The organism is Ignicoccus islandicus DSM 13165 (genome assembly GCF_001481685.1).
GTDB lineage: Archaea > Thermoproteota > Thermoprotei_A > Sulfolobales > Ignicoccaceae > Ignicoccus > Ignicoccus islandicus.
Map to the genome: position 1 here is coordinate 1 of NZ_CP006867.1, position 55,463 is coordinate 55,463.

Annotated in this window: 70 protein-coding genes (1 of these 70 running past the window's edge); 45 read left to right on the forward strand and 25 right to left on the reverse strand. The window is 42.5% G+C overall.

Annotated elements, in window-relative coordinates:
* Window positions 1-1,248 (forward strand): ORC1-type DNA replication protein, encoded by a 1,248-nt coding sequence (locus tag EYM_RS00005; RefSeq protein WP_083494943.1) that lies wholly within the window; start codon window positions 1-3, stop codon window positions 1,246-1,248.
* Window positions 1,238-1,483 carry a helix-turn-helix domain-containing protein gene (locus EYM_RS00010; RefSeq protein ID WP_075049096.1) on the forward strand — a complete coding sequence of 82 codons (246 nt, stop codon included), beginning with the start codon at window positions 1,238-1,240 and terminating at the stop codon, window positions 1,481-1,483. The genes EYM_RS00005 and EYM_RS00010 overlap by 11 nt, the downstream gene beginning before the upstream one ends.
* Here EYM_RS00010 and mcm read toward each other — a convergent pair whose 3' ends face one another.
* Both mcm and EYM_RS00020 read right to left on the reverse strand, forming a co-directional pair.
* Window positions 1,484-3,559 carry a minichromosome maintenance protein MCM gene (gene mcm, locus EYM_RS00015; RefSeq protein ID WP_075049097.1) on the reverse strand — a complete coding sequence of 692 codons (2,076 nt, stop codon included), beginning with the start codon at window positions 3,557-3,559 and terminating at the stop codon, window positions 1,484-1,486.
* Window positions 3,556-4,152: a DNA replication complex GINS family protein gene (locus EYM_RS00020; protein ID WP_075049098.1), complete on the reverse strand. Its 597-nt coding sequence runs from the start codon at window positions 4,150-4,152 to the stop codon at window positions 3,556-3,558. The genes mcm and EYM_RS00020 overlap by 4 nt, the downstream gene beginning before the upstream one ends.
* A 231-nt stretch (window positions 4,153-4,383) precedes the next feature.
* Here EYM_RS00020 and EYM_RS00025 point away from each other — a divergent pair, with 231 nt between their 5' ends.
* Entirely contained in the window at window positions 4,384-5,367 is a 984-nt protein-coding gene (locus tag EYM_RS00025) for a replication factor C small subunit (protein ID WP_075049099.1), read from the forward strand.
* A gap of 5 nt (window positions 5,368-5,372) precedes the next feature.
* Window positions 5,373-6,851 carry a replication factor C large subunit gene (locus EYM_RS00030; RefSeq protein ID WP_075049100.1) on the forward strand — a complete coding sequence of 493 codons (1,479 nt, stop codon included), beginning with the start codon at window positions 5,373-5,375 and terminating at the stop codon, window positions 6,849-6,851.
* Here EYM_RS00030 and trpS read toward each other — a convergent pair.
* Together trpS and EYM_RS00040 are read right to left on the reverse strand one after the other, a co-directional pair.
* Window positions 6,835-8,004 carry a tryptophan--tRNA ligase gene (gene trpS, locus EYM_RS00035; protein ID WP_075049101.1) on the reverse strand — a complete coding sequence of 390 codons (1,170 nt, stop codon included), beginning with the start codon at window positions 8,002-8,004 and terminating at the stop codon, window positions 6,835-6,837. The two genes, EYM_RS00030 and trpS, sit on opposite strands and share 17 nt — an antisense overlap.
* Before the next feature lie 132 nt (window positions 8,005-8,136).
* A complete protein-coding gene (locus EYM_RS00040; protein WP_075049102.1) occupies window positions 8,137-8,385 on the reverse strand; it encodes a 50S ribosomal protein L35ae in 249 nt (82 codons plus the stop codon).
* A 143-nt stretch (window positions 8,386-8,528) separates the two neighbouring features.
* On the opposite strand from EYM_RS00040, the gene EYM_RS00045 reads away from it, so the two are divergent.
* Entirely contained in the window at window positions 8,529-8,864 is a 336-nt protein-coding gene (locus tag EYM_RS00045; protein ID WP_075049103.1) for a C2H2-type zinc finger protein, read from the forward strand.
* A complete protein-coding gene (locus EYM_RS00050) occupies window positions 8,861-9,301 on the forward strand; it encodes a hypothetical protein (RefSeq protein WP_075049104.1) in 441 nt (146 codons plus the stop codon). The genes EYM_RS00045 and EYM_RS00050 overlap by 4 nt, the downstream gene beginning before the upstream one ends.
* Here EYM_RS00050 and rimI read toward each other — a convergent pair.
* Both rimI and yciH read right to left on the reverse strand, forming a co-directional pair.
* Window positions 9,285-9,722 carry a ribosomal protein S18-alanine N-acetyltransferase gene (rimI, locus tag EYM_RS00055; RefSeq protein ID WP_075049105.1) on the reverse strand — a complete coding sequence of 146 codons (438 nt, stop codon included), beginning with the start codon at window positions 9,720-9,722 and terminating at the stop codon, window positions 9,285-9,287. The genes EYM_RS00050 and rimI overlap by 17 nt on opposite strands.
* A gap of 39 nt (window positions 9,723-9,761) precedes the next feature.
* On the reverse strand, window positions 9,762-10,076 hold the full coding sequence (gene yciH / locus EYM_RS00060; protein WP_217221084.1) for a stress response translation initiation inhibitor YciH: 315 nt from the start codon (window positions 10,074-10,076) through the stop codon (window positions 9,762-9,764).
* Window positions 10,077-10,150: 74 nt separating this feature from the next.
* Between yciH and EYM_RS07735 the strand changes: the two genes are divergently transcribed.
* The 6 genes from EYM_RS07735 (at window position 10,151) to EYM_RS00085 (ending at window position 13,643) form a co-directional block, all read left to right on the forward strand.
* On the forward strand, window positions 10,151-10,303 hold the full coding sequence (locus tag EYM_RS07735) for a DNA-directed RNA polymerase subunit P (RefSeq protein ID WP_157058688.1): 153 nt from the start codon (window positions 10,151-10,153) through the stop codon (window positions 10,301-10,303).
* Between the two features lie 142 nt (window positions 10,304-10,445).
* Window positions 10,446-11,108: an MBL fold metallo-hydrolase gene (locus EYM_RS00065; protein ID WP_075049106.1), complete on the forward strand. Its 663-nt coding sequence runs from the start codon at window positions 10,446-10,448 to the stop codon at window positions 11,106-11,108.
* A gap of 57 nt (window positions 11,109-11,165) precedes the next feature.
* Window positions 11,166-11,609 (forward strand): 6-carboxytetrahydropterin synthase, encoded by a 444-nt coding sequence (locus tag EYM_RS00070; protein ID WP_075049107.1) that lies wholly within the window; start codon window positions 11,166-11,168, stop codon window positions 11,607-11,609.
* 14 nt (window positions 11,610-11,623) lie between these two features.
* Window positions 11,624-12,532 carry a ribonuclease Z gene (gene rnz, locus EYM_RS00075; RefSeq protein WP_075050542.1) on the forward strand — a complete coding sequence of 303 codons (909 nt, stop codon included), beginning with the start codon at window positions 11,624-11,626 and terminating at the stop codon, window positions 12,530-12,532.
* A gap of 54 nt (window positions 12,533-12,586) precedes the next feature.
* Entirely contained in the window at window positions 12,587-12,973 is a 387-nt protein-coding gene (rpl7ae, locus tag EYM_RS00080) for a 50S ribosomal protein L7Ae (RefSeq protein WP_075049108.1), read from the forward strand.
* A 10-nt stretch (window positions 12,974-12,983) separates the two neighbouring features.
* Window positions 12,984-13,643 carry a 7-carboxy-7-deazaguanine synthase QueE gene (locus EYM_RS00085; RefSeq protein WP_157058689.1) on the forward strand — a complete coding sequence of 220 codons (660 nt, stop codon included), beginning with the start codon at window positions 12,984-12,986 and terminating at the stop codon, window positions 13,641-13,643.
* Here the strand turns inward: EYM_RS00085 and EYM_RS00090 are convergent, their stop codons facing one another.
* A complete protein-coding gene (locus EYM_RS00090) occupies window positions 13,644-14,540 on the reverse strand; it encodes a hypothetical protein (RefSeq protein ID WP_075049110.1) in 897 nt (298 codons plus the stop codon).
* Window positions 14,541-14,624: 84 nt separating this feature from the next.
* On the opposite strand from EYM_RS00090, the gene pyrD reads away from it, so the two are divergent.
* Together pyrD and EYM_RS00100 are read left to right on the forward strand one after the other, a co-directional pair.
* Window positions 14,625-15,530 (forward strand): dihydroorotate dehydrogenase PyrD, encoded by a 906-nt coding sequence (gene pyrD / locus EYM_RS00095; RefSeq protein WP_157058690.1) that lies wholly within the window; start codon window positions 14,625-14,627, stop codon window positions 15,528-15,530.
* A 45-nt stretch (window positions 15,531-15,575) separates the two neighbouring features.
* Window positions 15,576-15,809 (forward strand): Lrp/AsnC ligand binding domain-containing protein, encoded by a 234-nt coding sequence (locus EYM_RS00100; protein WP_075049111.1) that lies wholly within the window; start codon window positions 15,576-15,578, stop codon window positions 15,807-15,809.
* Window positions 15,810-15,918: 109 nt separating this feature from the next.
* On the opposite strand, the gene EYM_RS00105 is transcribed toward EYM_RS00100, so the two are convergent.
* Window positions 15,919-16,278: a hypothetical protein gene (locus EYM_RS00105; protein ID WP_075049112.1), complete on the reverse strand. Its 360-nt coding sequence runs from the start codon at window positions 16,276-16,278 to the stop codon at window positions 15,919-15,921.
* Window positions 16,279-16,353: 75 nt separating this feature from the next.
* Window positions 16,354-17,562: an argininosuccinate synthase gene (locus EYM_RS00110; RefSeq protein WP_075049113.1), complete on the reverse strand. Its 1,209-nt coding sequence runs from the start codon at window positions 17,560-17,562 to the stop codon at window positions 16,354-16,356.
* 143 nt (window positions 17,563-17,705) lie between these two features.
* Here EYM_RS00110 and rgy point away from each other — a divergent pair, with 143 nt between their 5' ends.
* Window positions 17,706-21,002 carry a reverse gyrase gene (gene rgy, locus EYM_RS00115; RefSeq protein ID WP_236943463.1) on the forward strand — a complete coding sequence of 1,099 codons (3,297 nt, stop codon included), beginning with the start codon at window positions 17,706-17,708 and terminating at the stop codon, window positions 21,000-21,002.
* Here rgy and EYM_RS00120 read toward each other — a convergent pair.
* Window positions 20,968-21,234 (reverse strand): hypothetical protein, encoded by a 267-nt coding sequence (locus EYM_RS00120; protein WP_075049115.1) that lies wholly within the window; start codon window positions 21,232-21,234, stop codon window positions 20,968-20,970. The two genes, rgy and EYM_RS00120, sit on opposite strands and share 35 nt — an antisense overlap.
* A gap of 175 nt (window positions 21,235-21,409) precedes the next feature.
* On the opposite strand from EYM_RS00120, the gene EYM_RS00125 reads away from it, so the two are divergent.
* Together EYM_RS00125 and tes are read left to right on the forward strand one after the other, a co-directional pair.
* Window positions 21,410-21,799 carry a hypothetical protein gene (locus tag EYM_RS00125; protein ID WP_075049116.1) on the forward strand — a complete coding sequence of 130 codons (390 nt, stop codon included), beginning with the start codon at window positions 21,410-21,412 and terminating at the stop codon, window positions 21,797-21,799.
* Between the two features lie 197 nt (window positions 21,800-21,996).
* Entirely contained in the window at window positions 21,997-23,736 is a 1,740-nt protein-coding gene (gene tes / locus EYM_RS00130) for a tetraether lipid synthase Tes (protein ID WP_075050544.1), read from the forward strand.
* Here the strand turns inward: tes and EYM_RS00135 are convergent.
* Window positions 23,720-24,643 carry a TIGR00269 family protein gene (locus EYM_RS00135; RefSeq protein ID WP_083494946.1) on the reverse strand — a complete coding sequence of 308 codons (924 nt, stop codon included), beginning with the start codon at window positions 24,641-24,643 and terminating at the stop codon, window positions 23,720-23,722. The genes tes and EYM_RS00135 overlap by 17 nt on opposite strands.
* A gap of 47 nt (window positions 24,644-24,690) precedes the next feature.
* On the opposite strand from EYM_RS00135, the gene EYM_RS00140 reads away from it, so the two are divergent.
* The 3 genes from EYM_RS00140 (at window position 24,691) to EYM_RS00150 (ending at window position 26,738) form a co-directional block, all read left to right on the forward strand.
* Window positions 24,691-25,350, forward strand: coding sequence for a dihydrofolate reductase family protein (locus tag EYM_RS00140; RefSeq protein WP_168050128.1), 660 nt, complete (start codon window positions 24,691-24,693; stop codon window positions 25,348-25,350).
* 88 nt (window positions 25,351-25,438) lie between these two features.
* Window positions 25,439-25,930 (forward strand): hypothetical protein, encoded by a 492-nt coding sequence (locus EYM_RS00145; RefSeq protein ID WP_075049118.1) that lies wholly within the window; start codon window positions 25,439-25,441, stop codon window positions 25,928-25,930.
* Window positions 25,931-25,943: 13 nt separating this feature from the next.
* The gene (locus EYM_RS00150) at window positions 25,944-26,738 is read left to right on the forward strand and encodes a hypothetical protein (RefSeq protein WP_075049119.1); all 795 of its coding nucleotides are present in this window, start codon (window positions 25,944-25,946) and stop codon (window positions 26,736-26,738) included.
* Here EYM_RS00150 and EYM_RS00155 read toward each other — a convergent pair.
* Both EYM_RS00155 and EYM_RS00160 read right to left on the reverse strand, forming a co-directional pair.
* Window positions 26,716-27,369 carry a diphthine--ammonia ligase gene (locus EYM_RS00155; protein WP_075049120.1) on the reverse strand — a complete coding sequence of 218 codons (654 nt, stop codon included), beginning with the start codon at window positions 27,367-27,369 and terminating at the stop codon, window positions 26,716-26,718. The genes EYM_RS00150 and EYM_RS00155 overlap by 23 nt on opposite strands.
* The gene (locus tag EYM_RS00160; protein WP_075049121.1) at window positions 27,366-28,166 is read right to left on the reverse strand and encodes an aspartate dehydrogenase domain-containing protein; all 801 of its coding nucleotides are present in this window, start codon (window positions 28,164-28,166) and stop codon (window positions 27,366-27,368) included. Before EYM_RS00160 ends, EYM_RS00155 begins: the two co-directional genes overlap by 4 nt.
* Before the next feature lie 81 nt (window positions 28,167-28,247).
* Between EYM_RS00160 and EYM_RS00165 the strand changes: the two genes are divergently transcribed.
* Window positions 28,248-28,811 (forward strand): DUF120 domain-containing protein, encoded by a 564-nt coding sequence (locus EYM_RS00165; RefSeq protein WP_075049122.1) that lies wholly within the window; start codon window positions 28,248-28,250, stop codon window positions 28,809-28,811.
* A 3-nt stretch (window positions 28,812-28,814) separates the two neighbouring features.
* Here the strand turns inward: EYM_RS00165 and EYM_RS00170 are convergent, their stop codons facing one another.
* Window positions 28,815-29,081, reverse strand: coding sequence for a HypC/HybG/HupF family hydrogenase formation chaperone (locus EYM_RS00170; protein ID WP_075049123.1), 267 nt, complete (start codon window positions 29,079-29,081; stop codon window positions 28,815-28,817).
* A gap of 83 nt (window positions 29,082-29,164) precedes the next feature.
* Entirely contained in the window at window positions 29,165-29,662 is a 498-nt protein-coding gene (locus EYM_RS00175) for a hypothetical protein (RefSeq protein ID WP_075049124.1), read from the reverse strand.
* A gap of 83 nt (window positions 29,663-29,745) precedes the next feature.
* Between EYM_RS00175 and EYM_RS00180 the strand changes: the two genes are divergently transcribed.
* Window positions 29,746-30,441: a TrmH family RNA methyltransferase gene (locus EYM_RS00180; protein WP_168050132.1), complete on the forward strand. Its 696-nt coding sequence runs from the start codon at window positions 29,746-29,748 to the stop codon at window positions 30,439-30,441.
* An 87-nt stretch (window positions 30,442-30,528) separates the two neighbouring features.
* Window positions 30,529-30,933, forward strand: a complete 405-nt coding sequence (locus tag EYM_RS00185; protein ID WP_075049126.1) for a hypothetical protein — start codon at window positions 30,529-30,531, stop codon at window positions 30,931-30,933.
* Between the two features lie 124 nt (window positions 30,934-31,057).
* Here EYM_RS00185 and EYM_RS00190 read toward each other — a convergent pair whose 3' ends face one another.
* Window positions 31,058-31,756: a peroxiredoxin gene (locus EYM_RS00190; protein WP_075049127.1), complete on the reverse strand. Its 699-nt coding sequence runs from the start codon at window positions 31,754-31,756 to the stop codon at window positions 31,058-31,060.
* Between the two features lie 164 nt (window positions 31,757-31,920).
* Here EYM_RS00190 and EYM_RS00195 point away from each other — a divergent pair, with 164 nt between their 5' ends.
* Entirely contained in the window at window positions 31,921-32,514 is a 594-nt protein-coding gene (locus tag EYM_RS00195) for a hypothetical protein (protein ID WP_075049128.1), read from the forward strand.
* A 27-nt stretch (window positions 32,515-32,541) separates the two neighbouring features.
* Here the strand turns inward: EYM_RS00195 and gatC are convergent, their stop codons facing one another.
* The 3 genes from gatC to EYM_RS00210 are packed head-to-tail and all read right to left on the reverse strand — an operon-like array spanning window position 32,542 to window position 33,393.
* Window positions 32,542-32,820 carry an Asp-tRNA(Asn)/Glu-tRNA(Gln) amidotransferase subunit GatC gene (gene gatC / locus EYM_RS00200; RefSeq protein ID WP_075049129.1) on the reverse strand — a complete coding sequence of 93 codons (279 nt, stop codon included), beginning with the start codon at window positions 32,818-32,820 and terminating at the stop codon, window positions 32,542-32,544.
* Window positions 32,817-33,125, reverse strand: coding sequence for a divalent-cation tolerance protein CutA (gene cutA, locus EYM_RS00205; protein ID WP_236943416.1), 309 nt, complete (start codon window positions 33,123-33,125; stop codon window positions 32,817-32,819). Before cutA ends, gatC begins: the two co-directional genes overlap by 4 nt.
* The gene (locus EYM_RS00210; RefSeq protein ID WP_075049131.1) at window positions 33,097-33,393 is read right to left on the reverse strand and encodes a hypothetical protein; all 297 of its coding nucleotides are present in this window, start codon (window positions 33,391-33,393) and stop codon (window positions 33,097-33,099) included. Before EYM_RS00210 ends, cutA begins: the two co-directional genes overlap by 29 nt.
* A 64-nt stretch (window positions 33,394-33,457) precedes the next feature.
* On the opposite strand from EYM_RS00210, the gene EYM_RS00215 reads away from it, so the two are divergent.
* From EYM_RS00215 to EYM_RS00225, 3 genes are read left to right on the forward strand one after another with little or no spacing between them, the layout of a single operon-like run.
* Window positions 33,458-34,222 carry an ATP/GTP-binding protein gene (locus EYM_RS00215; RefSeq protein WP_075049132.1) on the forward strand — a complete coding sequence of 255 codons (765 nt, stop codon included), beginning with the start codon at window positions 33,458-33,460 and terminating at the stop codon, window positions 34,220-34,222.
* Complete coding sequence (locus EYM_RS00220; RefSeq protein ID WP_075049133.1) at window positions 34,219-35,046, forward strand: shikimate kinase; 828 nt, start codon at window positions 34,219-34,221, stop codon at window positions 35,044-35,046. Before EYM_RS00215 ends, EYM_RS00220 begins: the two co-directional genes overlap by 4 nt.
* 59 nt (window positions 35,047-35,105) lie before the next feature.
* The gene (locus EYM_RS00225; protein ID WP_075049134.1) at window positions 35,106-35,459 is read left to right on the forward strand and encodes a NifB/NifX family molybdenum-iron cluster-binding protein; all 354 of its coding nucleotides are present in this window, start codon (window positions 35,106-35,108) and stop codon (window positions 35,457-35,459) included.
* On the opposite strand, the gene EYM_RS00230 is transcribed toward EYM_RS00225, so the two are convergent.
* Complete coding sequence (locus EYM_RS00230) at window positions 35,456-37,162, reverse strand: glutamate--tRNA ligase (RefSeq protein WP_075049135.1); 1,707 nt, start codon at window positions 37,160-37,162, stop codon at window positions 35,456-35,458. The genes EYM_RS00225 and EYM_RS00230 overlap by 4 nt on opposite strands.
* A 113-nt stretch (window positions 37,163-37,275) precedes the next feature.
* Here EYM_RS00230 and EYM_RS00235 point away from each other — a divergent pair, with 113 nt between their 5' ends.
* From EYM_RS00235 to EYM_RS00270, 8 genes are all read left to right on the forward strand, one after another.
* Window positions 37,276-37,635, forward strand: coding sequence for a 30S ribosomal protein S17 (locus tag EYM_RS00235; RefSeq protein ID WP_075049136.1), 360 nt, complete (start codon window positions 37,276-37,278; stop codon window positions 37,633-37,635).
* Window positions 37,635-38,048, forward strand: coding sequence for a 50S ribosomal protein L14 (locus EYM_RS00240; RefSeq protein ID WP_075049137.1), 414 nt, complete (start codon window positions 37,635-37,637; stop codon window positions 38,046-38,048). The genes EYM_RS00235 and EYM_RS00240 overlap by 1 nt, the downstream gene beginning before the upstream one ends.
* Window positions 38,049-38,058: 10 nt before the next feature.
* A complete protein-coding gene (gene rplX, locus EYM_RS00245; RefSeq protein ID WP_075049138.1) occupies window positions 38,059-38,427 on the forward strand; it encodes a 50S ribosomal protein L24 in 369 nt (122 codons plus the stop codon).
* 7 nt (window positions 38,428-38,434) lie between these two features.
* Window positions 38,435-39,199, forward strand: coding sequence for a 30S ribosomal protein S4e (locus EYM_RS00250; protein WP_075049139.1), 765 nt, complete (start codon window positions 38,435-38,437; stop codon window positions 39,197-39,199).
* Window positions 39,196-39,777: a 50S ribosomal protein L5 gene (locus EYM_RS00255; RefSeq protein ID WP_075049140.1), complete on the forward strand. Its 582-nt coding sequence runs from the start codon at window positions 39,196-39,198 to the stop codon at window positions 39,775-39,777. The genes EYM_RS00250 and EYM_RS00255 overlap by 4 nt, the downstream gene beginning before the upstream one ends.
* A gap of 45 nt (window positions 39,778-39,822) precedes the next feature.
* Window positions 39,823-39,987, forward strand: coding sequence for a 30S ribosomal protein S14 (locus tag EYM_RS00260; RefSeq protein ID WP_075049141.1), 165 nt, complete (start codon window positions 39,823-39,825; stop codon window positions 39,985-39,987).
* Between the two features lie 16 nt (window positions 39,988-40,003).
* The gene (locus tag EYM_RS00265) at window positions 40,004-40,399 is read left to right on the forward strand and encodes a 30S ribosomal protein S8 (protein WP_420806578.1); all 396 of its coding nucleotides are present in this window, start codon (window positions 40,004-40,006) and stop codon (window positions 40,397-40,399) included.
* A 62-nt stretch (window positions 40,400-40,461) separates the two neighbouring features.
* Window positions 40,462-40,872 carry a CBS domain-containing protein gene (locus tag EYM_RS00270; RefSeq protein WP_083494951.1) on the forward strand — a complete coding sequence of 137 codons (411 nt, stop codon included), beginning with the start codon at window positions 40,462-40,464 and terminating at the stop codon, window positions 40,870-40,872.
* Here EYM_RS00270 and EYM_RS00275 read toward each other — a convergent pair.
* A complete protein-coding gene (locus EYM_RS00275) occupies window positions 40,848-41,615 on the reverse strand; it encodes a WecB/TagA/CpsF family glycosyltransferase (protein WP_075049143.1) in 768 nt (255 codons plus the stop codon). The genes EYM_RS00270 and EYM_RS00275 overlap by 25 nt on opposite strands.
* Before the next feature lie 60 nt (window positions 41,616-41,675).
* The gene (locus EYM_RS00280) at window positions 41,676-42,371 is read right to left on the reverse strand and encodes a PHP domain-containing protein (protein WP_075049144.1); all 696 of its coding nucleotides are present in this window, start codon (window positions 42,369-42,371) and stop codon (window positions 41,676-41,678) included.
* A gap of 210 nt (window positions 42,372-42,581) precedes the next feature.
* Between EYM_RS00280 and EYM_RS00285 the strand changes: the two genes are divergently transcribed.
* The 6 genes from EYM_RS00285 (at window position 42,582) to EYM_RS00310 (ending at window position 50,821) form a co-directional block, all read left to right on the forward strand.
* A complete protein-coding gene (locus tag EYM_RS00285; protein WP_075049145.1) occupies window positions 42,582-43,778 on the forward strand; it encodes a redox-regulated ATPase YchF in 1,197 nt (398 codons plus the stop codon).
* 78 nt (window positions 43,779-43,856) lie between these two features.
* Window positions 43,857-45,134: an NADH-quinone oxidoreductase subunit B family protein gene (locus EYM_RS00290; protein WP_075049146.1), complete on the forward strand. Its 1,278-nt coding sequence runs from the start codon at window positions 43,857-43,859 to the stop codon at window positions 45,132-45,134.
* Window positions 45,135-45,180: 46 nt separating this feature from the next.
* Window positions 45,181-47,124 (forward strand): nickel-dependent hydrogenase large subunit, encoded by a 1,944-nt coding sequence (locus EYM_RS00295; RefSeq protein ID WP_075049147.1) that lies wholly within the window; start codon window positions 45,181-45,183, stop codon window positions 47,122-47,124.
* Window positions 47,125-47,178: 54 nt separating this feature from the next.
* A complete protein-coding gene (locus EYM_RS00300) occupies window positions 47,179-48,003 on the forward strand; it encodes a hypothetical protein (RefSeq protein ID WP_083494953.1) in 825 nt (274 codons plus the stop codon).
* On the forward strand, window positions 48,000-49,457 hold the full coding sequence (locus tag EYM_RS00305) for a (Fe-S)-binding protein (protein ID WP_083494954.1): 1,458 nt from the start codon (window positions 48,000-48,002) through the stop codon (window positions 49,455-49,457). The genes EYM_RS00300 and EYM_RS00305 overlap by 4 nt, the downstream gene beginning before the upstream one ends.
* Before the next feature lie 197 nt (window positions 49,458-49,654).
* Window positions 49,655-50,821 carry an ATP-binding protein gene (locus EYM_RS00310; RefSeq protein WP_236943465.1) on the forward strand — a complete coding sequence of 389 codons (1,167 nt, stop codon included), beginning with the start codon at window positions 49,655-49,657 and terminating at the stop codon, window positions 50,819-50,821.
* On the opposite strand, the gene EYM_RS00315 is transcribed toward EYM_RS00310, so the two are convergent.
* Window positions 50,739-51,293 (reverse strand): adenylate kinase family protein, encoded by a 555-nt coding sequence (locus tag EYM_RS00315; RefSeq protein ID WP_075049149.1) that lies wholly within the window; start codon window positions 51,291-51,293, stop codon window positions 50,739-50,741. The two genes, EYM_RS00310 and EYM_RS00315, sit on opposite strands and share 83 nt — an antisense overlap.
* 77 nt (window positions 51,294-51,370) lie before the next feature.
* Here EYM_RS00315 and EYM_RS00320 point away from each other — a divergent pair, with 77 nt between their 5' ends.
* Complete coding sequence (locus EYM_RS00320) at window positions 51,371-52,210, forward strand: sugar phosphate isomerase/epimerase family protein (RefSeq protein ID WP_075049150.1); 840 nt, start codon at window positions 51,371-51,373, stop codon at window positions 52,208-52,210.
* A 206-nt stretch (window positions 52,211-52,416) separates the two neighbouring features.
* Here the strand turns inward: EYM_RS00320 and dcd are convergent, their stop codons facing one another.
* Both dcd and EYM_RS00330 read right to left on the reverse strand, forming a co-directional pair.
* Window positions 52,417-52,959, reverse strand: a complete 543-nt coding sequence (gene dcd, locus EYM_RS00325) for a dCTP deaminase (protein WP_083494956.1) — start codon at window positions 52,957-52,959, stop codon at window positions 52,417-52,419.
* Window positions 52,960-53,025: 66 nt separating this feature from the next.
* Entirely contained in the window at window positions 53,026-53,613 is a 588-nt protein-coding gene (locus tag EYM_RS00330) for a hypothetical protein (protein ID WP_075049152.1), read from the reverse strand.
* 103 nt (window positions 53,614-53,716) lie between these two features.
* Here EYM_RS00330 and EYM_RS00335 point away from each other — a divergent pair, with 103 nt between their 5' ends.
* The 3 genes from EYM_RS00335 to pyrC form a co-directional block, all read left to right on the forward strand.
* Window positions 53,717-54,136, forward strand: coding sequence for a CBS domain-containing protein (locus tag EYM_RS00335; protein WP_075049153.1), 420 nt, complete (start codon window positions 53,717-53,719; stop codon window positions 54,134-54,136).
* Between the two features lie 143 nt (window positions 54,137-54,279).
* Window positions 54,280-54,660 (forward strand): hypothetical protein, encoded by a 381-nt coding sequence (locus EYM_RS00340; RefSeq protein WP_075049154.1) that lies wholly within the window; start codon window positions 54,280-54,282, stop codon window positions 54,658-54,660.
* Window positions 54,632-55,463: the 5' portion of a dihydroorotase gene (gene pyrC, locus EYM_RS00345; protein WP_083494957.1), read on the forward strand. The gene runs 389 nt beyond the window's last position; only the first 832 of its 1,221 coding nucleotides appear in the window; it begins with the start codon at window positions 54,632-54,634; its stop codon lies beyond the right edge, outside the window. The genes EYM_RS00340 and pyrC overlap by 29 nt, the downstream gene beginning before the upstream one ends.

The window sequence follows — 55,463 nt, forward strand, 5'->3', positions numbered from 1 at the left end:
ATGAGTATTTTTGACAAAGTAAGAAATCAAAGGAACAAAATAATATTGAATAAAGAGGTTCTCTCGCCTTCCTACGTTCCACCTCAGTTGATTCATAGAACACATAAAGAAGAGGAACTAGCGAAATACTTTCTTGACCTATTAGAAGAACCTGGAAAGAATTACTCATATGCTATAATAAGTGGACCTCAAGGCGTAGGAAAAACCCATCTAGCCTTACATTTCTACAACGAGCTTAAGGAGGCGTTCAAGAAAGAGGTAGGAAAGGATTTATTGAGAGCTCATATAAATTGTTACTTAGGCTATAGGTCCCTCAGTCAGATACTTCGCGGAATAACGACCTCCATGAGGTTGGGGACACCCACACGGGGTATATCAAACACCGAAATGCTTGAGTACATCTTCAGAGCTCTTGATAAGAGCGATAAGTACCTCTTGGTAATCCTAGACGATTTCCAATATGCACTTTATAATGATAGAGATATAGCAAGATTCTTCGCAAGACTCGATGAGAGATTTAGTTCACGTGAACAACGTATACATGTCATAATCATTGTAAATAGTATTAACACATTTCTGGCTTACGCAAATGATGAGAAATTGAAGAACTGGAAGAGGAAACACGTATATATGCCGCCTTACAGCCAAGCTGAACTCTTCGACATACTAAGAGATAGAAGAGATAGAGCCTTCTATCCAAACACAGTTCCGGATGAAATAATACTCGAAATCTCGAAATGGATAGGTGTTGATACAGGTAAGTCTCTTGGAGCGCACTCGGGCAGTGCCAGACTTGCCATAGAAACCTTGAAATTGAGTGCAGAGAGGGCAGAGAGCCTAGGAAAACAACAAGTTGATACAGAAGACCTAAGATACGCTTGGGCAGAGCTTAATAAACAAGGTGATTTGATGATAGTCTCTGAGTTGGTTGAAAGGCTTAACGATCATGAATTGTTGTTCTTGTATTCCTTAGCCAGTGTTCTCGAGGTTACAGGTGAAAGCTATGTTAGAATAGGTAAGGTAGAAGAAGAATACAGAATGTTATGTGAAACTCTTGGAATAGAACCTAGAAAACACACTCAGATCTACGAGTATGCGAGACGACTCTCCAATCTAGGAATAATAAGGCGTGAGAATCCAACTAAAGGAATGAGAGGAAGGAGCACATTATTATCAATAGAGTTTCCACTTACTCCATTTAAAGAAAAATTGATCCAAGTTCTGAGGAGGAGAAACTATGAGCTCTAAGTTGTTTAGGAGACCTACCGTCGTGAGAGCAATTCTACTACTTCAAGAAGAAGGAGAACTGAATCTCAATGCCCTTGCTAAACGCCTTGGAACTAATAGACATCGGCTAAAGAAGTATCTAGATGAGCTAAGTGAATATGGAATCGTTGAAAAAACCTCTAATACACCAGCCGTATATAAGCTAAAAGTAAGTATGGAGGAAATTTTGAAAGTTAGTTCAAGAGAGATGTATTGATTAGAAGTAATCCGTATACCTTATACATCCAGGTTTCTCCTCATAAACTAATCCATCTCTCTTGAATACGCTCAATGCTTCCTCAACTACTTCGGGACCAAGTCCCTTCTTGCGAGCTACTTCAACTACTTCCTTTATTGGTACACATCCGCTCCTCTCCTTGCTCAAGTCCCTTATTATCCTCCCAACGGTCGATATCTTCGCCGTCTTCGACAGCGACCTTCCAGTAAATATCACGTCTATGTCGATCTTCCCCGTTTCCACGTCTATTCCAACTGTCTCTAAGAACGCCAGCATGAGCCTTATCGCCTCTACGGCATCTTCAACCAGCACCGCGTTCCTCAAGGCCATTCTAGCATGAGCCTCGCTCATCCTTACCAAGGCCTCCAACTGCCTAGCGGTAATCGGCACGCTCATGTCTTGAGAGTTGGATGCCTTAGACCTCAAATCAACGAAGAACTCCTCTATGACCCTCTTCGCTTCGTCCGTAAGCTTCGGAACGACGTTCCTCTTCGCGTAAACTATGTACTTCTTGAGCAGGTCGAGGGGTATTTCCGGCCTTACTTTCTCGGCCTCCTTGTGGACGTTCAGTATGTACCTAACCAGCCTCCTGTCCCTAGCTGGCTCCGGGGTGTCCCGCAACACGAAGATCAAGTCGAACCTCGAGAGTATGCTGGGAGGCAAGTTGATGTTCTCGGAAACCGTTCTGTTGGGCAAGTACCTACCGTACCTGGGGTTCCCTGCCGCTAGGACGGAGCACCTCGCGTTGAGCTTGGCCACTATTCCCGCCTTAGCTATTGACACGGTCTGCTGTTCCATTGCCTCGTGTATTGCCACCCTGTCCTCGTCCCTCATCTTGTCTATCTCGTCTATTACCGCTATTCCCCCGTCAGCTATTACCAGAGCGCCGGCCTCCAAGTAGAACTCGCCGGTCAGCTTGTCCCTAACTACTGCGGCGGTTAGACCGGCGGCAGTAGAGCCCTTTCCGGTAGTGTAAACGCTCCTCGGGGCGACCCTAGCGGCGTACTGGAGCAGCTGGGACTTGGCAGTACCGGGATCTCCTATTATCAGCACGTGGATGTCTCCCCTTATTCTAGTCCCGTCCTCTAACAGCTTCGGTACTCCGCCGAAGAGCAGTAGCGCTATCGCTTCCTTTATGTCCCAATGGCCGTATATGGAAGGGGCTATGCTCATAACTATCCTCTTATGTATCCACGGGTCCTTCGAAAGCGCCTTGATCTTCTCGACGTCCTCCTCCGTGAGGGACACGTCTTCCAAGATCTTCTGGGAAACCTCTATGTTATTGGCGTATATTCTGATTGTAAATATGGTGGACGAGCCCTTCCTAGGGAGCTTGTCCGGCTTGGCCTCGGCTATGCCTATTACCGTTACCTTATCTCCCGGCCTGGCCACGTCAACCAAGTCGTCCTCCACTATCACCTCTATGCTCCTAGGGAGCTGACCGGCCGGCAGCTCTTCGGGCTTCTCTTGAACTACCATCAGCTGCCAGTTCACGTATTCGTTGTCAGGGTGGTCGCTTAGGAAAGTGAAGGGCCCGCTCCTCTTGGGACACTCCTCGTTGGGGCATTGAAGGGGAGGCTTTAGGTAAATGTCGTCTTGGGGGACGGGGAACACCGTTCCGCAGGCCTCGCATCTGAAGTAAGCCTTCTTTATCCTCTCCTTAACTTGGGTGGTCCTAACTAGAATGCCTTCGAACATTATGAGCTTGGATATGTGGACGTCCCTTATTTCCCTTAATCTAACCTTTTCGTCCAAATTGGTGAAGCGGAGGTTGACCTTGTAGGGCGAGCCGTTGTAGAACGAGGCTAGCTCTTCCAGTACCCTCTCTAGCCTCGGTATCACCTCCTTGGGCTTCTCTATTACAGCTCTGGCCAGCTCCGTGTTGAACTCTATCAAGTCGGCGAAGTCCACCACTAGGCTCTTCTTCTTTTCCAGCACGATCTTCTTTAGGTTCTCCTTATACTTCGCTTTCCCCGCCTCGTCCTCGTAGGTCTCAATGAACTCTCGGAAAACGTCCTCTAAGGACTCCTCTTCCTTTAGTATTACTTCACTCATGTGCTTTCACCATTTCTTGGGAGAACTTTATCGAACCATTGTTTCAAGGATTCGCTTAATACATTACTCAGTATAACTTCTTCCGGAGTTAACCTTTCTATAATTTCGACACTTAGTTCCTTTTCAGATAAAAGGTACCTAAATAGCTTCATTATCCGGATTTCTGTTAGCTCCTCGAGATCGTTCTTTATTCTGATAGCTTTATTTAATATGTTCGTGATGTTCTCTATTTCGCCTAATTTGAGAGCATCTATGTTATCAATAACGTCCATAACTACTTGTTTTACAACTTTATAGAAATTAGATGGAAGCTTGACTGGATATGGACTTTCTTTGTGCTTGTTCTCTAAGAACTTAAATTTACTCACTTCTTTTGCTGCACGAAAGACATCAACCTCATTTAAGATCTTAGCATATCCGCGTTGGACTAAGTACTGTGCTAACCATCTAGGTACGTCTATTTCCGTCCCAGCACCGAGCCTCAGTATCTCTTCACCATCAAACACGGAACCTACTTCCTTTAGGACAGCAACCCTAACTTTCTCCTCTAAGAATAGTTGATCTTCCAAATCTAGAGACAATCTTAGCTTCAATTTCGGCCCATATTGACTGTAGTAGACTAGCTAGGTTATGAATCGTCGATCCTATCCTATAGTACATGCAATTTTCATTGTATAGAAGTAAGAGGTACTACTATTATAGCTGTTATCTTTTTACATACCATTAAGATGTTTCAGAAGATCAGCGGAGTTCATTTTTAAGAAATTTGCCTCTAGGGAATTTTAATCAAGGAAGGTACTACGGGTAGAAGTAGGTAATACAGAATGTCTAGCGCTTACGATCTTTTATGGGCAGAAAAGTACAGGCCTAAGAGCCTAGACGAAATCGTCGATCAAGAAGAAGTCGTTGCTCGTTTAAAGAAATTCGTTGAAGAAAAAAACATCCCTCACATGCTATTTGCAGGACCGCCTGGAACTGGTAAAACTACGGCCGCACTGGCATTAGCCCATGACCTCTATGGCGATAATTATCGCCAATATCTAATGGAACTTAACGCAAGTGATGAAAGAGGTATTGACGTTATTAGGACTAAGGTAAAGGAATTTGCACGTTCCAGAACGCCCCCAGATATTCCTTTCAAAATAGTCTTATTGGACGAAGCCGACAACATGACTGCCGATGCCCAGCAAGCTCTTAGAAGACTCATGGAAACCTTCTCTGCTACAACGCGTTTTATACTCATTGCGAACTTCCCGAGCAAGATTATCGAGCCTATTCAATCGAGGTGTGCTTACTTTAGGTTCAAACCTCTACCAAAGGACAAGGTTGTTGAAAGACTTATGTACATCTGCAAAAACGAAAACGTAAGATGCGAAAAAGAGGCACTGGAGGAAATATACCATATATCGGAAGGTGACATGAGAAGAGCAATAAACATTCTCCAAGCAGCGGCAGCCTTAGGGGAAGTAACCCGCGATAACGTTTATAAGGCAATAGGCTACGCCCATCCCGAGAAGATAAGAGATGTTTTAATGAAAGCTATATCTGGTGACTTTACTGGTGCAGCAAACGCTCTAAGGGAGATAATGATAGAATACGGCTTGTCGGGAGTAGATATAATTAAAGCTATCCACCGAGAGATAATGGGTAATAAAATCCCATTGGATGAGAGACTCAAGGTCTTAATTGCTGACTACGCTGGCGAAGTGCAATTTAGAATGGTCGAAGGCGCCGATGATGAAATACAGCTCTGGGCCTTTTTAGCTAAGTTAGCCCTCTTAGGTCCTAAGTTTAAGAGGAGGAGTTAAGCGATATGGGGAACAAGTTACCTTGGATAATAAAGTATCGTCCCAAGTCCATTGAAGAAGTAGTTGACCAAGAAAAAGCTAAAGAAGTACTTATACCATGGATTCAGAAATGGCTCCAAGGAAGTATACCAGACAAGAAGGCAGCGTTACTTTGGGGTCCTCCAGGTACGGGAAAGACGAGCCTGGTTGAAGCGATAGCAAATGAATACAATTTAGAGAAAATAGAATTAAACGCAAGCGACTTCAGACGTAAAAGTGATATAGAAAGAATAGCTATTGTAGCAGCTACTAAGAAACCCTTACCCCCCAAAAGAGGAAGAATAGTGTTATTGGACGAAGTAGATGGGTTGTCCCCAAGGGGAGATGAGGGGGCGATTACAGCAATTCTAGAGCTAGTAAAGAAAGCTAGGAACCCTGTGATCATGACAGCCAATGATCCTTGGGGTCAGCATCTGAGACCCCTTCGAGACGTGTGTCTACTAGTGGAGTTTAAGAGAATACCGAAAACGAAGGCACTCCCATACCTCATGAAGATATGTGAAGCTGAAGGTATATTTTGCGAGAAGGAAGCACTTTCATATATATGGGAGAAAAATAGAGGTGACTTGAGAGCTTGTATAAACGATATGCAGTCAATAGCAGAGGCATTCGGTAAAATAACCTTAGAGCTAGTCAAGACAATGATAGTTGAACGTGATAGAGAGTTAACCCCATGGGAAATGCTCCAAGCACTCTTTTATGCGAAGTATGCATGGCAAGCGAAGAAGGCAATTACGAGCGTTGATTTGGACTATGACACACTATTTCTCTGGATCGCTGAGAACGTTCCTAGACAGTACGGAGATGATCCCGAAGATTTGTGGCGCGGTGTAGAGGCCTTATCTAGAGCAGACGTGTACTATGGAAGGATAAAGAGGAAACTCCAGTGGAACTTACTGCCTTATTTCTTTGAGGCCCTAGGGCCTGGAGTTGCTCTAGCTAAGGAGAAATATCATCGCAGAGCCAAATGGAGCTACCCAGAAAAACTCGTTTTATTAGCACGAACTAAAGAAGAAAGGAGAATTAGAGAGGAGCTGGCATCGTTGCTTTCACGCACTGAGCACGTTTCGAAAAACTATGTTAAAGCTGAGCTCATACCTCTCCTCAAGTTCATTGCAGAAAAAAATCCTTCGTACTTCGCAAAACTTGCCTTGGGTCTCCGTCTGACGGACGAGATGATAAAGTACTTATCAAGAAAGAATTATAAACTAATAATTGAATACAAAGAGAAGTTATTAAAGGAGCTTGAAGAAACAACTAAGTCTCGTAAGTCACAGGAGACGCGAGGAAAAGTTGATGAAAGCGAGTCAAAGACTCCTTTAAAAGAAACGGCTTCGGGTGAACGCAAGGAAACAGGTAAGGAATCGAAAGGAAAGAAATCAGATAAATCAAAGAAATCGAAGACTGGTGGTCTAAGTTTGTTAGACTTCATAAGGAAAGATTGAGATCTTTTGCGCTTTCTTCGTATCTCTCTATAAGAGCTTTTTCCTTCTCTTCGATTTTCTCAATCATACCCCAATCGACCTCATGTATGAAGTACTTTTCCGCTTTCGATATTACCTTCAACTTGGATTTGTGATGTTCATAGAGCTTTCTCGCAAGCCCTTCAAATAGTTTTCTCTTACATTCACCACATAGTATTTGACCTGACCTACACTTTTCTTTCCATTCTAGAGCCTCGTGGGGAGTTAAAACGAAGGTTTCGAGCCACTTAAATACAATGCACTTATCCGGGTTACCACCCTTTTCTCTTTGCTCTTTTATTGTTGGCTGACCTCCGGTAAGGGCCCTCCATATTTTGCTCTTTATTTGATATGGATCGTCATCGATGAAAATGGCTGTTTCCGGTTTACTTGCACTCATTGGTTCCCCGGTTAATCCGGGTAAGTACTTACTGTGGATTGCGGCTGGCTTTGGAAGCTTTATGCGTTCCGCAATGTCCCTACTTAGTCTTATATAAGGGTCTTGATCGATCGCTATTGGAACCAAGCTTCTAAATCCCTTCTTCCATGTCGGGTATAATATGTGTGCAGCTTGGATGCACGAATAGAAATACTTACCAGGGTTATCGCTATCGCTGAAACCAAACACAGCTTTAACTTCGTTTAAGGTCACATGTCGCGATAATGTAATTGCCAATTGATAAACGTCCAAGAGTTTTGATGATATAAAGAAATTTGTATCTCTTTCATCGAACCCAAGAGCGGCAATGTCGAGCGCATTATCGTACGCGTAATAAAGGGAATCCTTAAGAGTATTTACCTTCCTAAAAACGTATTTTTCGTCATCGCTAAGTGGTATAAAGACTGGAACTTTGAACGTATCTTGTAACCACTTGACGAACTCGAATATCAACAAATGACCTAGGTGAAGTGCATTCGATGGACCTCGACCCGTTAGTATAGCGAACTTTTCTCCCTTCTTCCATTGAGCTATGAGTTTATCGAAATCTCTATGCGCAAATATATATCCTATTTCGAGCAACTTATGGGTACTAGGAAGCTCTTTCAGTAACTCTTTCGATATTTTCGATACACCAAAAATCTCAACCAATCGATCGTAATCGGTTATCTTTTCTAAAGCATTAGCATTTGGCATAATTCGTGCTCCCAGTAGGCTAAACTGTAAGTGGAGGTTATGTAATGAATTGATATAGTTTCGGTACCGGGCTGTAGTACCCTCATCCTTCGGGGGAGGTTCGATCTCGTCATTAACCAGTTGAAGAAATTCTTACTCTATTCTTGCAACTTTTCCCAATGCTTGACCCGGTAGATTGGGTTTGAAAACGGCTATCGCGACACCCTTTCTACCGTGGAGCCTTAGTACCTTGCCTACGTATTTGTTCCCTTTACTATCTTCATATATTATTCTTTTACCTAGAGCCATTTTGGCATCGTTAACGCTTGGAAACCTTACGAGTACTTGGTGTACGTTTTGATCGTTAGATCCCCTTCTATACGATGTAATTATGGCTTCCATTCTTCCTCCCCTGTTGCGTGGAATGCATAGGGGCTTATATTTTGGTTCTTCCCCTCATCAGGTAAAAAAGCACGGGGAGGGGTATTTTTCCAATATCTTTTTATAAGGCTCTCTTGAACCTAATAAGTTTTACGGTGGAATGAATGGAGATGCAAATGGACCTACTCGTCGAATATACTATAAGACTTGCTACTCATATGAGAATTAGGGATGAACTAAATAATCTTGATTACGCTCAAAAGGAAGTAGCGGAGAAGGTAGCGAAATTGATAGTAAGTGAAAAGAGAGGATTGAAATATTGTTCTATTTGCGCCAAAGGACCTTATACAAAGAGAGGACTATACCTTCACTTCATGCGTGTCCATAAGGATGATGTAAAGGCATTGCTCCTTCAAGAACTCGAAATGTTACCCCGAAATGAAGAAAGTGAAACTGTGAAAAATTCGATAGAAGTAGCAAGGGAAGGAGTTGAAGCTTGATAGCCTCTGATGTTCTAACTTGTAAAGCAAATCCGAGCTCATTAATCGAAAAACTAGGGAGATTGTTGGAAACAGAAATAGAGTTCCTCGAGGACGAAACAACGAAGATAATACAAAGCAATAACGGTAAGGAACAGCTACTGGAATTCAGATGCACTGCCAAAGTCATTGAGATATATTTATCTACTAAACTGGGACTAGGAGTATGGAAAGAGGTATTAGGTGAAGAGATCACTTCGACCTTTGAATGCATTGGAGAAGGCTACGTTTCAATAGCCCGAAGCCACGTTTCACCTCTCCTAGTAGTTACAATAAGTGGCAACAAGGGGTGGTTTGAAGGCTACGTCTCGCCAAAAGGACGAAAAGTTAAAGGGACATGTCCATTCCCTATCTTGACTGAACTGGCAATTCGAACGGGGATCAAGCTCGACATTTGACTATGTTTCTGATCATAAGGTACGCATCTTCACCCCAGGGGTAATAATTCTTTAGTAAGTCAACTTTTTTAAAACCATTTGCTTCATAGAATTTAATAGCTCTTTGATTAGCTACACTCACTTCGAGTACAATACAATCGATACCTTTCTCACATGCTATCTCAACTATTCTTTCAAGCATTGCTTTTCCTATTCCAATTCCTTGAAATTTGGGATCTACTGCTATATTCAAGAGGTGTATGCAACGCTTTCCTCTCTTTACTTCGACTGCTGAAAAAGCATATCCAACTATCTCATCGCCAATGAGTGCAACAATGCTCGTGTCATAGTGTAGTATTATATGACTTAGCAAAACTTGAGGTGGATATGGGTGATCGAAGGACCTTTTTTCTATTTCGTATATCCTTTGAAGGTCTAAAATTGATGGTCTTCTGAGTTTGAGGCTTAGGGACGTCCTTTCTCACCCTACTATAACTATGTTATCGGGGGAGTACCCCATTTCTTCCAATATTTCCTTTACTCGATTCCGATGATCGCCTTGCAGTTCTATTCGTCCATTTTTCACTGTCCCGCCGGTCGCTAGCTTACTCTTTAGTTCTTTTGCTAGTTTCTTAAGTCTGGTTTCGTCCATTTTGAGTCCTTCAATTATTGTAACTTCTCTCCCCCATTTCCTTTTCTCTAGTCTTATTCTGATTAGTTCCTCTTGTTCGAGCATTAACTGTTCACATAGTTCTGGGGGCAGGCCACCGCATACTGAGGGATCTAGCATAGTCATTTCCAGCCCTTCATGAACCCTATGTACTATTGTACTTTATAAACTCTTTTCTGAATGTTGTTTCGGGTTCAACGATGAGCGTTGTCTATAAATGTGCCAGATGTGGGAAAACAGTCACACCCGATGAGTTAGAGAGAATGAGAATGGGTGTTAAGTGCCCGTATTGCTATTATAAGGTCTTGTACAAGATCCGTACGAAGGGTACCGTCTACGTCAAAGCTATATAGGGATGAATGGGTCCTCGAATGCTGAAGTACGTGATGAATGTAGCCCGCATGACCTTAGGAGGTAATAATAATTATGCGCTTGCATACATTAGGAACTGGCCCAGCTTCCGGGTGGCCATCCTACGGTGTTCCTAAAAATAAATTGAGAAGGCCTAGTACGTACCTCGTGGAATGTGGAAACGACGCAATATTTATCGATACCGGATCAATAGAAGCGGTCATTGAAGGCATCAGGAGAGTAAGGAAAGTGAGTACCGTATTAATTTCTCATGCACATCTCGATCACTGGTCTGGAATAAACAATCTTCGTTGGGGACCTAAGGTACCAGTCTATCTAACAAAGGAAACGCTAGAACATCGTTATTTTTCTGAAATACGAGAAGCACCTTTCTCCTTAGTCCTAAATACGGTTGAACCCTTTAGGGAATTTGAAGTCGGTAACGTTAAAATAACGCCATTCCCATTGTTGCATATCGAAGGAACGGTAGGCTTCCTCATTAAGTGTCACGATGTGAACCTAGCTTACGCCCTTGACACGAAGGGTCTACCTAAAGAGACAATAAATTTCTTAGTTGAAAACGAAACCAAATATCTAATAATAGATAGTTCACTAAGACCGGGCGAAGACGGTAACCACAATTCTTATTTGGATGCAATAACTATAGCTAAGGAAATAGGGGCACAACTAACCTTCCTCGTCCACCTCCTCCCTCATTTAACGGAAAACGAAATTATCGAGGCAGCCAATAATTACGGCGTGCTCATTAGAATACCAGATGACGGAGAAACGTTTCAACTTACATAACGCAATAAACTATAAGGACAAATGAGCTAACGTAGTCTAACGGTAAGGTGACTAAAATTGCCTTATACGTGTATTTCTATTGAAGAGACATTTCCTGCGGCGCATTACACAAACCCAAGGCTTTCACCAGCAGGCACTCTTCACGGCCATAACTGGAAGGTGAAAGTTACTGTTTGCAAGGAAGGGAAAAGTGGATGGGTAATAGATGCCGTTAAACTAAGAGAGCTAGTAAGTGAAATCGTTGATCCCTTCCGCTTCAGCTTAATCGTACCAGAACAAGACGCGAGGTTATGGTTACAACGAAACGGACTACGAGATATGATAGAGGAAAACATTGGTGTGAAAGTTAGAATTGCTGTATTGCCATATCCCCTTGTTTCAGCAGAGACAATGGCCCATTACGTTCACAGTCGCTTAAGCGAGGAATTAACAGTAGATTGCTTGAAAGTGGAAGTCGAGGAATCCCCTGGCGAGGTAGCGACGTACGACGAATGTATATGAGGTTAATGAAAACATTGCCGAAGATAGTAGTTTTAGGGACCTCGGCTGCAACCCCGAAACCAAAGAGACATCTTTCATCTTATTACTTTGAACATGAGGGAATCGGAATACTACTTGACGCTGGTGAAGGAACCCAATACCAACTAATGAGAGCGGGAATAAGGTTCTCAAAGATTAAGGTAGTTGTAATTAGTCACTTACATGGGGACCACGTCCTAGGTCTTCCGGGATTAATTGAAACAATGAGTATGGGAAGTCGTAGAGAGGAATTACAGATAATTGCTCCGAAAGGAATTCGCGAACTCTTGGAATGTTCCTTTAAGTACACTTACTTCAAACCCTCTTTCCCAATTTATATCTTTGAAATAGAGGAAAATGAAGAGTTTGAGATGAGCATTGGAAATTACGTAAGAGTAAAGGTATTTCCAGTAAATCATATAGTCCCGTCAATTGGTACGAAGATAACGGTTGGCGGAAAACGAAAAGTAATGAAAGAAAAGCTAGAAGAAATGGGAGTTCCGAAGCGACTCTGGGCGAAGATACAAAATTGTGAAGACGTTCACTTCCGCGGTCAACGTTTAAGCTGCGATGAGTTCACTATTCCCCCCAAAGAGCTTAAGATCGTTTACTCCGGAGATACGGCACCATGCACTAGGATCATCAATGAATCCGAAAACGCCGATGTGCTAATACATGAAGCTACTTTCACAAAGGAATTGAAAGATGAGGCAAATGAGAGAGGTCACTCAACTGCTATGGACGCAGCTATCGTAGCTTCAAAGGCAAAGGTCAAGATGCTGGTACTAACTCATTTTTCTGCAAGATATGAGAACTTGGGAAAATTCCTCGATGAGGCAAAACAGTTCTTTGAGAATACTTACTTAGCAAGCGAGTTCATGAAGATAATAGTAAAAAGAGATTAGTTGTTATTTATAAAGCCCCATACTCCACCACACATGACGAGAGGTGGTATGAGGATGAGCAAGCCCATGTATGTTAGATTTGAAGTTCCACCGGAGTTAGCTGAAAAGGCTTACGAAGCCCTTAGAAAAGCCAGAGAGACCGGAGGAAAGATAAAGAAAGGTACTAACGAAACTACTAAAGCAGTTGAAAAGGGTCAAGCCAAGCTAGTACTAATTGCAGAAGACGTAGATCCACCAGAGATAGTAGCCCACCTACCGTACCTATGCGATGAGAAGAAGATACCCTATGTATATGTGCCAAGTAAGAAGAAGTTGGGTGAGGCGGCTGGTATAGAAGTTCAAGCTGCCAGTGCAGCCATTATCGATCCAGCCGGCGCTAAGGACTTGGTAGAAGAAATAATAAAGGAAGTAAATGAGATAAGGGCTAAGAGTGGAGCCTAAGGGTAATTTCATGATTTTTATAATAGAGAAATTTGTCTCGGTTCAGGGGGAAGGCCTAAACGTAGGCACCCCAGCTCTCTTCATTAGATTAGCTCAATGTAATTTGCGTTGTCCTTGGTGCGATACAAAGTACAGCTGGAGGAAGGGTACTCCTATATCAATTGAGGACTTGGTAAACTACGTACTTGACGAGAACCTACCCCTTGTGGTATTGACCGGTGGAGAACCCTTAATTTATTCTTACGAAATCGCTGAATTTTTGAGGCGATTACGAGAAAGAGGTTATGAAGGTAAGGTTCAGATAGAAACGAATGGTACGATAGAACCTAGGCCCCTTAGGGGATTTGATAACTATGTTCTAAGCATAAGTCCGAAAGTCACTTGCGTTTACAAAGTATACTTTGTTAACCTAATAAAGAGAATTATTAATAATTATAACGTTTTGGAAATAAAAATAGTAGTATCCAATGATGATATCAAGTGCTTAAGGCAATTTATAGATGAATTAGGTGACGTCGAAGTTCCATTGATTGTTCAACCCTTGCATAGGCCTAATTCGAACTATGCAATGGATTCGAAAGCGATAGTAGAAGAGATTTTGTCGGATCCGTCTCTACGAAGAAAAGTTAGAGTAATACCTCAATTACATAAACTGATTGGAATTAAATAATTAACCAACGTAGAAAGTACACTCTTCACAATCGGCCTTAAACACGTCTCTAAAACTAGTTAGATTACCGGTAGTACTGAGAACTTTGAGAACTTCATTCGCCTTAACTGTTTCGCCTGCATATTTTCTCGTAGGTATATCTTTGGGGTCCGGAACTATACTTTTTGAGAAGTATATAGATACAGTGTAGCTAGAGTAGTCCCAACCAATTGAAGAATATATTGGGTAGACAACCACTGGTGCCGTTGTTCCTGAAGGTAAGAATTCGACTAGGTTATATACTTCTATTATCTCATCGCTATTGTTACAGATGTTATCTTTATAATCATTTAAGGTACCTTCAATGTTCTCCTTGTTACATTCAAACGTAGCAGCAGTCACATTGATTATCGTAGTCGAGTTCCTACATATTAGTAAAACGTTCGTCACGTTTTCGCCCTTCATGTTCTTTGGAACTAATGGAGAGTAGGTTACGTTTGTGATTGCGTATGTGAAATTGAGTGCTAAGGAGGAATTACCAACGTTCCATACGTTTCTAAGTAGCTCTGCCGTCTTGCTTCCCGTATTTATGCTAATTAGAGTGTTCCCGAGCGTCCCTGCTTTTAATCTGATATCGCTTAGCCACCACGAGCCTCCCTCGGTTTCTTGGACGCAAGCTACTGGAACTATGTCTTCTTTATTATCATTATCGAGGTCTACCTTAGCCTGAATTACTCCTAGCACCTTTACAGGGGGATTTAACGATATAATTACTTGTTCTTGTCTACTCTCGAGAGCTTGTGACTGCTTGTTCGTTGAAGAAAGTAGGTATGTTCCAAATAAGGCTGCTGCGCCTAGGAATAGGACTATTAGTATTAATATTTCAACTATATTGATTACGCCTTTTGTCATAGTCATCTCTTCACAATCCTCGAAGAAATTTGTAATATTGGTAATTAAAATTAAGGACCGTGAATTGCGAGCATTATTGGTAACGCTAAATTGACCTCGTTGGAAGTGGAGGTTGGAGGCCTTAAGTTAAAGCTACCCTTCATGCAAGCTTCAGGTATACTAGGAGGAAATCCCGAAGCTTTGGAAATAGTGGCTAAGGGTGACGTAGGTGCATTGGTAACTAAATCGATTACACCTAGACCTAGGAAGGGAAACGATCCACCTATAATAATTGAGACTGAATGCGGCTACGTTAATGCGGTAGGACTTTCCAATCCAGGCAAGGAGGCAATTCCCAAACTCGTAGATGTTGGGAAGAAATACGGTCTGCCAGTTATAGTATCTGTCGCTGGAACCAATGAGGAAGAGTTCGCTGAAGTTGCATGGATGGCGGAGGACTCGGGAGCTTCGGCAGTCGAACTGAACCTATCTTGTCCCCATGCTAAAGGTATGGGACTGGAAATTGGTATGGATTTGAGTTTAAGTTCGGAGATAGTCAGAACGGTAACTACAACTACGAAGATACCAGTTTTCGTGAAATTGGGATACATGGATTCGCTCGTCAATACGGCATCCAAACTACTAGAATTGGGCGTTGACGCACTAGTTTTGATAAATACGGTACGAGCCATGAAAGTTGATATATATGCACTAAAGCCCGTACTTACAAACAAAGTTGGAGGTCTTTCTGGAAGGGCAATCAAACCGATAGCTGTGAGAGCTATTTACGAAGTCTACAAGGAACTAAGGGCACCAATAATAGGAGTCGGGGGCATTAGCAAATGGCAAGATGTTGTCGAGTTCATGCTAGTAGGTGCAAGAGCAGTGCAAGTAGGTTCAGCGTTAATAGAGAAAGGTATCGAGGTGTTTAGCGAATTAAAGGCGGGATTATTGCACTGGATGCAAGAAATGGAATATAAAAACATAGATGAGTTCGTAGGGATTGCTGTGGATTGATATTTAAATGAGATACAGACGTTAGAAGTTTGGAGGATCGAACGCATGGCCCGCGTATATTTGCTTATTAAGACGAAGTCTGGCAAAGAAAATGAAGTTCATTCTCAGTTAAAGAATTTAGAATACGTAAAAATGGTAGACGTCGTAACTGGTCCAGTAGATGTAGTAGCAGTTTTCGAAGCAGATAACCTATCTAAAATTGAAAACGTCATACTCGAGAAGGTTCGAAAAATAGAAGGCGTTGACGAGACAACTACTCTAATATCGCTCACCGATTAGACCACACTCTTATTATACGTAAGGTATTTTTCATAACTTAACTAATTACGTTTATATAGAGATTTAAGAGAAGAGATAGGGCCAACGTCCCAATGCGTTTGTTAATTCCTTACGCCTCTACCTTTTCAATTATTGTTTTCTCGTAGTTGTCTTTGTCGTATATGGTTGTCACTCTGTAAACGTTGTTACCTATCTGCCATAGTTCCACGTCCTCGTTATCATCTGAGTAATCCTCAATCAAGATAGCATCCATTGGAATAACTACAACATATCTTTCATATACCTTTTCATAACTCAAATGAAGACCGGTTGTGCATATAACGGGGGCCCTTTCGCGAGTTGAAAGCATTATTCCCTCCAATATGCCATATGCTTCCTTTTTTCTACTCAAACAACTCATAAGCCTCTCTCTTGGTACGTTGTTATCCATCATCTCTTCGACAACAAAGACGAAGGGCTCATCAACCATTTTCACGTACCACCTCGTCACCTAATCGAACTACTCAAAATAAGCTCAAGCGGTATAGCTCTTAAGTTAATTGCCTTATTTCTTCACACCGAACTTCCTTTGGAAGCTAACAATGCTGTCCATAAGCCACACGTCAATGAAACCTCTGGCCATCTCGTCGCTAGGGAACCACTCGCTTTCGTAACTACTTAATGCTCTATCGTATATTGCGTAGGGACTCCTTCTACCTACAACTCTGAAGGAACCTTTGACTATCTTCGCTTTTACTTCGCCAGATACGTTTTCGTTCATTTTTCTGAATATTTCATCTAATTCTATTCTTAGTGGATCATACCATAGACCTTCGTAGACCATTTCGGCCCAAAGGTCTTCCAACTGTTTCTTCATTCTATATTCTCTCTTACTTAACACTAATTTCTCCAAGTCTTTCTTTGCGTTTATTATTGATAGAGCAGCTGGAGCCTCGTAGACCTCTCTACTCTTTAATCCAACTACTCTGTTTTCCATATGGTCTATTATTCCGTATCCATACTTCCCTACAAGGGAATTTAAGAATCCTATTAGGTCTAAAAGTTCCATTCGTTCACCATTTACAGCAACCGGAAGTCCCTTATCGAATTCTATTACTAGCTCTAGTGGTTCAGAGGGAGCCATCTCTGGAGGTGTTACCCATTCGAACGCCTCTGGCGGCGGCTCGTTCCATGGGTCTTCTAGCTCGCCTCCTTCTATGCTCCTTGACCATAGATTTTCATCTATGCTGTACTTAGAGGACGACTCAGATATAGGAATGCCTTTCCTCTTAGCGAACTCCACTTCCTCCTTTCTATTCATTCCCCATATTCTTATTGGAGCTATTATCTTGATGTCCGGTGCAAGCGCTTTAAAGACGGCTTCGAACCTTATTTGATCGTTTCCCTTACTGGTGGAACCGTGAGCTACGGCATCGGCTCCTTCTTTCCTTGCTATTTCGACCACTTTTTCACCAATTAACGGTCTCGCCAATGCGGTGCCTAGTGGATACTTCCCTTCGTATAGGGCGTTTGCTAGTATAGCTTTACTTATGAAGTCATTCGCGAACTCTCTCTTAGCATCTATTAGATAGTGCTTACTAGCACCCGCCTTATAAGCTCTTTTCTCTATTTCTTTGAAATCTTCCTTTTGACCAACGTCTACGGTAACTGTTACTACTTCAGCTCCGAATTTCTCCTTAAGCCATGCAATTGCAACCGACGTATCGAGACCTCCAGAATAAGCTAATACGATCTTCGAAATATCTTCAACCATTATTTTGCCCTCTTCGAGGGATATTCAGAATAATAATAAATTTGACTTGGGATTTTTCGATGATAGTGTGTGTTGGACGATTACGTTTTTGCTTTAAATAGTTTTCGTGAAGTCTATGCCTATGTCGGGACAAGTAATTGGAAGTGATCTATAGAGAAGCATGCCCCTCATGCGGTGGTGATATCGAAAGGTCGAGACTCACTTACGGTCTATCGTGTGGATATTGTGACGGTAAAAGTGGTCTATTTGAATGGATGAGAAAGCTGGAAGAGGAGTACGAAAGATTTTCTGAATACTTAAAATCTGAGTATGGAATAGAACCCTCGGAAGTACAAAAAACGTGGATTAAGCTTTTGCTTAGTGGAGAAGACGTAGTTATCTCGGCACCTACTGGGATGGGTAAAAGTACTATACTGGGTGCGTATGCACAGTATGTCAAGAGGAAAGGTCTCAAAGTACTCTATATTGTACCTACTCGAAGCTTAATAACTCAAGTTGCGAACAGGGTTAGCGGAATAGAAGTTGTAACGTCTGCCAAAGTTATTAAGAATCCATCTGCCTACAAGGGATACGACGTTATTATAGTAGATGACGTTGATGCTGCCTTGAAATCAGAAAAGACTGTCGCAGCGCTTATGAAAATAGCCGGACTAGATGATGTGTACGAAGAAGCGCGAAGAGCGGCGAAGCTTTTAATCGAGGCCATGAACGGTAATGAACAAGCGCTCGAGGAATACGTTTCACTGAAGGCAAAACTTAGCAAATACAAACGTAAGAGTAGTCAACTAATCTTTTCCTCAGCAACCCATGGTAGACCCAGCCTGATCGCAAGGCTTATGTTGTCAGCTTTAGGAATAAGACCAGTTTTCATTCCTCCGTTACTTAGAGAAATAGATGACGTTAAACTCAAGGTCGAGTCTCTCGAAAAACAGTTACCAAGCTTAATAAGAAAGTTAATGGAAACCGGCTATGGAGGCATCGTCTTCGTCCATGAAGGAGGTCCAAAGGATGAAATACTTCGAATACTGAAGGAGAATGACATAAAGGCAAAAGAGGTCGGTTCAAGGTCAATAAAAGCTATTAAAGAGTTTGAGAAAGGAGAAATAGATGTATTGGTCGCATCGGCATCGAGGTATGGAGTGGTAGCTAGAGGTATTGATATGCCAGACAGATTGAGGTTCGCAATATTCATTGAACCTCCTCACAAGAAGTTAGAGTTAAGAAAGATGTTATCGAATCCTCTATTCATGCTTAGGATTCTAAAGAAGCTAGGTTTGGAACAAGAATTCCTCGAGCTAGGCAAGAAAGTCAAGAAACTTTCAAAAATCGAACTAAACCTTCTTCGGGAAAACCTTTCAGGAAATGACGTAAAGTTAAGGAGCGAGAGGCTCAAGGAGTTATCCGAGTTTATGAGGGAATTAATTAAAAAGGTAGAGCGTGAGTTAAGTAATACGAAAATAATAGATCCACCATTCATTATAAAGAATGGATCCGTAATAATATTGGATAAATCTACCTACTTACAAGCATCCGGTAGAACTTCTAGACTAACCTTTAAGGGATTCACGAAGGGCGTAAGCGTTATCTTATATAGCGATGAGGACGTCATGGAGGCCTTCGAGAAGCTGTTATCGGATATCACGACATTTGAAAGTGAGGTCAAGCCTCCTGAAGGATACAAAGAAGTCGATGCTGAAAGCGTACTGATGATAGTAGAATCCCCAACTAAGGCTAGAACTATTGCTAGGATCTTCGGCGGAGGTTCTTCAGTAAACCTCTTTGGTAGTAAGGTCTACACAACTGCAGTTAAACTTGACGACAAGGTTTATTTTCTTTATATTACAGCAAGCAAGGGCCACCTATTCGACCTTACATTAGATGACATAGGTCTTCATGGTGTAATGATAGAGGGGAACGAACTAATTCCCGTATATTCACCTATTAAGAGGTGTTTGGAATGCGGATATGCGTGGAGTGGAAGTCTGAACGTTTGTCCGAGATGCGGTTCAACGAAAATAGATAATTCAATCGAGCGCGTAAACTCGTTAAGGAAATTAGCCTATGTAGTTAATACTGTAATACTTGCGACGGATCCTGATGAAGAAGGAGAGAAAATAGCATGGGATCTAGAGGCTATGTTAAAACCATTCAACAAGAACGTGAGGAGGGCCACATATTTTGAAGTTACGAAACGCGGTATAGAAGAATCACTGAAGAACCTAAAACACGTTGACGAATCAGTGGTTAGATCGCAAATAGTGAGAAGAGTGGACGATAGGATAGTTGGTTTTGAGGTTAGTAAAGAACTATGGTCGATATTCTCCAGAAAGAATATAGGTTTAGGTAGAGTGCAAGGGCCGGTTCTTAACTACATTGTAGAAAGGAACGAGAAGTGGAAGGAAAATAGAGGTTTTGTCATTACACTCGTTCTTGAAAACAACGACGTGATTAGGGTTTTCAGTGCAAGCAAAGAGGAAATGGAAAGGTTATTATCACTCAAGGAAGTCGAAATAATTTCGAAGGTTGAAAGCATTGATGAGATTCCACCACCTCCACCGCTAACTACTGATGAATTATTGGCAGAAGCTGCTAAGATGGGACTAGAACCTAACAAAGTTATGAAAATCTCCCAAACCCTCTTCGAAATGGGTCTTATTACCTACCACAGAACAGACTCTACGAGAATATCGAGCCACGGAATATCTCTAGCCAAGGAAATTATATTAAGGGAGTATGGAGAAAGTAGGTTCCATCCACGTTCTTGGAGTAGCGAAGGGGCTCATGAGGCCATCAGACCTACTCATGCACTCACTCCAAGGGAGCTATTATCTCTTATATATGTTAACGAAAGTTATTCGAGACTTACTGCAGATCACGTAAAGGTATATGAGATAATATTTAGGAGGTTCGTTGCAAGTCAGATGAAGAACGTGAAGGTTAGGAAACTAAGGGTGACGTATAGAGTAAATAATAGTGTTATTCAAAGGGAATACGTTACTGAGGTTGTAGAAGATGGATGGAACTTGGTGTTAGATCTCCCAGTCTTTACGGGAGAAATGAGACTGGGTAAAGTCAAAGTAGTAAATGCTAGAGCGTTGAGAGCATCCAAATTCCCACTTCCTTCAGCGAGCGAGGTCATTAAGTGGATGAGGGAAGTTGGGATAGGACGACCTAGTACTTACGCAAGGACATTGGAGGCATTGCGAAGACACGGTTTGGTCGTATTTAGTAAGTATAAGAAACTTCTAGTCGCCACCCGCGATGGTTATCGAGTTAAGGAAGTTATGGGCATGCACTTCCCAGAGTTGCTTTCAGCTGAATACACTAAGCACCTCCAAGAGCTCATGGAGAGGGCACCAGAAGAGTTCGAAGAAGTAATTTCAATGATTGCAGGGAAGTCGAAATTTATAAGGGAAGCTTTTGCTTCAGAACAATCTTAATGTATGGAATTCTCCTCCTTCCTCTCTCTTCGCTTCCTATCTCTACTCTCTCTATCTCTACGGCATCTCCTATCCTTCCTCTCAATCTGTTGAAGACGTAAACTGCTTTGTAGATATTTTTGCCTCGTCCTACTATTTCAATTACTGGTACTCCGCTGTTTATTGCTAAAATCGCTTGCAATACGTAATCGTTGATATTGTCCTTAACTACTGTTATGACTTCCTTTTCCATTTTACCTTCCACCCTTTCTTAGGAGCGTACATAAAGAGTTTAAAACGTAATACTATTAGGGATATGGTTCGGTCGAAATCATCATTTTCGAATAGTTACGAGTATTTACCTAGTATTACTGAACATTGTGTTAGATGTAAGTCGTGGGAACTACCCATAATATTGGGGTATTAAAATGATTACGTTTATTGCGAGGGTTTATCGAAGCAAGTCTAAGGTAGTCCTTGCAATGAGTAATGGAAAAGTGAAAGTGATTGAGTTAAGCATTTGGAATAAGTATCTTTCGAAGTGTTGGACTTACGGCTATGCATACTTATGTAAGAGAAGTCTCATATTAAAGTATGGTGATCTAGTAATTGGACTAGTCAAAAAGAACGAGCCTCCAATGCCAGAGGATGTAGAAGCACTAATGCCACTAATAGAGAAATTATCGTTCCCGCATTTCGTTGTCGATGAAGTGATCAGCTTGATGTACTCTAGAGATACGCTTTTAGACCTATCTTGCGCGGGCTGTGAAGTATCCAATTTAGTGCCAGGGAAGATAAGCGTAGCAGAGGTAGCCTAATTGATTCTCCAGTCTTAACTCATTTCGTCTAATACGTAATCTCCTTACTGCGAAAATTAGACACTAACGATAACCTTTGTGAAGCCTACTTAACTAGAACTCTTAATAAGTGATGTATGAATACAACTCCGGTAACGAGACTAAGGTGAACGAGCGTGTCATCCCTAAAGGTTGAAAGGCTTAACGCTCCCTCGAAGATGAACGAGAAATACGTCGAAATAGCTGGAAGAAAAATACCGATTGGAGGAAGACTACCGAAACCAAGAGAAAACGAAAAGCTATTGAAAGTAACTCAAAGTCTATGTCCTCATTGTTACAGACTACTGCCAGCAATAGTTGTGGAAAGGGAAGGTAAAGTCTATATTAGGAGAGAATGTCCTGAGCATGGGGAGATAGAGGAAGTATACTACGGTGACGCCGAAATTTACCATAAGTTTGAGAAATGGGAAAGAGACGGTAAAGGAACTTATTCGCATGTTCAATTAACGGCACCGTGTCCCTACTCATGCGGTCTTTGTCCATTACATCGATCTCACACAGCTCTCTTAAATATAGTTCTAACTAATAGATGCGATCTTACGTGCTGGTATTGCTTCTTCTACGCAGATAAGGCTGGGTATGTTTACGAACCAACATTGGAACAAATAAAGACTATGGTAGAGGCAGCTCTCAAACAAGGCGTGCCTCTAGCGGTGCAGCTTACTGGTGGCGAACCAACTCTACGGAAGGACCTTAGAGACATAGTGATTTTACTTAGGAAGATGGGTGTTAGACATATTCAACTTAATACACATGGAATAAAATTTGCTGAACTCTACCTTCAGGATAAAGAGAAGGCAGCTGAATACGTTAGGAGCCTAAGATACCTCGACGATGGGACGGTTGGAATAAATACTGTATACCTATCATTCGACGGTGTAACGCCTCAAACGAATCCCAAGAACCATTGGGAGGTACCCTATACTTTTGCGGCATTCAGAAAAGGCGGAATGACCTCAGTTGTTCTGGTCCCAACCGTCATAAAGAATTGGAACTTACACGAAGTTGGAGACATAGTCAGATTCGCAGCTTACAACATGGACATCGTTAGAGGCGTCAACTTCCAGCCTGTTTCTCTAACTGGTTTGATGCCTAGGAAAGAGAGAAACAACGCGAGAGTCACTATTCCCGACTTGATTAAGGCACTAGAAGAGCAAACTGATGGTCAGATAACAAAGGACGATTGGTATCCAGTTCCCGTGACCGTGGCCTTCTCGAGATTTATGGAGGCATTCAAATCCGATACTCCTCACTTTGAACTGACTAATCACCCTATGTGCGGTGCCGCCACCTATACGTATGTGGAAAGGAATGGCAATAAAGTCAGATTCGTTCCGTTACCGCGTTTCGTGGACGTGGAAGGACTTGCCGAATACTTAGAAGAGAAAACGGAGGAACTTCAAAAGGGCGGTCTCATAACGAAAACCAAAGTAGGATTGAAGATAATATATAATCTCAGGAAGTTCATCGACCAAAGCAAGGCACCAGAAGGCTTCGATTTCTGGAACTTGTTATACAATGTCTTAATAAAGAGAAACTACGAGGCACTAGGTAAGCTCCACTATCACTTACTCTACATAGGTACTATGCACTTCATGGATCTTTACAATTACGATGTTGAGAGAGTCATGAGGTGCAACATACATTACGGAAGCCCCGATGGAAGAGTCATACCTTTCTGTACATATAACGTATTAAATGACTTATATAGAGACTACATTATAAAGAAGTATAGTATGAGCCTTGAGGAAGCTAAGAAGGTTCTCGGCGATGACGCTTTACGAAAGTACGTCAGAAACGTTAAGTTGCTCCAGTCGGGCAATGAATACTTAGAAACCTATAGACCCTTCATGGATAAGATAAAGAAAGGAACAGTAGGGTCTACGCAACCCTCTTAAGAGGTAACGATTTAAAATCAGACCTTTTTACTATTCGAAGACCTAGTTCTTGTGCAAATTCACACGCTCTGCAAATAGTCCTACCTTTCGAAGTAGGAAAACCGCAAACGCTGCATTGACTGTGTTCACTTACGTAGCTTTTCGTCTCCAAGTTCTCAATCCACTTCAATAAGCTCGATGCGTTTGATTCACTAAATTGGAATAAATTTTCACGTATACGTGCGCGTAAGGAAGGCCTCGTGGTTATGTACGGACACTCTTCTGTTTGAAACGGGAAATTCTTCAAATAAGCGTATATTGCTACCTCTCTTTCCAGTACTCTCCTCAAAGGTTTTAACCTCCCTTGTGAGAGCTTGAGAACGCCTTCCCAATCACCCCTAAGTACGTTTAAGAGCGACGTGTGCACCTCGTCATCCAGAGTATGACCAGTCGCTACGAAATCCGCATTCAGAGCAAGCGCAGCCAAATCTATTATTCTCCTTCGCAAAACTCCGCAGTAAGTACACGGTCTCTCCTTACCAATCTTTATAATTTCCATCAGCGACTTACCGTATACGTCTTTAAAGGAGGTGACGAAGTATTGAATACCTAGTTCCCGCGCAAGTTTCGCAGCATTAGATATCTCAGTCCCCCTATCGTAACCTTCCGCCCCTTCAATTACAGTTACTGCCACGAGCCTTTCAGTGTCCCATACCTTCGCGCTAACGTCCATTAACACCAATGAGTCTTTACCACCAGATACGGCCAAGAGGACCTTGCTCCCCTTTGGAACTTTTTGGAACTCTTTGCGTACCCTCTTTAAAACGCTTTCAATGAAGTGGTTCTTACAGAGCGGGACCCTCTCAATAAAGTCGAGCGTTACTGCTTCTTCGGTGCATTTAATGCACCTAAACTTTAATCCCTCCAACCCCTATAAGACGGTGCGTCTGTAATGAGCGTCTAGGGAGTTTAATCGTGACATGGATCATATTCACTACGGCTAGTTTGGATGGTCGTATAGCTACAACAGAGGGTGATTCTAAACTTTCCTGCGAACATGATTTACAATTACTTCATAAGTTTAGATGTTGGAGCGACCTAGTCTTAGTGGGAGCTAACACAGCAATAGCGGACGACCCCGGTCTCTTTGTAAAGAGAATTAAGTGTAGTAGGCAACCATACCGTGGAGTGGTTGATGGTAAGTTAAGGATACCTACCAATTTGAGACTCTTTCGGGATCAACCTTGGTTATCAATGGTTGTGACTACTACCTATGGAATTAGATCGAACCCCACCAAATATAGATTCCTTATTAATAGAGGTGTGAAAGTAGTTATAGTTGGTAATGGACCTTCAATTGATATGAAGGAAGCTAGAATGAGACTAGAAGAAATGGGAATACGGAGAGTATTAATAGAGGGGGGTGGTAAGTTAAATTGGTCGCTAATTAAAGAGGACGTTGTGGACAGACTTGAAATCACTTACGTAGGAAGAGTTTTAGGAGCTGGTGTTCCTATTATAGATGGTGAAGGCTTTAAGAGAGTCTCAGAAGCCCCCTTATTTGCACCTGTCGATATTAGGATATGTAAATGTGGTAGATGTGTACACGTAAGTTGGATTAGGTCGTTTAAGTAGAAAGTTATTAGACACCATAATAATTTAACTTTGGAATACTCATGCATTTAATTGGGCGATATAAAGGTTGAGCGAGGGGATTAAGATTTTGAGTGAAGCTAGGGGTGAATGCATTCCCTCGCCGCTAGTTAACGCGATCGTCAGTGCTTATCAAATAGCCATAACGAAAGCCTTAGGTGCAGGAGCTAATGCCATGGCCCAGATGCTGCTAACAGAGCTAGGTGACTTCCTTTCGGATTACGTTGAAAGCGTTATAGGTGAGATGGATTACGAGGACGTAAAAGGAGCTGTAAGAAAGATTTTCCAAGAATTAGGTCTAGCTAAGGAAGTGAAGATCGAGGAGAAGGATGGTAAATGGGTAATCGAAGTTAGAGGTTCGGTCTTCATACCAACTTATAAGATCCTTGCTCAAAGGGGAATTCAATTCTTCACCTTAAGTCCAGAAGCATTACTCATTGCATCAATAATAAGGAAGAGTCTAAGAATCAAAGGCGATCAGAAAGCTAGAGTGAGAGTAAATGCAGAAACACCTCAAGATGAAGTATTGAGATTTGAAGTGCAGCAAATCTCAAGCCTCTAAGGGTCAGGAAAGTTTGAGCCTGGAACATTTATGGATGCGTAGAGTCCCCTCTGACAACCCATTGGTCTGTACCAAAGGTGAAGTCATAGGGGTAAGTGCCAATTTCAGCGCCTATGTAATTAGAAGCGATGGGAAGGTACTTTCAAAGATAGACTATAAATCGAGACTTGGACGACCTTGCATAGGTCAAAAGCTACTAGCTTTCCCCTCGAAAGATGCCATATTCCTTTTTGAACTATCTAAGGGAAAACCTGCCGGTATAATTCCCACTAAAGCGGGCCTTCACGAAACTTGTGCATTCGATAAATCTGAATCCTTATACACATCGGTTGAGAATATCCTTCTTAAACTTGAAAGAACGCCTGAGGGCAAGTATAAAATAGTTCAAAAGAAGGTTCTAATCGGAAACATTTTATCAATTGATTATAATAAGAAACTGGTCGTTGGAACGACCGAAGGTCTGTACATAGGCAAGAAATTCTTAAACATTGGAAGGGTGAACCATGTTAAAGTAGGTCCCTATATTGCCTCTTCTATACCGTATGGCTTCGCACTCTACGATTTTAATGGTAAGGAGATATTGGAAATCGATGACGTAGAAGTTAGCGGAATAGTCTGGTTGGGAGACTTGATAGCGATAGGGGACAGAAGTAGGAAGAGAATACTAATTATCGATACAAGTGGGAACGTCGTCCGAGAACTTAAATTTACTGGCTCCGTTAGGAGCTTTGATTGGGATGTAATACTGGTAGTAGCTCATAGGAAGAAAGTACACGCATACCTTCTCACTCCAACCAAGCATCAGTAATTTGGTATATCCAATCATCGGGACCTCTTCTCACGATTCTTCCCTTGACGTTTAGCCTTTTCTTAAAGAGGGGTGCGTAAATAACTAAAGTTTCCGCCTCACCCCCTTCAAATGCTGGATTGAACTTATACTTTCTCGAAAGTTCAATTATGAGTTCAATGTCATTCTGGGTAATTGGTCGACCTAGAAATTCTGGCCCGAGTCCCATACTAGCGACCCTAACGAGAATGAACTCGAATCCGTATCTGACGAGATTTCTCATATATTCTTCTTGGTTTATCTTCCAGATAGGGTTTATTACACGTAAGCCTAATTTTTGCGAGAGAAACGACATTCTCTGGCGTTGATAATCTGAAAGCAAGGCACCGGTAACCACGTGGGTGGCCCCGTTCCTCTTCGCAATCTCAAGTAGATCTATGATTAAGTCCTCGGAACCTTCCATAAAGTAGTTCCTTATTCCCATAGAAGCCGATTGGAGTTTCGTCACTTCGACTGCATTGAATTGAAGTAAGAGGGAATCTTCGGGAGGCTTTAAGGTAAGGGTACAACATATATCGATACCGTGAAGTACAGCCCAGTGTAGAGCGAAGATACTGTCCTTACCTCCAGAAAGTAAAGCAGCGGCTTTCAGAACACAATCACCGTTTGATCTTCAAGTATAGCTTTAATCACCCTTATTACAGAGTATACAAATATCTTACTTACAGTTGGGTCTTTGCCTAGAACTTCATAGATGGCTTCTATTCTAACATTCGCTATTGGACTTGATATCTTAACTTTATATTTAGAGCCTTCTACTTGACTATCTGCCACTATCTTTAACTTAATATCGCGTCCGGCGGCTAGCACGGCCGCCATTATTGTATTTATTCCATTTTTTATTCTCTTCAACTCTTCTAGAGCGGAGCCTTCATATAAAACTACGGGTACTTCCGCTGCATCGGGTTCGAATCCAGCTTCCTTCAAGACTTTTGCCAATACTTCGGGAGGTCTCCTAATTTCAATCTCAACATCTAAGTTCTGTAATGGCGATAATGCGCTAATTATATCCAAGCCTGGGATGGCACCGAATGGGACTATTATCTTACCTCCACTCAGTTTCGCGATTCTGGTTATTTCCTCGAAATATTTTTCATCAGCTAGAAGCGAAGCCGCTAATAGAACCACCTTATTGCCCCTTTCTAGGAATTTCGGTACTAGATCCTTCGCTTTGGACGCCCCGGCCATTTCAACTACAAGTGTGTAATTCTTCTTGAGGGCCACGTCTAAATCAATTATTTTGACCTTTTCGTTAGCTCGATTAATTTCGATACCAATGTTCTCGGTATCGATTACATCGATTGCATCGATGTTTAATTGCATCTCTTTTAACGTATTGATTGTTTCGATGGCAATGGGTGTAGTGCCTATTATTAGTATTTCCCCCACGGTTACTGCCCTTTCTATACTACGTCAGGAGTAGAGTATTATAAACTTGATTTTAATCCAAAGGGAACGGGTCGAGTAATTGTGGATAGGGAAAAGATTACATTGCTTGGCTTACTTCTGTACTATTTGTCTAACGGTAATCCTTGCGATCTAATGAATGATATTTCAGAGAGATTAAGGAAACTTGGTTTAATAGATGAGAATGGTATATCGAGGATCGCCGAAGGTTTAGTAAAGGAGCTACTTTCCAAGAAAGTTTCACTTAAAGGGATAGTTGTAAGCGGTAGCGGAGAGGGAAGATACTTCCTGTCCTTAGAAGGCTATCGATCGCAAATAAGGAATAGATTGGGCTTCGATCCCTATCCGGGAACTCTTAACGTTCTCCTAGATCCTGAGAGCATGGAGAGAAAATTCCTATTACTGACTAGACCACCGATAATTCTGAAGGGGTTTCGAAAGGACGACAGAACCTTCGGGGAAGTGTTAGCTTATCCAGCGCGTATCAACGGACTGTGGCCAGCGGCTCTAGTTATACCTTTAAGAACGCACCATCCGCCATCTATAATAGAGATAATTTCTCCTTACAAGTTGCGCGAGAAATTGGAGTTAAAGAACGGAGATTACGTTGCCATTGAAATCTATTAGCTTCTAAGCTTCACTTTGATTACCATATAACCTTTCGTACTCTCTGTTGACCGCTTCAAGAACCTGCTTCCACATTTCAAAGCTCTCCTTCCACTGCTCTTCATCAACCTTGGCGATAGCTGCTCCGGCATGTACCATTACGTAATCACCGGGTTCCACGTCTTCGACTAATGTAATGTCTACTTCAGCTTTGTTTCCGAAAACGTCAACTACGGCTACACCGTTTTCTCTATCTACTTCAATTATTTTCGCGGGTATACCTAGACACAAGCGTTTATCCCGATACGAAAACGAAGGAGTAGTGGTTTATAAGTTAGAATAAATTGTTTTTAGAAAAATCGAATAACTTAGGTTTAGTTCTTTCTACTCCTCCTTCTAAGACCTATCAAGGCAGCAGCTGCTGCCGCCATTAGTGCCGGGGCCGGAATTCCAGCAATGTATAGAACTATTTCACCACTTATGGAGCCACCGTTTGGCAAACTTATACTAAACGTTTGCGTATTTTCTCCACCAGCTTTGAAGGTCATTAAGGTTGAGGTTGAAGTTGATGCAACGCTTATTCCGTTGTCAGCTGTTACTGCTATGCCTAGGTCTAAAGACCACGTTCCAAACGCGGTAGGTGTTTGTGTAATGTCTATAGTTGTCGAGATAGGAACGTTCGGTACGCTTACTACTGACGAGGTTGACGTTACGTATTGGAATCCAAGTGGTCCGAGTAAGGTCATGTTAAGGGTGTAAGTATAGGTCATAATAATTCCTTGTGCACCGGGACTGAAAGTTAGAGCGATGTAGTTTTGCGAAGCTAATAGAAGCGCTGGGAGCAAGCTCATCAATACAAAGGCTCTCTTCATATTTAATCACTCTCACTATAAGGTTCTGTTACTAAACTTATTAAATGGATAGCAGGATTAGAGGGGTCGAACGGGAAGAGAGATTGAAAGTAAGAGTGGTTCTCGTCGAGCCCGAAGGTATGATAAATTTCGGATTCATAGTAAGGCTTTCTAAGAACTTTGAAATAGACGAGATAGCTGTAGTGAACCCCAAGTTTGATCCATTTGATGAGGAGGTAAAGCGTTTCGCAGCGCAAGGCGTCAACTACCTCTCAAAGGTCAAAATTTACAACACTGTCGAGGAGGCTCTAGAGGGATTCAAGGTATGCACCTCCGCAAAAGTTTCTCATGACGATCCTTTACGCCAACATGTCCTTCCCTGGGAACTTAAAGATTACATTGGGGACGCACAGATAGTATCTCTAGTTTTCGGTCGCGAAAGCGTGGGACTTAGGAGAGATGAACTTGAGAAATGCGATATATTAATGCATATACCAGCGTCTTCTTCGTATCCTGTGCTCAACCTCTCGCATGCCGTTGCAATAACCCTCTACGAGTTCTGGAAGCAGTTTAAACTGGAAAGGGGAACCTTACCTTCGAAGCCGTCAGAGGAAGATGTAAATCTATTTAAGTTAAATCTTGCAAACCTCGCTGAAACGTTTATCAAAGATGAAATGAAGAGAAGCAGAATTATTAGATTACTTGAGAATCTGGCGGCCAAATCTACGAGGTCGGAGCTGAGGGCATTGATATACTTTTTGGGAAAATGCAAGAGGGCAATTGAAGAAAAGTGCCATTAGCGACGTAGGAGTTAGTTAACTAGTTTAGAAGAGTGCCCTGTGATTTCAAAACCTTCTTTGAACGTATTTATTTGGTGAAACTATAATATGATAGACATCGGAAAAGTCCGTGAAATAGTCGATGAGTTTAATAAGGAACATGGTGCAGAATGCGAGGTTCTATCAGTTAGCGACCGTGAAATCGTAATTTCGTTCAAAGGTCACATATGTTTCACTTGCGGTACGTACGACTACTTTGAGGACCTTGCCATGCGGTTAAGCGAAGCCTTGTCTAAGGAATACGTTGTAGCCGAGTACCACCATAACGAGGATGGGAGTTATTTAGTTACATTTAGGCCTAAGAGTGAAGTTAAGGAGCGAAAAAGGGAAGTGCTGGTAATGATCTTCGATGAAAAGGGCAATCTATCGGAATCGCTTAGAATAGACCTAAGCGACCTTAAGAGAACATCAGACGAAGTAAGTAGAAATGTAAGTAGAAATAATAGTAATTGAAGGACTCCTCTGGAAAGTCGTTTTCAGATTATTTTAGAACGATGAAACTTAATCTGGCTAGTTGCTAATTTAAGAGGATAAAGCGGAGGCTATATTGCCTTACTTAGTGTAAAAAACTAAATGGTTATTGTTGACAAGGTCTCTCTAGGAACTTCTTCGCTTCCTCTACGTCCTCCTTGCTTGGAGCAGGCTCGTGGCAGAACCACCAGTCGAAGCACTCGTACTTCTGCATCCTCTCCTTCGCCTCTTGTTCGGTGCTTGCTGGCGGTATTATTACATGGTCCTTGATTATCTCGTTCTTCGGCCATCCGGCCGGGAAGGCCCTTCCCCATTTGTCGCTTAGTTGTAGGGCCTTCAGTAACCTTAGTATTTCGTCCATGTTTCTGCCGACGTTGAGCGGGTAGTAGAGTATCGCTCTAACCTTTCCTTCTGGATCAATTATGAATACTGCTCTTACGGTAACTACGCCACCTTCGGGGTGTAGCATACCTAGCTTCTTCGCTACTTCACCAAGGGGGTCCGCGATGATTGGGAACGGTATTTCGACGCCTAGCTTCTCCTTTATCCATTCCTTCCACTTTATGTGGCTGAAGCTATTGTCGACGCTTAGGCCTAGTAGCTCGGTATTGAGCTTCTTGAAGTCCTCGTACCTCTTTGCGAACGCTACGAACTCGGTAGTACATACTGGCGTGAAGTCAGCTGGGTGGCTGAATATTACTAACCACTTCCCCTTGTAGTCATCTGGTAGCTTCTTAGGTCCGTGGTCAGTGTGTACAACCATCTCTGGGAGTTTTTCACCGATTAAGGGTATTTGACCCGGCATCGCTCTCTCCGTTACTACTCTACGTTAACGGCGTTTAAATGTAGAAGGCTTCGGTTATACTTAGGATTTACTTTCGGATTATTGAAGAAACTTTCCTAAAAACTTTTAATCTTTTCAACGAAAACCCAATAAGATCCGTTCGAATTCATACGCGGGGACATAGTTTGGAGACGTTCTTCCTAGTACCGGTCTTCGAAAGATATAGTAAGTGGTTGTTATTCGAGATATCTAATGCCTATAGGTTGATAGGCAATAGATTAATACTCTCGGATGTTGAAGATGAGAGACTGGCCAAAGAACTTAGAAGTCGTGGAATTTTGGTTTTTAGGGAAGACTTCACGAAGGTGTTAAAGGAGCTCCCGAAACCCATAATAGTTCTCGATCCCAAGGCTAAGGTAAACCTCGATCCCGGAGAGGCCTCAAGTGGGACTATAATCATTGGTGGTATCCTAGGCTCTCATCCGCCTTTGGGGAGAACTTCCGTCCTCATTTCCTCTAGATTCCGAGGTTTCAAGGAATTTGTTTATTTTAGGAAAATAGGAGATAGACAGTTTACTATAGATGGTGCGCTGGCAGTTGCATGGCTCATAAGTCAGGGTAAAAAGTTAGAAGAAATAGAAGTAGTTAACGGTCTGAAAATAACCCAAAAACTCCCATTTGGTCTTCAAAGAGAGATAGAGTTGCCTTACGCGTACCCGAAGGTCAATGGGAAGTTATTCGTATCAAAAGAACTTCTGAATTACTTACTCACCAGCTAGTTTAGTATATAGAGTATCATGGGAAGATTAGAGAGGTCTAGGTGATACAACGAACTTACCTTCTTCAGTCTCTTCCTTCAATGGGGCAAGGCTAATCCATTTATCTCCCAAGCACTCGGAAGGTTCATCGTTTCTCGCGACGTTGGTGAGATCGCTTGGTGTGTACATAGGTTCACCAGTCACTTCAATCGAGTTCAATTTCTCAAATAGGGAATAAATGTCCTTAAGGTCTTCTTCGAGTCTCTTTAACTCTTCTTCACTTAATTTTAACTTCGATAATTCAGCCGCTCTTCGTGCATCTATCATTTCTCACACACCTCTTTAGCCCACTTAAGGTACTCTGGAAGGACGTAATCAGCTTCTACTGCAATTATTTCTGGAACTTCATAGGGATGGAGGTTTCTCAGCTCATTGATAGCTTCGCTGGCTTTCTCTTTAGGAACTTTTAAGACGAGTACAGTTTCCTCATCCTCTTGTAATTGGTCTTTCCAAATGTAAAAACTCTGTATTTCTCCGAGAACCCATGCACATGCTACCAAACGTTTTTCAACTAAAGTCCGTGCAATCTTTTTGGCATCTTCCCTATTTGGGAGTGTTGATATTATTATCATCAATTTGATCTCCATGAGTTTTATCCTTCGAGGCATCTAATCTTTTGTGATGATGAAGTTCGTGGTATGCTTCGAAAAGTTCTTCCAACAATTTCGCCACCTTTAAAGTGATCGGTGTTACTGGTTTCCTATTCTCTAATATCTCTATGACCTCTTCTCTTTTAATTGATATACCGTAGGTCCTCTTGTAGAGGGTCATGAATTCTTCGAGTAACTCCTCGAACTTCTCTTCAACTAGTCTCCTTTTAGATATCCCGATTCTTTTCATCTTCTATACCATTACAACCTTCTAAATAAACCTCATTAAGTTCTCACTCTCGGGTAGCGTTGACGTGTTCGTTGTACTAACCGGTACTGCAGGTTCTGGTAAGAGTAACTTGACAGCCGCTCTGGCAAAGTGGATGGTAGATGAGGTAGGGTTGAAAATAAGCGTAATGAATCTAGATCCAGGAGCTGAGGTACTACCTTATACACCTGATTTCGATATTAGGAATTACTTTACAATTGAAGAAATAATGAAGAAGTACAAGTTGGGTCCGAACGGCGCCTTCTTAAAGGCAGCTGAGCTACTGCGTCAGTATGAGCGAGAGATACTCAAAAGTAAACCAGTGAAGGGATTCTATGACTACGTTCTCGTTGACACGCCTGGCCAGCTAGAGATGTTCATGTTTAGACCAGAGGGCACACACATAATGAAGCGATTGGAAATGGTAAAACCAGTATTGATTGTTTACGTTGTAGACGGATCCCTAGCTGACCACCCTGAAGATCTCATGACTTCTTACTTGCTTAACTTAATATTGCAAACGAAAGCAGAGTTACAAGTAATAACTGTTGTTAATAAAGTAGATTTACTTAACGACGCTGCGAGGGAACAAGTCAGAAAGTTAATAGAAACTCCCGAACTCTTTGCCAAGGAAGTGGCTGACAAGGTAGGAGGAATTGCGGCCGATATGATACTCGACTTAGCGCAAGTTGCCGAAAAGTACTCTCCTTCAGCCAGAGCTATTATGGTTTCAGCACGCACGTTAGAGGGAATGAAGGAACTTTACGACGTAATTCACGAAATATATTGTAGTTGCGGTGATCTAACTTGAAGTGTGTTAAGGCAATAAGTCACGGAGGCGCATCAATTCTCAATGCAATACCTACTGGTATTGGTTCGGCCTTCGCTTTGAACTTAAACGTTGAAGTTGAGGTTTGCGAAAGCATGGAGAATCACTTTCCCTCGCATGCTATTGAAGAAGTGTACAACACTATCAAGGCGAAGTATTGTCAACAACTACAAGCAGTAAGCGTTAAGGTTAGGTCCGAAATACCTGCAGGAGGGGGATTGAAGTCTTCGTCTGCGGTCACCAATGCTACAGCCGCAGCTTTAAGTAAGTTGTGCGCACTAAAGGTTTCGCCATATGAAATACTGAGACTTGCTGTGGAGGCCTCAAAGAAAGCGAGAGTTACAATAACGGGTGCTTTAGACGATGCCGCTGCGAGTCTTCTAGGAGGCTTAGTGATTACGAATAATCATGAGATGAAAATACTAGATAGGATGGCACTTCCCGAGCTACCTGTGATAGTAATCCCTAGATCAGGTCGTCGGTACGGCTTTGAAGAAATAAAAGACAGGTTGTCTAGTTTAAAGAGTCAATTTAAAGTAATTGAGGAGAGACTTCTTGATAACAAAGATTTATGGAACGTAATGACACTGAACGGAATCCTAGTTGCGAGCGCTCTTGGTTACTCAACCGAACCAATAACGCAAGCTCTCAAGAGAGGTGCAATAGCAGCATCAATTAGTGGTAATGGCCCTTCTTACGTTATTGTCGCAGAGAAGGATAATTACCAAGAAATTTACGAGTTATTTAAAAATGAAGGCGCTGTCCTTAGTAACATTACTAACGAAAAAGCCTATTACGCTGACTAAATCCGAAGAAGTAAACTCTTAACTTAATTTCAAAGAGCAGAACGACTGGTTGGTGAGAAATGGTTTGCGTTGTAGTCCCCACAGATGATGGAAAAACAGTTAAATTGGGTCACTTTGGAGATGCGAAGAAGTATTTACACTATGTGAAAACTGAAGACGGATGGAAAGTCGTGAAAGAGATACCTAATCCGTATTCTGAAGAAGAAGAGCATGTTCATAATACCTTGGAGAAAAGAAAGGAAATCCTCCGTCTAAATAACGATTGCGACGTCTTCGTCTATACATTCTTCGGACCGGGAGGCGAAAAGTTTATGAAAGAACATGGAAAAATTGTGGTACACGTCGATCCAAAGACGACTATTGAAGAGGCGCTCAGAAAGGTCGAGCAAATTCTAAGCGGAGTAGCACACTAGTCATGGATATATATTAGCTTCAGAGTATTGTCCTCCACACCCTCGATTTTTGCAAAGCCTTTTCTGATGAGCTGGATTGTATGAGCTCTTACTTCAAAGGCCTTTTCTTCTACGTAGCCTACGGAAAACCCCTTCTCTGGATACCATACCATTGCCTTATTCTTTCCTTTAACCCATTGAATTATTTCTAGCTTTCTTTGCCTAGCGTATTCTAAGTCTTTAGAAATAAGCTCTAACACAAGGCGAGAATTTTCGATATCGAATCCAACTATCTTGAAATTCCCTAGCTCCATGAGTCGTACTTCTCCTTGCTTCTTCATAACTTTTCTGAGATCTTCTTTCTCTATATATATCACATCGTTAGGACCTACTACGTACTTCCTACTTCCCATCTCCGGAATTTTTGGATGCCATGGAATCTCAGCGACTAGTTCTTCATTACTCTTAATGTAAGCTTCTACGGGATCTTCGATATACATTATACGAGGGGATTCCGGATCTATTATTTTCCTATTTATTGCAGCTAAGTTGTCGAAACTAATGCTTGCGTCACTAGCCTTTATTCCTACATCTATCATTATCTCTCTGATAGCCTCTGGAGAAAACCCTCTCCTCCTTAGCCCTCGTATCGTTGCAGCTCTCGGATCATCTCCTTTAATTCCCAACTCCCTTAACTTACTCTTAGATAAGATAAATCCTTCCAGTTTCAATCTACCGAAGTGTATTGAAATAGGAGGCGTCCATCCCATATATTGAAAAATGTAACTCTGTTTAGTTTCGTTCTGTCTATGTTCTCTGGCTCTCAGTACGTGAGTTACCCCCATCAAGTGGTCGTCTATGGCAGCTGCGAAGTTATATGTGGGCCATAGCCAGTACTTGTCGCCCACAAGTGGATGGGGGTGTTTCCTTGGATCTATTATTCTGAAAGCAACCCAGTCCCTAACCGAAGGATCTGGATGAGACATATCTGTTTTTATTCTAACAACGGCCTCACCTTCTCCATAGGCACCTTCCAATATCTTCTCTAGCCTCTCCAAATGCGTTTCCGGTAGTTCCTCTCTGTGAGGACATGGCCGTCTTGAGTCTTTGTACTTTTTCCATTCCTCATTAGTACACGTACAGACGTAAGCTTTTCCTTTTTCGATGAGTTTCTTGAGAATATCGTAATATATTTCCATTCTATTGGATTGATAGTATATTTCATCGGGCTTGATGCCCAGCCATTCGAGGTCCTCCACTATTGCTTCATATGCATCAGGCAAAGGTCTCTTGGTCCTCGGATCAGTATCCTCGAACCTTAGTATGAACTTACCCTTATACATTCTTGCGTATTCGTGACTTAGGATTGCTGGTCTGGCGTTACCTAGGGTCATATAGAAGTCGGGATTCGGTGCGAAGCGAGTTACTACTTTCCCCTCTTCAGCATTGGGTAGTGGCGGCAATCCTTTCCTAACTTCCTTCTTTCCTTCAGTTAGTGCCTCTGGGTATCGTTCCTTAAGGAGCCTCTCTTGCTCCTCAATTGATAACGAGTTCACTTCATCTATTACTTCTCGAACAATAGGAATGATTTCCTTCACTTTCTTCCTTAAGTCTGGATTTTCAGCGAGCATAGCGGTTACTACTGCTTTTAGTTGAGCTTTACCGCCATGAGTATACGCGTTTTTAAGTGCATGCTTAAAAGCGAGTTCTCTAATTTCGTTCACTTTTTGACGCCCAAGTAGGTTTCATTAAGTGCTATAAATAGCATTCAAAGCCAGATAATTCAATTAACACCTTTTTTAAATCCCCACTGAACTCCAAGGAGGGGTTCAGAGCCTTGTCGGCAGTTGAAGCTGGACGCGTGGGAATTAGGGGCGTGGAACCGCCCAAGATAGCGTGCGACGATCCTGAATGTCCATGGCACGGACATCTAAAGGTGAGGGGTACCATCTTAGAAGGTATTGTTGTAAAGAAGAGGATGCAAAAGGCTGTTGTAGTTAGACACGAGTATTTGTACTATAACAAGAAGTACCAAAGATATGAAAGAAGGAAGAAGAACATCCACGCACGATTACCTCCATGCTTAGCTAACGAAATAAAGGAAGGCGACGTCGTAGTTATCGGCGAGACGAGGCCATTGGCTAAAAGCATAAGCTTCGTTGTGCTCGGTAGGAGGAAAACTGGAGGTGAAGAGTAATGGTAAAAGCAACGGCGATAAAATCTAGGAAGAAGATAACAACTGGTCTCCAAGTTGGTTCATACGTAAAGGTTACCGATAACAGTGGAGCTAAGGTAGCTCAAATTATTGGTGTCCCGGGATATCATGGACGCTTAAGGAGGATACCGCCGGCGGGCGTTAGCGACATGGTTGTCGTAACTGTCAAGAAGGGTACCCCAGAGATGCGTCATCAAGTCGTTAGAGCCATTGTAGTGCGTCAAAAGAAGCCTTTCAGGAGACCCGACGGAACGTGGGTTGCGTTCGAAGATAACGCAGTGATAATAGTGAACGAGGACGGATCCCCCAAAGCCTCTGAAGTAAGAGGACCTGTAGCTAGGGAAGTTGTAGAGAGATGGCCACGAGTAGGAAACGTTGTAAGCATAGTGGTCTGAGGTGAAGATCATGCCCTTGATAAGTTCGAAGAAACCCTCGAAGCAAAGGAAGTTCTACTTCAATGCACCCCTCCACTTGCGCCACAAGTTCATGAATGCTCCATTAAGCGAGGAACTCCAAAAGAAATACGGTGTTAAGAGACTTCCCGTCAGAAAGGGCGATACAGTAAAAATTGTGAGAGGGAAGTTCAGGGGTCATGAAGGAAAGGTAGCGAAGGTAGATTTGAAGAAAGTTAGGATTTACGTAGATGGGGCAACGATTGAAAACAGTAGAGGGGAAAGAGTATTCTATCCGATACACCCATCTAAGGTTATCATTACTAACCTAGGAGAAGTGGATAAGGTTCGCGAAAAGATAATTAATAGGAGGAAGAGGTGAGTCCGAGATGGCTCGAATGGGTGGTAAGAGACACTTAAAGAGACTAGCTGCACCTGCCTTCTGGCCTGTTCCAAAGAAGGAGGCAGTATGGGTCGTAAAACCAAGAGCTGGTCCGCATCCGCAATTTGAAAGTATACCACTACTTGTTCTCGTGAGAGATGTACTTAAATTGGCAGAGACTTCTAGAGAAGCTAGAAAGATCATATCCGAAGGTAAAATCAAAGTAGATGGGCGCGTACGAAAGGACTATAAGTTCCCGGTAGGTAAAATGGATGTAATAGAACTCGTGGGCGCTGATAAGTATTACAGAATGGTTCCATACCCAACAAAATACCTCATTCCAATCGAAATAGACGCAGAGGAAGCCAAGTTAAAGCCTGTAAGGATTGAAAATAAGACCACCGTAAAGGGTGGTCATATACAATTAAACTTGCACGATGGAAGGAACATATTAATCAAGGTAAGCGATCCTAGAAACCCTGTCGAAGCGCAAGACTACAAAACGTTATCTACCTTGCTAATAACTCTTCCGGATCAACAAATTCAGAAGATCATACCTATGAAGGAAGGTGTAATTGCTATAGTTAGCTCCGGTAGGAACGTGGGCAGAGTAGGGCGCATTGAAGGTATAGAGGCTGGTATGGGAAGGAAGGAGACGTTAGTAAAAATGAGGGATGTACATGGAGAAGTTTTCTATACTGTTATTGATTACGTCTTCCCAATAGGGGAAGAAGAACCTATAATAAAATTACCTGAAGGTGCGTGGAAATGAGTACTGAAATAGGCACTCTAGAAGTCCCAATTCCACAAGAGAAAGTCAAAGAGATTATCGAAAAGTGGACCAGCCAACCTATGTTGAAGCCCAAGCTAGCGAAGGTTACGGTAAACATCGCTCTAGGAGAAAGCGGCGAGAGACTCGAAAAGGCTTACGAACTGCTTGAGGAGCTAACTGGACAGAAACCTGTCAAGAGGGCTGCAAAGAAGACTATTAGGACATTTGGCATTAGAAGAGGAGAGAACATAGCAGTCATGGTCACGCTTAGGGGAGAGAAGGCAATAGACTTCTTGAAGAGGGCTCTAGAAGCAGTTAACTGGAAGATAAAGGCATCGAGCTTCGATGAGTTCGGCAACGTTGGGTTTGGAATAAAGGAACACATACAAATACCAGGAACTAAATACGATCCTAGAGTAGGTATCTACGGTATGGACGTTATAATAACGTTAGAGAGAGCGGGTTATCGAGTAGCCAGGAGAAGGAGGGCCAGAAGCAAGATACCTAGAAGACACAGACTAACTAAGGAAGAAGGTATGGTTTACCTAGCTAAGGAATTTGGAGTAAAGATAGTGTAATCGTCTTAAAATTGGGCAGAGGTTAGCCCAAGAGGGTGGTGTAGCATGGCGAAGTTCAGGCCACCTAAGGAGAGGAAATTTGGAAGGGGTGCGAGGCGCTGCCAAAGGTGTGGTTCACAAGATGCGGTAATCACGAAGTATGGACTCTATCTATGTAGGCAATGCTTCCGAGAAGTCGCACCAACTTTGGGTTTCAAGAAATACAGGTAAGGTGATAACCGTGGTGATGTTGGATCCCCTAGCCAATGCGCTCAACACTATCTATCAAAACGAAATGAGAGGCAATAAGGAAGCAATAATAATGCCAGCATCTAAGTTAATTGCTAACGTCTTAAGGGTTATGCAACAAGAGGGGTATGTTGGAGAAATAGAATATATTGATGATGGAAGATGGGGCAAAATCAGAGTCCAGTTATTGGGTAGAATCAACAAGTGTGGTGCTATAAAGCCTCGTCAACCACTGAGCTATAATGATCTACTAAGACTACCGGAGTGGGTCAGAAGGTTCTTGCCATCGAAGGACGTCGGTATACTAATACTAAGCACCTCCAATGGATTAATGACTCACAAACAAGCGTTGGAAAAGAGAATAGGTGGAATAGTGCTAGCATATGTCTATTGAGATTGCCTAAGTAATTTGTATATTTTAAATTCTCTACCAAATTCAAGGAAAAGTAGATATAGATGCATGATATACTAATACTTGTGAAAATGTTGGAAGTTTCTTCTATAATGAAGGAAAATTTAGTTTCGTGCGAACCCAACTGTAAGATTGAGAAGGCTATCAAATTAATGGCCAAGAACGATGTAGGTAGTGTTGTTGTTGAGAGAGGAAGACTTGTAGGAATATTTACTGAGAGAGATCTCGTTAAGGCTCTTTCTAAGGGCGTATCGCTAGAAGCGCCAATTCGTGAGGTCATGTCAAGAGATCCTATAGTTGCACTAAAAGACGAGAGTTTGGAAAGCATCGTTCATAAGATGCTTGAGCGCGGCGTAAGACACATCCCTATAGTTGATAGTGAAGGACGACCTATTGGAGTAATAAGCCTGAAAGACGTTGTAAGGAAACTTTATATTGATTGCGGAAATATATGATTTTTCAGTTCTCTTAATCTGAAAATAGTAACCTCTGTAAGAGCACATGCTAGTGCAGCAACGCTCCGCGCGACTTTCCGAATTCTCTTAGGATCTTGTAATAATCTCCAAGCCCATTCGAGACCTAAATTGTATATTATGTCAGGCGCTCTCTTCTCTACTCCCGCAACCATCTTGAGCGCTCCACCCACTCCTATGGCTAATCCTACCCCTCCTTTCTCTAAATATGGACTAAGGGCATCTATCAAGAGCTCTTGTTTGGGAGGACCGAGTGCGATAATCACCACCGAGGGCTTTAATTCCAAGATCAAGTTACCTATAGATTCTATTTTCTCGCGTTCGCGACGAGGATCTAATGGTACCTCACCTGGATCGAAATAAAATAATGGTGCATCTGGGAATTTATTGCGCACTTTTTCAAATATTTCATTTGACGCACCTACTATCAAAGTTCTTACTTTGTTCCGTTGCACTTCTTCAAGAAGTCTGAATATTAGTCTGCTACCGGGAGCTTTCCTTAGTGGAATTTTTCCATATTTGAGCCTTAATAATAGATAGACCCAGTGGCCGTCGATTACAGTAGTACCTCTATTTAACGCTTTCTTGTAATCTCTTAAACGTAAAGCCCAATAAATTATTTCCATATTTATCGTATAGACCTTTTTCCCCACATCAAAGGTTAGTATTCCTTCTCCTTGGGGATTGGTTATAGTAACCCCACATATTTCGAGAACGTTCTTCATGATAACTCCGTAAACTGTACAGTAAACGAGAATATTTAGGGAAATAATATTATGAACAATCTACTTGAAAAACATGTGTCTTACCGTCTTTTTGACTAACTTCTTACTCACATATCTTGCATAAATGCTAGGAGGTATTGTACCCCTAACTATTTTTACCTTACCTTTTAATATCGAATCTATTACTGAATATGGATCGAGTTCTTCTACTTCTATAATGTTATGCGCAGCTGCAACCATTTCGACCTCATGTGCATCGCTATTCGATACGATGGGTTTCCCAAGAGTTTTAGCAGTCGCTATGGCTCTCTCGTTTACTTTCCTAGGTGCTCTAGCGTTCCATCCCTCTATTGCATCCATATCTAGATCGTATATTAATTCACCGCAACCGTATCTTCTTTCATCGTAGGGATGAGCCGGTATGTAGAGACAGTTGTTCTTCCTCGTCCATTCGTAAAGCTTTACAGCGTCAATTGGGTAGTTGTCATCGTCTAGGACTTGAGGACAGAGGACCAGTATGTCCATTAATTTTCCCGAATATCTAGCTCTAACCTCATTACCGTATAGTACTACTAGCTCGATGCCTTTATCCTTTACATATTCGATTGCCTTCTTAGACCCCTTAAAAGTATTGTGGTCTGTGATTGAAATTGCCTTAAGCCCTTTCTCTAAAGCTGAGTGAATCATTTCTTCTACTGTATTTAATCCATCGCTATACGTTGAATGCATATGTAGGTCAGCCTTGATTTTTGGCACATTTAGAACCCAGTAGAAAACGCTTTTGCGATTAATTTGCATTTGTTCGTTTATGCGAAGATGTAACATTTAAACCATCGTTAGGAATTCAAACGCATATAAGTAATTGATTGGGTGTGTTAGGTTATTATGTGTTCCGAGGTACTCACTTGCCTTTACTTAATATTCGTTATCAAACACAATGGTCGAGAGGGGGTATGAGAAGACGTGATGCCGCTTCTAGGAGTCGTAGGTAAGACTAACGTAGGTAAGTCAACTTTCTTCTCTGCAGCAACCATGGTAGAAGTTCCAATAGAGAACAGACCTTTCGTTACCATAGATCCTAACATAGGTATTGGGTACGTTAGAGTACCTTGCGTGCATGTTAAGTTGGGCTTACCGCAATGCAACCCCATTGACGGTTTCTGTATGAAGGGTTGGCGATTTATCCCGGTTAAATTAATGGACGTTGCTGGACTTGTTCCCGGTGCCTCCGAGGGGAGGGGTCTAGGAAGCCAATTCCTTGAGAAAGTTAGTCGAAGCGATGCCTTACTTATAGTAGTAGACGCGTCTGGCAGTACTGATGAAGAGGGAAATCCAGTTCCTCCTGGATCTCATGACCCAACTGAAGACGTTAAAATTCTGCTTGAGGAGTATGTAAATTGGATGTTTTCTCAAATATTAAAAGACTGGAAGAGCTTTAGTATGAAGGTCGACACCAGCGGTGAATCTATTGAAGACGCCCTATATAAGCGTCTAAGCGGCTTCAAGGTGAAGAGAGATCAAATTAAGTTAGCTTTAGATGAATTATCGCCGCCATCCAAGCTCTCCAAATGGTCCCAAGCTGATATAAAGAGCTTTATCGATAAAGTTGTTGAGTTTAAGCCCAAGGTAATTGTAGCTAACAAAGCGGACTTACCGCAAGCGGAAAGCCTCATTGAACGATTGAAAGAGCAACTCCCATACAAAGTTATTCCAACATCTGCAGCTGCAGAGATGATACTTAGGAAGGCGGCCAAGGAAGGGTATATAGAATACGTCCCTGGTGATGCCGACTTCACTGAGGTTAAGACGTTAAGTCCCAAACAAAAGAAGGTACTTGAGACTATTAGGAAAAACGTCTTAGAAAAATGGGGATCTACTGGTGTTGTACAGTCTCTCAATACAGTTGTATTCGATGAAATGGATATGACAGTGGTGTATCCGGTACATGATGTAAATAGATATACAGACACCGAAGGTAGAGTATTGCCAGAAGCCAGACTCGTCAAAAAAGGTATAACAGTCAGGGAGTTCGCAGGCCTAATACACTCTGATTTTCAGAAGCACTTTCTATATGCAATCGATGCATTATCTTCACGAAAGCTTGGCGGAGAGCATAGAATTGATAGGGAAATGGTTATTAAGATAGTATCCGCCAAGAAGTGAATGTTGACCGTATAGTCAGCAAAGAGATAATAATCTCGACCCGGAAGTTAGGGTGAGAAACTAGCGTGGTGTGCCGCCATGGAAACTGTTAGTACCCCAAGACGACAGTTCTTGAAAAAAGCGCTAGCAGCTGGTGTACTCGCGGGAGCGCTTGGAAAGGTCAGCTGGGCAGAAGCAGTTGATATGATGGCTGAGGCGGTTAGGAAAGGTAAGGTCAATATCGTTTGGTGGGAAGCACAGAGTTGCACTGGCGATACCACTTCTCTGATCCAAGCCACGGATCCCGATTTAATAGAAGTCTTAACTGGTGCCATCCACCTAGCCGGACCTGGAACCGTTGGTCTCGCCTTCCATGATACTGTAATGCCGGAGTGGGGAGAAGGAGCCATAGAAATATTAAAGATGGCTGAGAAGGGAATGTACGATCCGTTCGTATTAGTTCTCGAAGGATCCGTTCCAGATGAGACGCACGCTAGGAAGTACTGTAAGGATCCTAACAGATGCGGATACTACTGCTTCGTAGGAGAGGAGAATGGTAGAGTGATAACATGTACTGAGTGGATAAGGAGACTTGCCAAGAGGGCGGTTGCAGTAGTAGCTGTTGGTAACTGCGCCTCTTATGGAGGCATCCCAGCCAATAAGGTTCTCGAACCTCCCCCAGGATGGAGTTACCCCAGTTGGAGCTTAGCGCCGACTGGCGCCGTCGGATTCTTCGATGACCCCGTAAGGGGCTACAAAGGTCTCATAAGCAGGTACGCTGATATGCCCGAATTTGAACCTTATTACAATTACATATATAGGAATTGTGAACCTAAGCTTAGCCCAGATAGCGATTGCAAACCCGCTGTTGCAGTACCCGGATGCCCAGCTAACGGTAACGGCATCCTAAGGGTTCTAGTACATATGGTTCTAGCTGCCCTCTATCCAAAGATAGTTCCTCTACCAAAGGCATCTGAGTGGTTAGATGCCTACTCTAGGCCTAAGTACATCTTCGGTCACACTGTACACGAGCAATGCCCAAGAGCTGGGTTCTATGCAGCTGGTGACCTCAGACAAGAGCCTGGAGACAACGATGCCAAGTGTTTATTCGCCGTAGGATGCAAGGGTCCGGTAGCAAACTGTCCATGGAACAAGTTTGGATGGGTAAACGGCGTAGGTGGACCAACGAGAACGGGCGGTGTATGTATAGGCTGTACTATGCCCGGCTTTAGCGATGCCTATGAGCCGTTCTATAAGCCACTACCAGCGCCGGCAGCACCCAGCGTACCTACCGCTTTAGCCACCACTCTAGGCGCGGCGGCAATTGGTGCAATTGCAGGGTATGCTATGTCTAAGAAGCATGGTAGCAAGAAGTGAATGTATTGTTTATAATTCTAGGTTACGTGAAGGGAGGTGATTTGAAATGAGCGAGATATTCCTTCCCGCATCAAACGTAAAGGGAATAAGAAACGGTGTGGCGGAACTCTTTATAGATCCGATCACCAGAATCGAGGGTCACTTAGCACTGAAAGCTGAGATAGATGTGAATCAGAGGAAACCAAAGGACACGTGGGTTTCTGCTACTATGTTTAGAGGATTCGAGGTATTCCTTAGAGGGAGAGCACCGGAAGACGCGATAGCAATTAGTTCTAGAGTCTGTGGCGTCTGTGGTGCGAGTCACGCTAACGCAGCAACTATTGCAACTGATATGGCATTAGGCGCTGTTCCAACAGAATTAGGCGTTGTTTTGAGGAACATGGCCTTCGCAATGACTGACCACATTTACGACCATAGCATAATACTCAACCTCCTAGGAGGTCCCGACTACAGCGAGATAGTAGTAAAGAAGCTAACTCCAAAGTGTTGGGAGAGGGCACTTGAAACTGAAGCCAAGTACAGCGATATCCACGGATATAGGAAAATAGCTGACATTATGAAGGATTTGAACCCTATAGTTGGTAAGATATGGAAATTAACTGTAAAGTATCAAAGAATAGCGCGAGAGGCCGGCGTGCTACTTTATGGAAGGCACTCTCACCCCAGTACTTTAATTCCGGGCGGAATTTCGACTGATTTAAGTACCGCCAACTCGTTACTAGAGGCCTACACCTTTAGGTTAGTGAAACTCACAGCATGGGCTAAGTTCGTCACAAGCTTCTGGATGGATCTAGCTGACTTCTATAACACTGAATGCGGTTACGAGAAACAAGGCATGACCTATCCGAAGCCTACGTTATATAGCCCTGGTCTCATGGATGATCCAGAAACCTACAGCGCTTTAGGCGACAATTACATCGACATCTACAAGGAGTTCGATAAAGCAGCAATGAATAGAGGCACGCCATCCGGACTTTACATTGCAGGTGAACTAGTAAGCGAAAAGCCATCAGATATGCAGAGAAACGTTGTCGAGTTAGTTGACAGCTCTTTCTATGAAGAATGGAAAGACAAAACCAGTCTATTTACCAAGGAAGATCCGGCTGGTCAACCATTGGTCGGTGGTAACGAGGAGCTCATGTGGTATCATCCTTGGAATAAGACTACCATTCCTAAGCCCACCGACATCAATTGGGGTAACAAGTACAGCTGGGCTGCAACCGTGAGGATCTACTGGAACGGTAAGTTATACCCATTCGAAGTCGGTCCGATAGCTAGAATGTTTGTAACAGCTCATAGCCAGAGAAGAACGTGGGTAGAGAAAGCTGGAGGCGGCATAAAACATGGCGGAGGTAAAATAGAGGTAACTCTACCGGCGTCAAGAAACGTCGACGACTTACCGAAGGGCACTTGGGAAGAAGTAACCCTAACTTACCATGCTCCACCATTTAGCACTACCATCGAGAGGGTTAGGGCTAGAGCCTTTGCAATGTCTGTCGACATTGTCGAGACTTGGACTAACGTCCTTAAAGCTCTCGAGTACGTGAGCCATGGAAGAAGCAAAGCATCCAGACCATGGAAGACTCCTTCGTGGAGCCTTGGATATGGTCAATTAGAAGCTCCTAGAGGAAACGTCGAGCACTGGATAGTAGTCAAGAATGACAGGATAGCCAACTACCAGATACACGCCCCAACTACACAGAACGTCGGACCTAAGGGTCCGAAAGGAACCTTGAGAAAGTTCTGCTCCAACGAAGACTGGATTACGAGGAGTCCCGATGGATATTGCATGAGCCCCTTCGAAGCTGCAGCATTCAATACAGTGGTCACTGAAGAGATAGACGCAACTCAATGGAACGGCGTTGATTACGTCAGGGCAATAAGGAGCTTCGATCCATGTATCGCTTGTGCTGCTCACATAGAGTTCGTTAAGGACAAAAAGACGGTAAAAACCGTAAAGAAGCTCCTAGCTAATGCTTGTAGTATATAATCATTTTTTAATCATATACCCTAATGAAATAGGCATTTTAGGAGGTGATCTAGGATGAACGTTGGCGGATGGAGTTCACCATCGAATCTCTTCGGGTTCGCAGTGTACTACTTACTGGTGCCTAGCGTATTCATATTCTCTGCAGGAGCGGCATACAGACTAGTTAGAATGCTAGTCAGAGCTAGAATACCGCCTGCTCAAAGAAGGAAGTTCTCGTTCGGCGAAGCTGTAAAGGGACTTATAATGGCCTTCCTCAGACCAATAATATTCTCTATAACTAACAAACCCGACGACTTCATTGCTGGATTGGTACTACTTCACGTGTTAGGTGTAATACCAGTACTATTCCTACTCTCCGAGCACATTGCGTGGTGGACGTATTACTTCCCGCCCTACAAAGCTCTATGGATCTTCGCTGTACCATTAAGCGTGACGAGTAGCGTACTAACTGTTACAGCTCCAGTGATACCATCAAGTAACATGTCAACCGCGTTCGTTAACACTATCTGGGGACCGTTAACCGTACTATTGAACGGTGACTTACTAGCGATATTCGTATTAGTTGCACTAGGCTACAAGTGTGCCGCGAGGCTGACCGAAATATTAATGAAAGGTAACCAAGCACCCTACAGGCTTGGAGACTTCGTAGCATACGCGCTGCTCTTTGGAATAATACTTAGCGGATATATGGCAGCGAGACACTACCCTTCAGCAGATAGCGTTACTTATACGAATGTGTTAGGATTACATATATTACTGGCGGAATTACTCCTGATATACTTACCATTTAGTAAATATTGGCACTTCGTGTTTGGTTACTGGTATGGTAAGATTCACGAGTGGTATGATGTAGATATAAAGAGAGGTGAGGCGTTATGAGCTCCCCTAGTGGAACGGATATGAATAAGATGATGCAAGAGTTCATTGAAATGATGCAAAAGAACAAGGTTGACCTAGAGACCGCAATTAAGAAGGCTATGTCTAAAGTAGATGCCGTAATGCTTCACTACTTAGAGAACTGTATAAATTGTGCTGGATGTGCACCAGCTTGTCCATTTTACGAGGTTGGTCCAGAGTACAGCCCTGTCAACAAAGCCGAAGAAGTTAGGAAAATATATAGAAAGGAAATGACCATTGCAGGCAAAATCCTCGGCAAACTGGTAGGTGCTGAAAAGCCAACGGAGGAAGACATCGACAGATTGATGGATTTGGCTTACGCTTGTACTAACTGTGGCCACTGTTACTATACTTGTATGGTCGGTATTCATAGCGGAAAGGTCGTTGGCCTACTAAAGTCAATACTAACTGCAACTGGTAACGTTCCAACTTTGCTCGCAATGTTCGAGGCGCTAGAAGTCTATCAAATGTATAAGCAAGTTCCCGGATTAATGCAAGTTTGGCAGAGCGCTCTAGAGGAAGCACAGAAGGTAGCTGGACCAATAGAATTCGACAAGAAATTCCCCAAGGAAGATATAGGCAAGCCTAAGGTCTTCTTCCTAGGCTGGTTAACAGACGCCATGATGATGAGAGAAGGCTTTATATCCACCATAAAGATATTGAATAAGCTCAAAGAAGGTGGAGTAATAGACTGGACCATGTGGAGCGTTCCAGAGGGTATAAGAGCTCCAATAAGCGTAGTAATTGGTAACTCCGAAAACGCAGTAAAGGTGGTGAGCCACATAGCTAAGGTTATCGATGAATACAATCCCGATTACGTTGTAATGATGGACGGAGGATTCGTATATCCCACGTGGCGCTTCGAGATGTATGGAACTATAATTAAATCCCTAGGAAAGAAGCCAGAGTGGAAGATAATTCACATAACGGAGTTATTAGACGAATTACTAAAAGAGGGTAAAATAAAATTCGAGAAGTCCAATGATGCAATAACTTGGCACGATCCTTGCCAGTTAGGTAGACACTCCGGGGTTTACGAACCTCCAAGAAACCTCCTCAAGGCAGCAAGTACAGGATATCGCGATCTACCTCATAATAGAGAAATGAACTACTGCTGCGGTGGTGGAGGAGGGATTGGATGTATACTTCGAGAAGTGAGACTAATGATGAGTCAAATAGTTGGTATGGACATTAAGATACCACCTAAGGAAGAGGAGTTCGAGAGAAACGTTGAGAAGAAGCACCTAATAGCTGTTAGGAGGAAGATGGAAGACATAAAGAAGAGCGGTGCCGACATTGTGGCTACGGCTTGCCCAGCTTGCATCGAAACGATAGCTAGAGGAGTTAAACACTACGGTAAGGAAATGGGTATATCTCACGTAAAAGTAATTCACATATCCGAGTACCTAGCGGACAAACTAAAGGTCGTTGGCTGAAACGAAAATTTTCACTACTATCCCAACTTTTTATAAGTTTTCTTAATAAACAGGGCAAATCCTTGATATGTAGGGAGATATGTTTTTCGGTAGAAGGTGAGGAAGTAGACTTAAGTAGTTTCGTGTCTTTCCTTCAAACAGTAGGGGAACGAAATAATTGTGAAGTTGAAATAATACTTAACTTAAAAACGTTCAAAATGAAAACTAAAGTCTGTTGTTTTAAAAGTAAAAAGTTGATAAAGACTATAGAAATAAGAGCGCGTTCGCACCCAAATTTCAGACCCATTTCTTGTAAATCCAAAACTAGGAGTGAGGAACTCATTCCTCACTTTTTAAAATTACATTTGCGAAGAAACCGAAATTTATGTATAGGGATAGATATACAAACGTCATCGCCTTTCTGCTTAAACTCAAGCGACCTCAAACGCCACGTATTGGTTGTCGGATCCAGTGGCTCAGGTAAGAGTACTACTATTAAGAAAATAGTGAGCGAGCTATCGAACAACTTCTTAATTTTCGATTGGCACGGGGAGTACGATTTGGTTCATCGCAAGGTTAATTGTATTGATTTAAATGAGTTGTCGAAGTTGAAGGTTCACGAACTAATGGACTTGTTTTCAATAGCTTTAGACCTCAGCGACGCTCAGTACTACGTGCTCTTCAAAGTCGTTCAAGTCCTATATAAAACTAGAGAGAGGTTCGGGTTAATAGATCTCATAGCTCAAATACATTCATTTGAAGAGACCAGTAGGTGGATAAAGGAGACGAAGCATTCCATATTGAGAAAACTCGAGATGTTAAGACACGAGAGGTGTAGGGAAGGTGTAAAACTAGACGAAATACTAGACCTAGTTTCTAAAGGTCTAATAGTTAATTTAGAAGAGTACAGTGAATACGCCAAGAGGTTCCTAACTGGTTTGGTTCTCTCTTATGTATTTAGTGAATTATCTAAAAGGAAAATTCGAAAGGACGTGTACGTCGTTATAGAGGAAGCGCAAAACGTTGCATCAACGTCAAATTCGTATTCAATTATTGATAAAATTTTTCAAGAGGGAAGGAAGTACGGATTACACATTATAGCAGTAACTCAATCTCCCCGGAACTTAAACGAGGCTGTAGTAAAGAATACCATGCTCAAGATAATTCACAAAATGAACGAAGTTAGTGATGCAAAGTACATCGCTGAGAGTATAGGTAGACCGGAGCTGTGGAAAGACGTTATCTCGCTAAGAACGGGGGAGGCAATAGTTAGCTCTGGATCTTACGTTGTGAGAGTTTTCGTTACTCTAAGGGACAGAGCCGGAAGAAGTCTTCCCACTCCTCATCTGGATGGGGACTACAAGGACTTTTCAAACATTTTATAATTGAAATGGCTTCCTTTAACGTACTTTCTAAGCTCCTACTCGTATCTAAGCAACTAACTTTTCCATTGTATTCTTCAAGCAATATCTGGAAGTATGAACCAACGAGTTCCGCTTCCAAGTTATCACATATTTTCTTTCTGCAATATCCTTTGCTACTCATTCTTTCGTATAGAATTTTTACTGGTGCGTAGAGGTATATTACTTTTTTAACCTTTTCCGGAGGGACGAAATCAACTACTACGCCCTCTATTATCCAACAACCATCCAGTTTCCTAACGTATTCCTCTAACTTATCCATATCTACTACATAGAGAGGATCGCCACATGAGTCTCTCTCGATTTCTACATAAAACTTCTTATCTTTTATTAAATCCGTTACGTGAAGCACTTTGCAATCGATTTCTTTCGCAATTGCCTCTGAGAGAGTGGATTTCCCGCTTCCAGGTATTCCCGTAACGAGTATGAAACTCAACAGACGCTCACGTTGTAGGATTGAGGACGTTCACTCATAAAGCGTTCGTAAGAGCCTTAGCAATTCGGTAATCTAATGTGTTATTTGGATATTCGATAATTCCAAAGGATACGAAAGAAGTAGAGAAGATAGCAAAGGAGATCAAGGAAGGGGGCTTCAATTACTTAGAAATTAGCCTAGATTATCCAATACCTACTAAGAACGAATTTTTAAATGAAGTAATATCGAATATAAAGAATGAAGGCTTGAAGTTCTCGTTTCACGCCCCATGGAGAGGCATAGACTTAGCATCTCCATGGGAGCCATTGCGAAAGGGCGCTGTAAAGGTAATTGAGAACATCTTAGATATAGCTAGCAGACTCGAAGGTATGTATGTAGTTATTCATTTGACTACCTCTGAAAGGTTAAGTGACGCTAAGGACGAAATAGTAAATGCGGCAATTGAGTCTGTGAAGGAACTATTGGATGCGGCTAAGAGACTGGGCATAGATTTCTATATAGAAAACGTGGGAAAGCTCGGTCATCCCGACATCCTCGGACATATAATGGATGAAACTAATGCTGAGTTCTGTTTAGATATAGTTCATGCAATAGTTGATTTCTCTAAGCGTCATAAAATAGACCTAGAGAGAGTAGACGTGGATGACGTCCTAGAAACGTGGAAGAACTCCATAGGATCTAACGTTAAGTGTATGCATATTCACGGCTATACTCTCGACGAAGGAAGATTGAGGATTCACACTGGTCTTACTTATCCCATTACTAAGAGGGTTGCCGCGAAGTACATTACCTTATTTGAACCTCAGTACGTAACGCTCGAAGTATTCCATTCACCTAACGGACCAGCCTCTCCGCGATTCGTTGCTAAGGAGCTAGAAGAGATAAAGGGGTGGATGAAGGTATATAAGCGAACTTAGGAATCTCGCTCCGTATCTGAGTTACCGTTTCTTTAAAAATACGAATCGCTAATCGGATTCTTGATCTTTATAATGAGAATGTTGGAAGTGTGCGTTATGGAATGAGGCGACGGGGAAATTATGAGACTCGATTATGCTGAGACGTGATGAAGGAACCGCGGACTGATCCCCCGTCGCTCCGTGATAATTTCACTTGAGGCCGAAAATTAAAGCTTTATAGGTAGCTTTGGGAGCCTTATGCCCCTCTGTCCTTGGTAGCGACCTCTAACTGAGTAGTCCCTTAACACCGGTGAATCGGTTCTCAAGAAGACCAAGTGGATGAACGGAACGCCAGGTTTCACTCTAACCGGAAAGGAACTGCCAATTACCTCAATCACTATTTCGCCCTTGAAGCCAGCGTCCACTACGGTAGGTGGAATGTACAGTCCGAGTCTAGCGAAACTGCTCTTCAAGTTAACTAAACCTACCAAGTCGGGAGGCATTTCCACGTACTCCCTCGTGTGTAGCAAGACGTGTTCGTATGGCTCAATGACCATTCCTTCGTCGTCCATAATCCCTATCTGATAGTACTTCAATAAGTCAGTCTCCTCTGTTACGTCTAGCACGTCTTCCGTTCTCTTGAACCTAGCGTACTGATTGCCTATGGTTAGATCGACCCCGTTCTCCCTTATCTGAGCTTCCGTGAAAGGTTCGATTCTCATTAAACCTCTCTTTAAATACGATTTGATGCCTCCATCCGAGAGGATCAATTCCTTATTACACCGATTGAAGATAGAAACGAGTGAGCACAAAAACAGGATAACGAAGAGTAAACGTTACTTATGAGGGAAATAGTAGCTCGTTAGGATTAGTCTCGAAATCGACTTACCAACTATCCTTTGCGTTGCTCCTGAACTCATGTAGACGTCTAATTCTACGTCGGATTCTTTTACTAATAAGAGCTTTTTATCAAGGACAGTTTTTCCTTTAATTATAATAATCATGTTTCTCTCTGGGATTTGTTGGGTTTGATTTAGATAGATTACACAAGTATCGTTCTTACATTCCGAGGGGAAGCTCGAGAGCGTTTGGTTTAACTTCTCTTCAGTCAACATTGGCAAGCTTACGTTCCTATCGTTCAAGTTTACGGTGATGGTTCTATCTATCTCTTGGGTACTCGTTTTAGCACCAACCAATGTTACGTTCCCGTACATCCTTATTTTTAACTCGCTCGATGAGAGTACGTCCACCACTTCAATTGTTATATTAGAGTAGAGTGCTTTCCCTCTTAGAGCTAAGAGTCCGCTATTCTTTACTTCTTGATAATAAGAAACTTTGAAGCCCTTTACCATCCAAGGCGCGGTAGCCGCTAGAACGGAAGGGATTAATGAGAACGCAATTATTGCTAATACCCTTTTCTCCAAAGCCTCATCTCCTAGGCGTTACTACGTGCGGGATTCATATTTCCTTTCCTCACATGCCATTCTAATTAACTGGTAACGCTCTCAGAATATCTGGAGGTAAGTTATGATAAGAAGGAGAAGGAAGATCCCACTTACTGTCGATGATATTATGACAACACCTCCATTAGTAGTTTCGCCCGATGAAAACGTAGTTAAAGTTGCTAAGAAAATGTTAGAACACGAATACGGTTCGGCTCTAGTAACCGAAGAGGACAAGTTGGTCGGAATAATAACGGAGCACGACCTACTCTATGCGTTAAGTGAAGGAGAGAACGGAATTAAGCTGAAGGCACGAGACATTATGACCGAAGATCCTATAACTGTGAAAACGAAGACTGATATAATGGAAGCAATAAGAGTAATGAAAGACGCTAACGTTAGGCATTTACCAGTCGTTGATGAAAGGGGGAGACCAGTGGGAGTGGTAGCCTTTAGGGACATTCTAGAAAGCCTATTGCTCCTAATACATTTCTTCTACTGTTAAACTACAACTTATCAACGAGTTCCTTCGTGGGTTTAATATGGAACAGGTGGTGAAAGTTAAAGCTCGGTAAACTGAAAGCGTGGATATTACCTTCGGACGTTTTCGTCGTAGTATATGATAAAATAAGAAAAAGAGAAGGAGAAATGCTAGCGGCAGTCGTTCTCTACGAGACAGGTAAGGAAATGGGTGCGAGAATAGCTAGGAACTCTTACGAGAGAGTTATGGATCCTGAGGAAGCGATTAGAGAGGTACCTAAAATACTTGCATGGATAGGCATTGATTCCCTTCAAAAGGGCAACGAAATTTACGTTATGGACGCAGTAGGTCTCGCAACTTCGGATGAGGAAGGCGTATGTCACTTCGAGAGGGGACTGGTTGCCGGAATAATGAGTGGATTAACTAGAGCTCCCTGGGAGGGAATTGGTAGACTGGAAGAGGACGGGTGCGTGATTAAGTTAAGGATAGGTGGCTTAACCGAGAAGGAGGCAAAGGGACTTGAAGAGAGATTGCGAAATAGGGTTTAGAGGGATCGCTTACCTTGAAAACGAATGGAGAAAAGTAACTATCTTATCTGATGGCGATAAGTTAGACGTAAGGAGCTATGGCGATTCGTGTCCATGCGAAATATGTATTGAAGGCGATGATTTGTACCTAATTCCCGGCGCTATCGATATACACGTACACGTGAGGGACTGGCAGCTTTCATATAAGGAAACGATAGAGAGCGCGACCAGAGCTGCCCTTAAAGGAGGGATCATAGCAATTGCTGACATGCCCAACACTCAGCCGGAAGTTAACTCCGAAGAGTTAGTGATGAAAAGAATAGAAGACTTCACTAAGCGTTCGTATACAGATTTCGCAATATATTCCGGAGTCCCTAGCAACGAAGAGGAAGTGAGGAGAATAGCCAAGTTACCAATCTTAGGATTCAAGGTATATCCAAAGGATTACCCAAGAGCGAAGGCATTGAAAAATACGAACGCGTTCGTGATCGTTCACCCCGAGGACCCAATATACGTTAAGGAGTCCCCCGTTCCCGGTGATAGAGACTTCACTAGGAATCCTTATGCGGAGATATCTGCTATTGAGTTATTCAAGGACTTCCCCCGAGTACATTTCACGCACGTAACCCTTCCCGAGTCTGTAGATAAATTGAGAAAGCTAGGATCCACCTTCGATTCGACGCCTCATCACTTGTTACTAAGTTCTACCGATGAAAGGATCAAAGGTTGTTTGGCTAAGGTCAACCCACCGTTGCGTGATTACCGTAAAGTTAGGAAGCTACGAGAAGCCTTCCGTTCCAACCCTTGGATTGTTGCTACCGATC

Coding starts and splice junctions, on each gene's coding strand:
- EYM_RS00005 (WP_083494943.1), top strand. CDS start 1: ATGAGTATTTTTGACAAAGTAAGAAATCAAAGGAACAAAATAATATTG.
- EYM_RS00010 (WP_075049096.1), top strand. CDS start 1,238: ATGAGCTCTAAGTTGTTTAGGAGACCTACCGTCGTGAGAGCAATTCTA.
- mcm (WP_075049097.1), bottom strand. CDS start 3,559: ATGAGTGAAGTAATACTAAAGGAAGAGGAGTCCTTAGAGGACGTTTTC.
- EYM_RS00025 (WP_075049099.1), top strand. CDS start 4,384: ATGTCTAGCGCTTACGATCTTTTATGGGCAGAAAAGTACAGGCCTAAG.
- EYM_RS00030 (WP_075049100.1), top strand. CDS start 5,373: ATGGGGAACAAGTTACCTTGGATAATAAAGTATCGTCCCAAGTCCATT.
- trpS (WP_075049101.1), bottom strand. CDS start 8,004: ATGCCAAATGCTAATGCTTTAGAAAAGATAACCGATTACGATCGATTG.
- EYM_RS00040 (WP_075049102.1), bottom strand. CDS start 8,385: ATGGAAGCCATAATTACATCGTATAGAAGGGGATCTAACGATCAAAAC.
- EYM_RS00045 (WP_075049103.1), top strand. CDS start 8,529: ATGGAGATGCAAATGGACCTACTCGTCGAATATACTATAAGACTTGCT.
- yciH (WP_217221084.1), bottom strand. CDS start 10,076: ATGACTATGCTAGATCCCTCAGTATGCGGTGGCCTGCCCCCAGAACTA.
- EYM_RS07735 (WP_157058688.1), top strand. CDS start 10,151: ATGAGCGTTGTCTATAAATGTGCCAGATGTGGGAAAACAGTCACACCC.
- rpl7ae (WP_075049108.1), top strand. CDS start 12,587: ATGAGCAAGCCCATGTATGTTAGATTTGAAGTTCCACCGGAGTTAGCT.
- EYM_RS00085 (WP_157058689.1), top strand. CDS start 12,984: ATGATTTTTATAATAGAGAAATTTGTCTCGGTTCAGGGGGAAGGCCTA.
- EYM_RS00090 (WP_075049110.1), bottom strand. CDS start 14,540: ATGACTATGACAAAAGGCGTAATCAATATAGTTGAAATATTAATACTA.
- EYM_RS00100 (WP_075049111.1), top strand. CDS start 15,576: ATGGCCCGCGTATATTTGCTTATTAAGACGAAGTCTGGCAAAGAAAAT.
- EYM_RS00105 (WP_075049112.1), bottom strand. CDS start 16,278: ATGGTTGATGAGCCCTTCGTCTTTGTTGTCGAAGAGATGATGGATAAC.
- EYM_RS00110 (WP_075049113.1), bottom strand. CDS start 17,562: ATGGTTGAAGATATTTCGAAGATCGTATTAGCTTATTCTGGAGGTCTC.
- EYM_RS00120 (WP_075049115.1), bottom strand. CDS start 21,234: ATGGAAAAGGAAGTCATAACAGTAGTTAAGGACAATATCAACGATTAC.
- EYM_RS00125 (WP_075049116.1), top strand. CDS start 21,410: ATGATTACGTTTATTGCGAGGGTTTATCGAAGCAAGTCTAAGGTAGTC.
- tes (WP_075050544.1), top strand. CDS start 21,997: ATGAACGAGAAATACGTCGAAATAGCTGGAAGAAAAATACCGATTGGA.
- EYM_RS00175 (WP_075049124.1), bottom strand. CDS start 29,662: ATGAAGAGAGCCTTTGTATTGATGAGCTTGCTCCCAGCGCTTCTATTA.
- EYM_RS00185 (WP_075049126.1), top strand. CDS start 30,529: ATGATAGACATCGGAAAAGTCCGTGAAATAGTCGATGAGTTTAATAAG.
- EYM_RS00190 (WP_075049127.1), bottom strand. CDS start 31,756: ATGCCGGGTCAAATACCCTTAATCGGTGAAAAACTCCCAGAGATGGTT.
- gatC (WP_075049129.1), bottom strand. CDS start 32,820: ATGATAGATGCACGAAGAGCGGCTGAATTATCGAAGTTAAAATTAAGT.
- cutA (WP_236943416.1), bottom strand. CDS start 33,125: ATGATAATAATATCAACACTCCCAAATAGGGAAGATGCCAAAAAGATT.
- EYM_RS00210 (WP_075049131.1), bottom strand. CDS start 33,393: ATGAAAAGAATCGGGATATCTAAAAGGAGACTAGTTGAAGAGAAGTTC.
- EYM_RS00225 (WP_075049134.1), top strand. CDS start 35,106: ATGGTTTGCGTTGTAGTCCCCACAGATGATGGAAAAACAGTTAAATTG.
- EYM_RS00240 (WP_075049137.1), top strand. CDS start 37,635: ATGGTAAAAGCAACGGCGATAAAATCTAGGAAGAAGATAACAACTGGT.
- rplX (WP_075049138.1), top strand. CDS start 38,059: ATGCCCTTGATAAGTTCGAAGAAACCCTCGAAGCAAAGGAAGTTCTAC.
- EYM_RS00250 (WP_075049139.1), top strand. CDS start 38,435: ATGGCTCGAATGGGTGGTAAGAGACACTTAAAGAGACTAGCTGCACCT.
- EYM_RS00255 (WP_075049140.1), top strand. CDS start 39,196: ATGAGTACTGAAATAGGCACTCTAGAAGTCCCAATTCCACAAGAGAAA.
- EYM_RS00260 (WP_075049141.1), top strand. CDS start 39,823: ATGGCGAAGTTCAGGCCACCTAAGGAGAGGAAATTTGGAAGGGGTGCG.
- EYM_RS00265 (WP_420806578.1), top strand. CDS start 40,004: ATGTTGGATCCCCTAGCCAATGCGCTCAACACTATCTATCAAAACGAA.
- EYM_RS00270 (WP_083494951.1), top strand. CDS start 40,462: ATGCATGATATACTAATACTTGTGAAAATGTTGGAAGTTTCTTCTATA.
- EYM_RS00275 (WP_075049143.1), bottom strand. CDS start 41,615: ATGAAGAACGTTCTCGAAATATGTGGGGTTACTATAACCAATCCCCAA.
- EYM_RS00285 (WP_075049145.1), top strand. CDS start 42,582: ATGCCGCTTCTAGGAGTCGTAGGTAAGACTAACGTAGGTAAGTCAACT.
- EYM_RS00290 (WP_075049146.1), top strand. CDS start 43,857: ATGGAAACTGTTAGTACCCCAAGACGACAGTTCTTGAAAAAAGCGCTA.
- EYM_RS00295 (WP_075049147.1), top strand. CDS start 45,181: ATGAGCGAGATATTCCTTCCCGCATCAAACGTAAAGGGAATAAGAAAC.
- EYM_RS00300 (WP_083494953.1), top strand. CDS start 47,179: ATGAACGTTGGCGGATGGAGTTCACCATCGAATCTCTTCGGGTTCGCA.
- EYM_RS00305 (WP_083494954.1), top strand. CDS start 48,000: ATGAGCTCCCCTAGTGGAACGGATATGAATAAGATGATGCAAGAGTTC.
- EYM_RS00310 (WP_236943465.1), top strand. CDS start 49,655: ATGAAAACTAAAGTCTGTTGTTTTAAAAGTAAAAAGTTGATAAAGACT.
- EYM_RS00335 (WP_075049153.1), top strand. CDS start 53,717: ATGATAAGAAGGAGAAGGAAGATCCCACTTACTGTCGATGATATTATG.
- EYM_RS00340 (WP_075049154.1), top strand. CDS start 54,280: ATGCTAGCGGCAGTCGTTCTCTACGAGACAGGTAAGGAAATGGGTGCG.